The 57,671-nt window shown below is 66.0% G+C and carries 45 protein-coding genes (2 of these 45 running past the window's edge); 26 read left to right on the top strand and 19 right to left on the bottom strand.

The window, feature by feature from the left end; translation table 11 throughout:
* A protein-coding gene (locus ABDK56_RS11090; RefSeq protein WP_349808339.1) for a hypothetical protein crosses the window boundary here: on the bottom strand, nucleotides 1–32 show its start. 358 nt of this gene lie to the left of the window's left edge; the window shows 32 of its 390 coding nt (coding positions 1–32); the start codon lies at nucleotides 30–32; its stop codon lies off the left edge, out of view.
* A gap of 336 nt (nucleotides 33–368) precedes the next feature.
* Nucleotides 369–923, bottom strand: coding sequence for a hypothetical protein (locus ABDK56_RS11085; protein WP_349808338.1), 555 nt, complete (start codon nucleotides 921–923; stop codon nucleotides 369–371).
* 599 nt (nucleotides 924–1,522) lie between these two features.
* On the opposite strand from ABDK56_RS11085, the gene ABDK56_RS11080 reads away from it, so the two are divergent.
* The 3 genes from ABDK56_RS11080 (at nucleotide 1,523) to ABDK56_RS11070 (ending at nucleotide 6,221) form a co-directional block, all read left to right on the top strand.
* The gene (locus ABDK56_RS11080) at nucleotides 1,523–1,753 is read left to right on the top strand and encodes a hypothetical protein (protein WP_349808337.1); all 231 of its coding nucleotides are present in this window, start codon (nucleotides 1,523–1,525) and stop codon (nucleotides 1,751–1,753) included.
* Nucleotides 1,754–4,016: 2,263 nt separating this feature from the next.
* Entirely contained in the window at nucleotides 4,017–4,376 is a 360-nt protein-coding gene (locus ABDK56_RS11075; protein ID WP_349808336.1) for a hypothetical protein, read from the top strand.
* 1,221 nt (nucleotides 4,377–5,597) lie between these two features.
* A complete protein-coding gene (locus ABDK56_RS11070; RefSeq protein ID WP_349808335.1) occupies nucleotides 5,598–6,221 on the top strand; it encodes a TMEM175 family protein in 624 nt (207 codons plus the stop codon).
* A gap of 112 nt (nucleotides 6,222–6,333) precedes the next feature.
* On the opposite strand, the gene ABDK56_RS11065 is transcribed toward ABDK56_RS11070, so the two are convergent.
* Entirely contained in the window at nucleotides 6,334–6,891 is a 558-nt protein-coding gene (locus ABDK56_RS11065) for a hypothetical protein (protein WP_349808334.1), read from the bottom strand.
* A gap of 247 nt (nucleotides 6,892–7,138) precedes the next feature.
* On the opposite strand from ABDK56_RS11065, the gene ABDK56_RS13175 reads away from it, so the two are divergent.
* The gene (locus ABDK56_RS13175; RefSeq protein ID WP_502959298.1) at nucleotides 7,139–7,696 is read left to right on the top strand and encodes a DUF3617 domain-containing protein; all 558 of its coding nucleotides are present in this window, start codon (nucleotides 7,139–7,141) and stop codon (nucleotides 7,694–7,696) included.
* A 69-nt stretch (nucleotides 7,697–7,765) separates the two neighbouring features.
* Here the strand turns inward: ABDK56_RS13175 and ABDK56_RS13170 are convergent, their stop codons facing one another.
* Both ABDK56_RS13170 and ABDK56_RS11060 read right to left on the bottom strand, forming a co-directional pair.
* Complete coding sequence (locus ABDK56_RS13170) at nucleotides 7,766–7,966, bottom strand: DUF6980 family protein (RefSeq protein ID WP_502959297.1); 201 nt, start codon at nucleotides 7,964–7,966, stop codon at nucleotides 7,766–7,768.
* A gap of 162 nt (nucleotides 7,967–8,128) precedes the next feature.
* Complete coding sequence (locus ABDK56_RS11060) at nucleotides 8,129–8,755, bottom strand: YcxB family protein (RefSeq protein ID WP_349808333.1); 627 nt, start codon at nucleotides 8,753–8,755, stop codon at nucleotides 8,129–8,131.
* 96 nt (nucleotides 8,756–8,851) lie between these two features.
* Between ABDK56_RS11060 and ABDK56_RS11055 the strand changes: the two genes are divergently transcribed.
* Nucleotides 8,852–9,004: a lmo0937 family membrane protein gene (locus tag ABDK56_RS11055; protein WP_349808332.1), complete on the top strand. Its 153-nt coding sequence runs from the start codon at nucleotides 8,852–8,854 to the stop codon at nucleotides 9,002–9,004.
* A gap of 109 nt (nucleotides 9,005–9,113) precedes the next feature.
* Here the strand turns inward: ABDK56_RS11055 and ABDK56_RS11050 are convergent, their stop codons facing one another.
* Nucleotides 9,114–9,338 carry a hypothetical protein gene (locus ABDK56_RS11050; protein ID WP_349808331.1) on the bottom strand — a complete coding sequence of 75 codons (225 nt, stop codon included), beginning with the start codon at nucleotides 9,336–9,338 and terminating at the stop codon, nucleotides 9,114–9,116.
* 1,708 nt (nucleotides 9,339–11,046) lie between these two features.
* Between ABDK56_RS11050 and ABDK56_RS11045 the strand changes: the two genes are divergently transcribed.
* On the top strand, nucleotides 11,047–11,208 hold the full coding sequence (locus ABDK56_RS11045) for a Flp family type IVb pilin (protein ID WP_349808330.1): 162 nt from the start codon (nucleotides 11,047–11,049) through the stop codon (nucleotides 11,206–11,208).
* 21 nt (nucleotides 11,209–11,229) lie between these two features.
* Here the strand turns inward: ABDK56_RS11045 and ABDK56_RS11040 are convergent, their stop codons facing one another.
* Both ABDK56_RS11040 and ABDK56_RS11035 read right to left on the bottom strand, forming a co-directional pair.
* Complete coding sequence (locus ABDK56_RS11040; protein WP_349808329.1) at nucleotides 11,230–12,540, bottom strand: methyl-accepting chemotaxis protein; 1,311 nt, start codon at nucleotides 12,538–12,540, stop codon at nucleotides 11,230–11,232.
* A 273-nt stretch (nucleotides 12,541–12,813) separates the two neighbouring features.
* Nucleotides 12,814–13,017: a helix-turn-helix domain-containing protein gene (locus tag ABDK56_RS11035; protein ID WP_349808328.1), complete on the bottom strand. Its 204-nt coding sequence runs from the start codon at nucleotides 13,015–13,017 to the stop codon at nucleotides 12,814–12,816.
* A gap of 88 nt (nucleotides 13,018–13,105) precedes the next feature.
* On the opposite strand from ABDK56_RS11035, the gene ABDK56_RS11030 reads away from it, so the two are divergent.
* The gene (locus tag ABDK56_RS11030; protein WP_349808327.1) at nucleotides 13,106–13,645 is read left to right on the top strand and encodes a hypothetical protein; all 540 of its coding nucleotides are present in this window, start codon (nucleotides 13,106–13,108) and stop codon (nucleotides 13,643–13,645) included.
* Nucleotides 13,646–13,691: 46 nt separating this feature from the next.
* Here the strand turns inward: ABDK56_RS11030 and terL are convergent, their stop codons facing one another.
* The 4 genes from terL to ABDK56_RS11010 are packed head-to-tail and all read right to left on the bottom strand — an operon-like array spanning nucleotide 13,692 to nucleotide 17,718.
* Complete coding sequence (terL, locus tag ABDK56_RS11025) at nucleotides 13,692–15,290, bottom strand: phage terminase large subunit (protein ID WP_349808326.1); 1,599 nt, start codon at nucleotides 15,288–15,290, stop codon at nucleotides 13,692–13,694.
* Complete coding sequence (locus tag ABDK56_RS11020) at nucleotides 15,287–15,655, bottom strand: DUF5681 domain-containing protein (RefSeq protein ID WP_349808325.1); 369 nt, start codon at nucleotides 15,653–15,655, stop codon at nucleotides 15,287–15,289. Before ABDK56_RS11020 ends, terL begins: the two co-directional genes overlap by 4 nt.
* Nucleotides 15,655–17,007 carry a site-specific DNA-methyltransferase gene (locus tag ABDK56_RS11015; protein ID WP_349808324.1) on the bottom strand — a complete coding sequence of 451 codons (1,353 nt, stop codon included), beginning with the start codon at nucleotides 17,005–17,007 and terminating at the stop codon, nucleotides 15,655–15,657. The genes ABDK56_RS11020 and ABDK56_RS11015 overlap by 1 nt, the downstream gene beginning before the upstream one ends.
* 48 nt (nucleotides 17,008–17,055) lie before the next feature.
* Nucleotides 17,056–17,718 (bottom strand): hypothetical protein, encoded by a 663-nt coding sequence (locus ABDK56_RS11010; RefSeq protein ID WP_349808323.1) that lies wholly within the window; start codon nucleotides 17,716–17,718, stop codon nucleotides 17,056–17,058.
* Between the two features lie 406 nt (nucleotides 17,719–18,124).
* On the opposite strand from ABDK56_RS11010, the gene ABDK56_RS11005 reads away from it, so the two are divergent.
* The 5 genes from ABDK56_RS11005 to ABDK56_RS10985 all read left to right on the top strand — a co-directional run bounded on the left by ABDK56_RS11005 (nucleotide 18,125) and on the right by ABDK56_RS10985 (nucleotide 25,624).
* Nucleotides 18,125–19,318, top strand: coding sequence for a hypothetical protein (locus ABDK56_RS11005; RefSeq protein WP_349808322.1), 1,194 nt, complete (start codon nucleotides 18,125–18,127; stop codon nucleotides 19,316–19,318).
* A 35-nt stretch (nucleotides 19,319–19,353) separates the two neighbouring features.
* Nucleotides 19,354–19,983: a methylamine utilization protein gene (locus ABDK56_RS11000; protein ID WP_349808321.1), complete on the top strand. Its 630-nt coding sequence runs from the start codon at nucleotides 19,354–19,356 to the stop codon at nucleotides 19,981–19,983.
* The gene (locus tag ABDK56_RS10995; protein ID WP_349808320.1) at nucleotides 19,980–22,358 is read left to right on the top strand and encodes a putative bifunctional diguanylate cyclase/phosphodiesterase; all 2,379 of its coding nucleotides are present in this window, start codon (nucleotides 19,980–19,982) and stop codon (nucleotides 22,356–22,358) included. Before ABDK56_RS11000 ends, ABDK56_RS10995 begins: the two co-directional genes overlap by 4 nt.
* 157 nt (nucleotides 22,359–22,515) lie before the next feature.
* Nucleotides 22,516–24,072, top strand: coding sequence for an alpha-N-arabinofuranosidase (locus ABDK56_RS10990; protein WP_349808319.1), 1,557 nt, complete (start codon nucleotides 22,516–22,518; stop codon nucleotides 24,070–24,072).
* Between the two features lie 94 nt (nucleotides 24,073–24,166).
* Nucleotides 24,167–25,624, top strand: coding sequence for a GH1 family beta-glucosidase (locus ABDK56_RS10985; RefSeq protein WP_349808318.1), 1,458 nt, complete (start codon nucleotides 24,167–24,169; stop codon nucleotides 25,622–25,624).
* Nucleotides 25,625–25,641: 17 nt separating this feature from the next.
* Here ABDK56_RS10985 and ABDK56_RS10980 read toward each other — a convergent pair whose 3' ends face one another.
* Both ABDK56_RS10980 and ABDK56_RS10975 read right to left on the bottom strand, forming a co-directional pair.
* Nucleotides 25,642–26,688: a LacI family DNA-binding transcriptional regulator gene (locus ABDK56_RS10980; protein ID WP_349808317.1), complete on the bottom strand. Its 1,047-nt coding sequence runs from the start codon at nucleotides 26,686–26,688 to the stop codon at nucleotides 25,642–25,644.
* Nucleotides 26,689–26,771: 83 nt separating this feature from the next.
* Entirely contained in the window at nucleotides 26,772–28,211 is a 1,440-nt protein-coding gene (locus tag ABDK56_RS10975; RefSeq protein WP_349808316.1) for a sugar porter family MFS transporter, read from the bottom strand.
* Between the two features lie 153 nt (nucleotides 28,212–28,364).
* Here ABDK56_RS10975 and xylB point away from each other — a divergent pair, with 153 nt between their 5' ends.
* The 6 genes from xylB to ABDK56_RS10945 are packed head-to-tail and all read left to right on the top strand — an operon-like array spanning nucleotide 28,365 to nucleotide 40,088.
* A complete protein-coding gene (gene xylB, locus ABDK56_RS10970) occupies nucleotides 28,365–29,816 on the top strand; it encodes a xylulokinase (RefSeq protein ID WP_502959296.1) in 1,452 nt (483 codons plus the stop codon).
* A gap of 4 nt (nucleotides 29,817–29,820) precedes the next feature.
* Nucleotides 29,821–31,146, top strand: a complete 1,326-nt coding sequence (xylA, locus tag ABDK56_RS10965) for a xylose isomerase (RefSeq protein ID WP_349808315.1) — start codon at nucleotides 29,821–29,823, stop codon at nucleotides 31,144–31,146.
* 5 nt (nucleotides 31,147–31,151) lie between these two features.
* Complete coding sequence (locus ABDK56_RS10960) at nucleotides 31,152–32,789, top strand: DUF5597 domain-containing protein (RefSeq protein WP_349808314.1); 1,638 nt, start codon at nucleotides 31,152–31,154, stop codon at nucleotides 32,787–32,789.
* A gap of 8 nt (nucleotides 32,790–32,797) precedes the next feature.
* Nucleotides 32,798–35,683, top strand: coding sequence for a glycoside hydrolase family 31 protein (locus ABDK56_RS10955; RefSeq protein ID WP_349808313.1), 2,886 nt, complete (start codon nucleotides 32,798–32,800; stop codon nucleotides 35,681–35,683).
* Nucleotides 35,684–35,728: 45 nt separating this feature from the next.
* Nucleotides 35,729–37,660, top strand: a complete 1,932-nt coding sequence (locus tag ABDK56_RS10950) for a sialate O-acetylesterase (RefSeq protein WP_349808312.1) — start codon at nucleotides 35,729–35,731, stop codon at nucleotides 37,658–37,660.
* A gap of 16 nt (nucleotides 37,661–37,676) precedes the next feature.
* Nucleotides 37,677–40,088, top strand: a complete 2,412-nt coding sequence (locus ABDK56_RS10945; RefSeq protein ID WP_349808311.1) for a glycoside hydrolase family 3 N-terminal domain-containing protein — start codon at nucleotides 37,677–37,679, stop codon at nucleotides 40,086–40,088.
* A gap of 6 nt (nucleotides 40,089–40,094) precedes the next feature.
* Here ABDK56_RS10945 and ABDK56_RS10940 read toward each other — a convergent pair whose 3' ends face one another.
* The gene (locus ABDK56_RS10940) at nucleotides 40,095–41,018 is read right to left on the bottom strand and encodes a polysaccharide deacetylase family protein (RefSeq protein WP_349808310.1); all 924 of its coding nucleotides are present in this window, start codon (nucleotides 41,016–41,018) and stop codon (nucleotides 40,095–40,097) included.
* A 60-nt stretch (nucleotides 41,019–41,078) separates the two neighbouring features.
* Between ABDK56_RS10940 and ABDK56_RS10935 the strand changes: the two genes are divergently transcribed.
* Entirely contained in the window at nucleotides 41,079–42,236 is a 1,158-nt protein-coding gene (locus tag ABDK56_RS10935) for an endo-1,4-beta-xylanase (protein WP_349808309.1), read from the top strand.
* Here the strand turns inward: ABDK56_RS10935 and ABDK56_RS10930 are convergent.
* Nucleotides 42,223–42,951, bottom strand: coding sequence for a hypothetical protein (locus tag ABDK56_RS10930; protein WP_349808308.1), 729 nt, complete (start codon nucleotides 42,949–42,951; stop codon nucleotides 42,223–42,225). The two genes, ABDK56_RS10935 and ABDK56_RS10930, sit on opposite strands and share 14 nt — an antisense overlap.
* A gap of 167 nt (nucleotides 42,952–43,118) precedes the next feature.
* Between ABDK56_RS10930 and ABDK56_RS10925 the strand changes: the two genes are divergently transcribed.
* From ABDK56_RS10925 to ABDK56_RS10915, 3 genes are read left to right on the top strand one after another with little or no spacing between them, the layout of a single operon-like run.
* Complete coding sequence (locus ABDK56_RS10925; RefSeq protein ID WP_349808307.1) at nucleotides 43,119–43,553, top strand: hypothetical protein; 435 nt, start codon at nucleotides 43,119–43,121, stop codon at nucleotides 43,551–43,553.
* A gap of 52 nt (nucleotides 43,554–43,605) precedes the next feature.
* Nucleotides 43,606–44,634, top strand: a complete 1,029-nt coding sequence (locus ABDK56_RS10920; protein ID WP_349808306.1) for a cupin-like domain-containing protein — start codon at nucleotides 43,606–43,608, stop codon at nucleotides 44,632–44,634.
* Entirely contained in the window at nucleotides 44,631–45,878 is a 1,248-nt protein-coding gene (locus ABDK56_RS10915) for a glycoside hydrolase family 27 protein (RefSeq protein ID WP_349808305.1), read from the top strand. Before ABDK56_RS10920 ends, ABDK56_RS10915 begins: the two co-directional genes overlap by 4 nt.
* Here the strand turns inward: ABDK56_RS10915 and ABDK56_RS10910 are convergent.
* Entirely contained in the window at nucleotides 45,852–47,216 is a 1,365-nt protein-coding gene (locus ABDK56_RS10910) for a glycoside hydrolase 5 family protein (RefSeq protein WP_349808304.1), read from the bottom strand. The genes ABDK56_RS10915 and ABDK56_RS10910 overlap by 27 nt on opposite strands.
* 180 nt (nucleotides 47,217–47,396) lie before the next feature.
* On the opposite strand from ABDK56_RS10910, the gene ABDK56_RS10905 reads away from it, so the two are divergent.
* The 4 genes from ABDK56_RS10905 to ABDK56_RS10890 all read left to right on the top strand — a co-directional run bounded on the left by ABDK56_RS10905 (nucleotide 47,397) and on the right by ABDK56_RS10890 (nucleotide 55,425).
* Nucleotides 47,397–50,759 (top strand): TonB-dependent receptor, encoded by a 3,363-nt coding sequence (locus ABDK56_RS10905; protein ID WP_349808303.1) that lies wholly within the window; start codon nucleotides 47,397–47,399, stop codon nucleotides 50,757–50,759.
* A 129-nt stretch (nucleotides 50,760–50,888) separates the two neighbouring features.
* A complete protein-coding gene (locus ABDK56_RS10900) occupies nucleotides 50,889–52,406 on the top strand; it encodes a tryptophan halogenase family protein (RefSeq protein ID WP_349808302.1) in 1,518 nt (505 codons plus the stop codon).
* Nucleotides 52,403–53,917 (top strand): tryptophan 7-halogenase, encoded by a 1,515-nt coding sequence (locus ABDK56_RS10895; protein ID WP_349808301.1) that lies wholly within the window; start codon nucleotides 52,403–52,405, stop codon nucleotides 53,915–53,917. The genes ABDK56_RS10900 and ABDK56_RS10895 overlap by 4 nt, the downstream gene beginning before the upstream one ends.
* Entirely contained in the window at nucleotides 53,914–55,425 is a 1,512-nt protein-coding gene (locus ABDK56_RS10890; RefSeq protein ID WP_349808300.1) for a tryptophan halogenase family protein, read from the top strand. Before ABDK56_RS10895 ends, ABDK56_RS10890 begins: the two co-directional genes overlap by 4 nt.
* Here the strand turns inward: ABDK56_RS10890 and ABDK56_RS10885 are convergent.
* Nucleotides 55,422–56,897 carry a carboxylesterase/lipase family protein gene (locus ABDK56_RS10885; RefSeq protein ID WP_349808299.1) on the bottom strand — a complete coding sequence of 492 codons (1,476 nt, stop codon included), beginning with the start codon at nucleotides 56,895–56,897 and terminating at the stop codon, nucleotides 55,422–55,424. The genes ABDK56_RS10890 and ABDK56_RS10885 overlap by 4 nt on opposite strands.
* On the bottom strand, nucleotides 56,894–57,671 hold the 3' portion of the coding sequence (locus tag ABDK56_RS10880) for a tryptophan halogenase family protein (RefSeq protein WP_349808298.1). The gene runs 731 nt beyond the window's last position; the window shows 778 of its 1,509 coding nt (coding positions 732–1,509); its start codon lies off the right edge, out of view; the stop codon is at nucleotides 56,894–56,896. The genes ABDK56_RS10885 and ABDK56_RS10880 overlap by 4 nt, the downstream gene beginning before the upstream one ends.

The following is a 57,671-nucleotide window of genomic DNA, read 5'->3' as shown; positions in this document are numbered from 1 at the left end:
AGACCCGTCGTGATGGCTAGTTTCCGTAACATGGGATCACCTCTCGAATCGACCGCGGACTTCCGTATTCCGCGGTTGTCCATCAGACTTAGTGCATATCGCATGCTGGGCCTCTGAACGCTGCGTAGTGAGACGTTCATAATCTCCCAAGAGTGCTGTCAGATACGCCTGCCGTTGCGGGGCTTGCGGCCAGGGTCCCGTGCAGCATTTGGGAAGGCGGCATACAAGGAGACCGGACGCGCACCGGCCTAATGTCCGCAACGGGTGGAAAGCTGATTCTTGCCTCATCGCTTGTCGGGCGAGATAGCGGCCATTGCCTGGTTGTTGATTTTCAAGAGGGCAACAGCTGCGGCGGATAGTGATGCACTTTAGGCCATTGCGATTGAAACTTGACGGCTCCCCAGCTTGGCATCTTCTGCCGATAATTCGCCGGGTGTCGTGGCTATGCTTGACATTTCGACTGACTGCTTGACGGCGAGCTGCTCGAAGTCATTGAGCTCGCGGCTTCCCGAATACGCCTGAGCAAGGGCGTGCACCTGCATCGAAGGCATGTGGGAAAGCGCCTGGGTGGCGACTGCGCTATCCCACGCCGAAGTGTCCATGCTTTCAAACTCGCTTGGAATTGAAAAGCCCGTCGGCAACCGCCCTTGACGACCCGCGGATACGGACAAAAGGAATGTTCGCAGTATCGCCAAACGCCGAAGCGCTTGGTGCTGGCTCGCAATCATTTTCCGGAGACCGTTCGAGTTGCTTGTCAGCTCTTCACGGATGTCCGAGCGAGCATGGTTCGCCACGCGTTCGTTTTCCCATCCGGCGACGAGCGCTTCAAGGCTCAGGGCGATGACGATGCCGAGCACGATGATCCCGACTTCACCCGCGAACTCGCGCCAGCCGTGCATAGGCTTAGGTAAGTGAAAATGCATTTCGCCGCCCCCGTCGTCTAAGCAGGGTAACAGACCTTCTTATGTCTGCAATGGGTCGAAAGCGGACCGTCCGCTAACGACCCATTGCGGTCATTGGTTCGCTGGGGGATAAGCGGCGTGTGTATCGCAAGGACGCAGTTCGCCACATCGTTCGCGACATTCCGACACGGTTAGCCAACATGCGGCGAGAGCACCCTTGGGCGAACTGGCAAATGGCGCTTATTGCGTGCCAGTCCGAAAACCCTGATTGGTTTCGGCATATTGGATGGGATGCGGCAAGACTCTTGGAGCCAGCTCTTTGTGAAGCTGGTGTGGATATGTCGCAGCCCGAAGGACGACCATTAATCGTCGGAAACGTTGAACCGGTCGACGAAGCCTAACGTCCACTTTCCACCCAAATCCGCCCTTCGGGCTACTGGCCGCTAACGCCCTTGCGGTCAAAAAAGTGGTCTGCCTAAGCTTCTCCTAGTAATTGGCTCTGGCGTTCTTGCCGTCTGCCTGCACGAAATCGCGCTGAGGGTACGCACGCTGTTGTCGACGCTCGATTCTAGAGCTAGGGCCCGAACCGAGTCGGGAGTGGCATGCGCAAAATCGTGATAATGACCCTGATGATGGCTCTCGCAGGATGCGATCAGCGGCCGAGACTACTTGAGGGTCAATACGATCAGGCCTCTCAGGCGAAGGACATCAATCGTCAGTGCGTTCTCGCTGGCCAGATCGCGGCGATCTATCTCGAAAAAAACGACGACGAGAACTACAAGAAGTGGGAAACCCAGAAGGGCGTCGACTGCTTTTACAATAAGGCGCTTAGGGGTTCGTCGAAGCTTTAGATTTACCGCACCCCCGAGCGCGCCGGGCGGCGTCGAGCAGCCGGTATGCGCGATTCAGCCGTGAGTGGGTGAAGGGGGCGCAAACGCGCTCCTCAGACTGACTTCCGCCCTTTGGACCGAGCTGTTGGTGTGGCCGACCAGATCGGCGTTGGCCGCCTTCAGCGATCGAAGTCGGTTGGCGCGGTTAGCCAAAGTCTCCCAATGCTCAGCATTCCGGATCAGCGTATCTCGGGTTTGATCCGGTTTCTCGCCGGCGGAATCTCTCGTGCGTTGCATGCGAGCCGGTTTAGCTCCTGAACGGATGTAGGCGGAGGCATTCAAGGTTCTCGCAGCGATTCGGCTGTCGAAGTTTTCCGCTCTCCAACTCGCGGGACCAAGGTCTCCACCCTAAACGAGTTTTTAGCCCGAGTATTCGCATATGCGGATCGGGTTAAGGGCCTCGCTGATCTCGTCCAGGTCGCGACGTCAGACGAAGTCCGTTGCGATCAAGATGACAATAATGAGCAACGGGATCGACACGAATATCCAGTTCCGGAGCCACCAGCGCCCTAAGGGCCGGCGATCTATCGGCGGGAGTCGCATGCGGCTAATTATGCCTGATCTGCCCGCCGCGAAAGTTGAAATAACTTAGCGCCATTGAACTACTGCACGGGCGGCGGCACTTCGGCCTCGCCAAGCGTGATATTTTCACACTCGTTTGATGACATTGCCAGCGCGCATGGGGTAAGGTTTTACCGCTCCAGCGGTCTCAACCACAAAGTTGACTGCTGGAGCGCGTCGCTTACGTTTGGGGTCAGACAAAAGTTCAATAGAAACGCAACAGCGTAGAATTGCCGCGCGCCAAGTGGTGGGCGTTTTTTAGCGTGGGGGGGTAACCTTTGAATCAGCGTCGCCGCATCGCCGTGCTCGTAGCATCGGGAACAATTATCGCCTCAACTTCAGTGTTGTTGGCAGGGAAGGGAACGCACCAAAAGCAGCCAGAATTCTGGAGGGGGTTTGCCATTGGCTTGGCACTTGTGCTCACTGCCGCAGCTGCTTTTCTGTTCTTCCGACTTAAGCGCGGAAGAGGCCTATAGCTTAGATCCCACTCCCGGACGAACCGACCGTTTTACATGCGCTTTCGGTTGAGTTCTGCTTCTCCCACCTGGAAGCAGCTCAGCGCAATAAAAGTTGGGCTCGCTCACCAGGGGGTGGGAGCGAGCCCGGTCTTTGCCTCTCCCGAACGTATCCCTTCGGGCTTAAACCTCTTAGCGGGAAGTGGTTGCAAAGCAATGAACAAGGCGTCTGCTACGCGGTAAGCGGACGCTCGAGCCGCTGCAAAGCTTGCTATTTTAGAGGTACCATCAAGTGCGCGTAAGGCGTGCCAGCCCACATGACGAATGGCGCGGAAGTGTCGGGTTTGGTCCCCGCCGGATAGCCGCTTAGCACTTCTTTGGATCCTACGATCATGATGTGCGGCCCAGTGGTAACCCAGTCTTCTCCTTGGTGCGGCTTCGTCGCGTAAGGATCCGTGTTTCCTGCGTCGCTGCCGCCTGCGAGCATGTAAATCAAGCCGACGTCACCGTTAGGGGGCGGCTTATGCGCGTTGTAAGCGTCAAGCCACTTCCCGGCGTTTGCATCCCAACACATTGGATCGGGCCCCGGGCTTGTGGGCAAGTCCGGCATACAGATCCATCCATTATTTCCAGTCCTTATGGACTTCGTCTGTCCGCTTGCGTCGACCGTCAGAATCACGCCTTGCGGGAGATTGACGCAGGAGCAGCGGATTCAGCGCTGGCAACCGCCTTGTTCAAGTCTGCGGTTAGGTCGCCGTTTTGCTGATTTGAAGTGTGGCCTTGCACCTTCGTACAACCGCCAAGGATGAGTGCTGCAGAAGTGCAGAACAAGGCGAAGCGCAAATTACGAAGCATGCCCCCATACTCCTTTAATCTCGAACGCAGAGCCTATCACAACAGCCTAAGTTCGCAACGGGTGGAAAGCATCGGCTCCCGTATGCTTTCGAAGCGAACGTGGCGGAATTATAGACGCATCGTATCAACGGTCCCGCTCAGCCGGTAAAGGCTTCGGTATCTGCCGATCGCATCGTTCACAATGGGTTGCTAGCGGGCGCTTAGCCTTCGATCCAAGGAGGACATTAGCCATCGCCAATAAACGCGAGTAGCTTCGTTCCCGGGGGCCGATCATGAAATTGAGCATACCAAAGCCATTACATGGCTGGCGAGAGTTTGCCGGATAGGTCGGCATCATCGTTCTGGGCGTGCTCATGGCGCTCGGCGCGCAGCAACTCGTCGAATGGCCCAATCATTTAAGCCAGGTTGATGAAATGTACGCTCGGCTACGAAGGGAAAGCTTTGAGAACCGCGATGGTATGAACTTCGATCAGGCGAGCCTCCGCAAGTCGCTGAACGCCGTCGACAATCAGATTAGCCTGCTGAATGGCTGCAAAACTCCTTCGGGCCTCACAAGTTTTGCTCCGGTGAAAAGGCCGCTTGTTCTTCTTGTCACCGACTCTGCATGGCTCGGCGTTCGCGATAGCGCCCTATTGATCGGCGGCTATAACGCATACTTAGATGTGGTTCGAATTCTTTGGCCAAAATCGATCAAGCAATCTCAAAATGCTTAATGCTGCCAAGAAAATTATGATGGTTGCGGTCAAGCCGGAAGCCAAACCGCTCCAACCGAATAGGCGGAAGCGCGCTGAAAGTGGCGTCACCGAGATGAGCGAAGCGAAGAGAATTATTCCGAAGCGCATATGTCGGCCGATCGATGTACGCATTGAGAATGTTTCATGCTCACGCCCAGTGCATTCCGATACCGCGAGCGAACGCCTCTGGTTAGGTGGGGATGCAAGCGTCGTCCCGCTGCGTAGTGCCTGTGAGGGTCAATTTCATGACGTTTGACGCCTAAGCGATAAAACGCGAGGAGCCTGGTAGTTGCGGATGTTGATGATTTCTGCAGTCTTACTGCAAACTGCGAGTTGCTCTCCAAAGGTGACGGGCACGGTCCGCGACGCGTTCTCGGAAAAGCCGATAAGCGGAGCGACTGTCCTTCTTAAAGACCGCGGCTGGGGGTTCAGTGGAGCTCGGCTGGTCTGGGACAAAGACAAAAGCTACTCTGTGCGGTCCCGCGCCGATGGGAGCTTTCAATTCGACCGAAGCGGGGGGTTGGCTATCGTCGTCTCTGGGGCCGGATACCCCGCGATGAATACCTCACCGTGCTCTACGTCCCCGATGATTGTCCGGATCGGCGGTCCGTTTCAAGGCAAGCAGGCAACTGCGCAAGTCATTCTTCCTCTTCCGGTGGCGGCTCATCGTTTGGGATGGTCGTTTGACGAAGGAACGATCACAGATGCGTTGCCCGATATCCGTTTGGAAACGGCACCGACGTCAAACGGTTCGAGAGCAGTGCTCTACGCACCATTTGGAATGGTTTGGCAAGGCGGCGCGGGAAACCCGCCCGTCATACCTCGTCGCAATTACGTTCGCAGGCAAATGGTCTCGTTATCAGATTGCGGTTGGCTTTATGTGCGGACCAAGCGCCACAATTCAGCTGTCGTGAAGCTGGGGGCGTTTGGACTTGCAGGGGCTGACACAGGAGAGCGATCATTGTCGCTACCGTACATTAAGTAGATGCAAGACTTGGCTTCGCAGCCACCGTGGCTCGAAATGAAGATAATTTCGCATTTTGGACCCACGACAGGTGGCGGCGATGGGCGGTCTAACCGCGATTCCCGCCACTTTCAGAGTTCTAGTCGCCTTCGTTTCGGCAGTTGCGCAACGTAGCGAGAAAAGCGAAAAAAGCGGTGTTGATTGAGATCGCGGGGGCGATGGATTGGGGTCACTCAATGACTGACAAGAAGCCGAATACCCTTCAGTTCGAGCGGTTTGTCTTTTTTTCCGACGCCGTTTTTGCCATCGCCATAACTCTGCTCATCATCGATATTCAACTACCCAAAAAGCCCTTGTTGACTGAACAAGACCTACAGCAGGCCTTGGTTAGCTTGGCGCCAAACTATGTCGGCTTCCTGATCAGTTTCATCGTGATCGGTCAATTTTGGGCGGGGCATCGACGACTGTTCCGCCTTGCCAAAGACGTTGGCGGTCCGACGTTGTTCGCGAACATGACATTGCTCTTCGCGATCGCCTTCCTCCCTTTCCCGACGGCCGTGGTGAATGCCTATGGCGGCACAACCACGGCGGTGGTGTTCTATGGAGCGTGGCTGCTGTTTGCAGGCTTGGCAAACTTGTGGCTCGTTCACTCCATCCATCGCGATGAAGGTAACCTAGTCGCGCCGCTCGGAGATGAGCAAAGGTTCGAGCGCCGCCGCGCGGTCCTTCCTTTGTTGATCGCGACGTCTGGCATCGTCGTGGGTCTGATTTACGCGCCAGCTGGCGTAGTCGCATTCACCATCTCGCCCCCGATCTTCGCGAAATTGCTAGCGTGGAGAACGCGAGAGCAATCTGGATGAAACGCCATTGTCAGCAGTTCTGGCCTGCTGAACTTGAGTTTTCGTCGGCCGGATGAAAGCGTCCGAAACCCGGAATTGAGTGTGGAAGGCCGACCAGCAATGGCGGAAAATTTCACCCGCTGATCTCGAGATTTCCTAGGCTCCAGACCTGCAAGGCAAGTACCCCTAACAACACAGCCATCTGAACGATCCTGGGGCGAACGTTCATCAAGATAAATGATATTGCGAGGCCGATAGCCAGCGAAACATAGTTGGAAAGTTTGGGCGCGCCATTCCGAACGATGTTTGTTGTGAAGACCGCAAGTGCGTTCAAGCCGAACAGCCCCCAAAGCGGCCTTCTCACATTTTTATAGTGATCGCGAAGATCTAACTTTCCCTCCCATTCATCAGGCAGAACCAAGGCCGCCATTAGATAGGTGATCATGAACGTGACGATCATAGTCGCACCCTCAGCGAGCGGGGCAGCGGTCACTGTATGATAGTGGACATATTCGGCCCAGAGATTGGCAATAACAGCATAAAATACAAAAGCCGCGGCTAGGATGGTCACGGCATCGAGGCGGACTTCCCGCCGCCGTTTTACCAAGCGATCGATTGCGGTTGCCATGGCGGCCAAGGCGAGCCCCAGGACGATCGTAACAAGGCCAAGTAGATAATCGCCGACGTGCACAGGCGTATCCTCCCGAGGGAAGCTAATTATGCGTTGATTGATCCTCAAGTACTGTGCCGGACGGTGACGAACAAATGTTCGGGAAGGCGTGGCAAGGCCCGCGCATGGCAAGTTTGGGTCGCTAGCGTTCGAAGCGCCTGGACGGCCGCAATGGGTGGAAAGCAGACGTAAAGCAGGAATTCGATAGGATTACATCGCTCATTCGGAGACAGATGTTATCCCAAGTGAGGCATGAGCGGAGGTAGATGTGCGCTTGAAGGCAATATTAGTGTTTGCCGGGGTTTCACTCGCGGCATGCGTTGCGCGTTCGAATGATAAGATCGCTCATCAACAAAGTGTGGCGAAAGCGGTTGAGGAAACGAGGAATGCCTTAAATCTCAAGCCCGGACGTTGGGAGATGACCTTTAGAATGGTCCCAGATCCCGCTCAGCCTGTTAGACCAAACATCCCTCAAATCATCGACGCGAATGGACCGCACACCGCCGCGCTTTGTCTAACTTCTGAAACAATCAGGTCCCTCAATCCGGCTGTCGTGCCGAATCGCGCACTCGATTGCCACTATGAACATTTCGCGATCGGCGGTGGCAAACTGAGCGGCGATCTTCGTTGTATCGACCCCCGCGCCGATCGCCCGGACCAGACAAGTCAAACGATCATGAATGGAACCTACAACCCCGAAAAGCTTTCCGTGGACCTCGATCGAGCAGAAGTCAGAAATGGACAGCGACTGCACTCTCGGATGGAAACCGAATTTCGCTACGCGGGTGCATGCCGAGGCGACGAAATAAGCCCATCTCGAAGATGATCTAGACGTCTGGAATGGGTCGTTAGCCGCTAGGCCGACTGCACGGTGAGTTTGGGTGGAAAGCGGTCATTAGCTCGGCAGCTTCGTCCCACACCAGGGGCAGAAGGTAATCGAAATGACTGAGCTACCGCCGTCGTGAATGATCAGCCCGTAGCCATTCCCACGCTCGCTGTAGTTCACAAGCGCGTCGGGGCATTCAAATCGGTCGGGATGCAGGTCGCACAAATTCTCGACGTTGGAGCGCATCATTTCGCAGCAATGCTTAGCCATGCGGTCGTTTCACACACCGACCTAATGACCGCAATGGGTCGAAAGCTTACCGTCTGCTAACGACGCAGTCTGGCCATTAAAGTCGCCGGTCGCCGATTGGCTCCTGAAGAAAACCGGCCAAGCGGCATCGCTTTGTTGAGTCTTCATGATGTAGGGTCATGATCAATTGGCAGCAAGTAGTGAGGGAATTTCACTGATCTTGAGCGTATTATGACTCAGATGTACGGACAATAATTCAAAAAATAGACGCTCGTCGTCAGCTGTTACGAAAGCTCGTTTTGGAACGGTAAGAGTCAGGCCCTCCGTCTGGAGGAATACGTGAGTCCCTGACACCCAAACTTCGAGTATTGAAGGCCAGCGAGCCAGAACGCTCCCGCAATCCGAATGAGTTACAATACCTGAGGGTCCAGCTTCAAAGGTAGTTCGTATCTTCTCGGGAGCGCCCCGAGCACTTAACCCGCTTATAAATCGGTCCACGGCTCGCCGCGCGTAACGCACTTCTCCAGCTTTCCATCCGAGTATGCCAGCTGGAATAGCGAAGATGAGTTCCACGTCGTTTCGATGCGCGGCAAAGTAACTTTTGACCACTTGCGGCGCAAAATAGTGAGCCAGGAGGGTCGCCGTTAAAGCGACGATGGGTGCAACCATAAGGCCGACAGCCATGCCAAATGTCGCTGGCGCCAAGGATCTGCGCCAATTGCCGGCAATGCGTTCAAAGGCTGCGCCAGCTGAGCGAATCTCCTCGCCAAGGGCAATCTCCACCACAGCCGACCAGGTTTCATTGCTCATGAGGTACGTACCCATACTTCTGCGTAATTTTCACGCGTCGGAACGAAAAAGCTGTGCCAAGAATTGAAGCCGGATCAGCAGCAAAAAGACGGTCCCATGCTCGCTACAATCGCAATCATCATCCTCATTTTATGGGCGCTGGGAGCGTTTGTCGTTCCCGTCGGCGGCGCCTTAATTCATATTCTCCTAGTCATCGGTCTGATCGTTTTGGTCGTTCACTTTTTGCGCGGACGAGGCAGGGCTATTTAGCAGCTTTACCGCTGCACGTTTGCAAAACTGCGTTTGCGTTCCTGTTCCTAGTCGGACTGGGGCGAGGCGTTCGTTCCACATAGCTGCTCAAGGCGCCTGGCACGCGTTATCAACGGGTGCGGTGGATCATGACAATCAGTGCAACCATCGAGCCGACCAGCGTAAGAACAATCAACCAGCCAAACCACCATGGAAATTTTGTTTCGGCGCTTACGGGTGAGTTGTCCGTCTTTTCGCTTTGGTTTTCCGTTGACGGAAAATTACGTTGCAACTCAATGAGCTCTTCGTGCCCGCTATGATTTCTCTCGGGCGCGCTGTTTTTGTCAGGCTCCATCACCCTGGTGGTTACCCTCGTGTCTTTGGCCGAGGCGGTCTCATGGCGTGAGCGTGGTTTTGAGATGTTTGCAGGCATCTCAAGACAAGAGTGCAGCGCAGAAATTTGTTCCGTTCTGATCGCATTTGTTTGCGCTCGCTAGGCGTCTGAGCCGTTCAGTAAGTACTAGCGTCGTGAAGGAGTCGGAGGCGAAAGGAGCTAGCTCAGACTCCGACAAAAGATATTGCGTGTCCGAACCGTTTCTGCTGACTCCCCGCGGATGACTGCAACGCGACTGTTCTGCGACGAACCTCGCTGCGTCGACAAGGCGTCAGTCATCACTGAAGATGGTCCGCGATGTTCTCGGCATGCGTTGTCGAACGCCAGGCATTCGCGCGCTCGCCTCCGTCTTGGCAATTCCCCCGACGCGGTTGCAGTCGCCGATCGCTAGCGGCGAAGACGAGTCCCGGATTCGACTCGTCTCATCAAAAGGTCATAAGTCCCCGGCCGACTCGGGCTCCGGGGCTACTCCGTATGTTGACAATCCAGCAGTTTCGGAAACTTGCGAATTCCTCACGACTGCTCGCGCTTCAAGCGACTTCGGTTGAGGCTCGGTCGGCGCTCGCGGTGCTGGCTGCCACCTATGATCGGAAGGCGCACTGCACGGAGCGCTTGGCGATTCCAGCTCCGTTTTAAGTTATGGGGCGGGTGACGACGGGCGGGGAGTACTGAACCTCGTGAAGGAGCACCACCCGTCGTCGATAGAGGTGAAGCAGCCACGCTTCGTCCGATCAAGAATTAAATACGCAGGCCTGCGGACGTTTAATGGGTCTCGCCGCTGTCAATCGAGCCTAATCGTTGACGAGTGAATGTAACTTCCGGCAGCCCGTCAGTGCGGTCCGGGTCTGTGCCGCCTTCATTCCATAACAAACAGCCCCGGGGTCGGACACACGACCCAGGGGCTGCTGGCTCCCTTACGCGACGAGGAGCGAAGCTATTCAGCACAGAGGCGCGATCGAGGAAAGACTGACGATCGCCGAAAATGTCATGAATCCTTGTGGGCGAATTCGGACCTCCCACAGCGGGCGTCCGAAACGGAGGTGGTGCTCCCGCCGGCCGCCTTGGGCAACTGAGCCGGCGGGAACTCCGTCAGCGCATGGTGGCATGAGGTTACATCTTCATGTCAGCGAACGATTGCTTGGTCCGACGCGAGCCGGCCTGCTTTGCAGGTGAGCCGCGCGGGCAAGCCACTAATAAGAATGCCGCGCGCCGAATGCAGGGCAAACGCCTTCGGCCAACGTCCTTAACGTACGCGACACTTCGCGGCTCGTCCAAGGGGTCGGGGAACCGCGAAGGGGGAGAGATTACCACGAGCCGCGCAGAGGTCCCGTCACTTCGTCGAAGTATTGGAGCCATTCGTCATAAGGGCAGCAGGTCGCTTTCGCGCACATCGCCCGCACTTGAGCAGCGGAGTCAGGTCAGGGGTCGAAGTTGGGCCTCCGCTCGCCCACGTCATTTGAACGACATCCACAATTCGAGTTGCTCCACTGGCTTGGATTTGCCCCTCGGCAGAGCCCAGAGCGGGCGAGATGGGCGATCGTGAGGGCGTGCTGTTTGGACGTGGGTCAAGGCTAACGCAGATAGAACCATGGGAGAGCACATGCCTTTTACGTGTCGTTAAGACAACGGGATGAGAAATCCGACGTTCGGCGATTCGAGGATTAGTGACATGAACAGTTTTTGCACTTTCTTTCGCGAGGACAAAGGCGCCACCGCGATCGAGTACGGTCTGATCGCCGCGCTGATCGCGGTCGCTGCTATCGCCGGGATGCAAGGCATCGGGTCGAAGCTCAGCACGACGTTCAACAACGTGTCATCGCAACTCGGCTAAAAAGCACCGTCGTCTGCGCGGCTATCCTTGAGCGGATTGTATTTCTCTAAGAAAGCCAGACACTTCGTCGCGCAGTTCAGTAGCGCCTCGGCGTAGCTGATTGGCAAGCCCATCGAGTTCCCGTGCACTCGACCCCGCGAGGCGCACAGACTGAACGATTGCGCTTACCGATTCCTCAATTTCTAGGCTAGCTGCAGAGGCTTCGCTGACGCTGGCGGCGATCAACCGGGTGGTGTCTGCTTCGCGGGCGATTGCGGCGTCGATATCTGAGGCCTGCGCGGCCAGGGCGGCGATGTCTCTTTCCATGGCTGCGTAGTCGGCGGCTACTGAACCGGCAGCACCGCGAATTGCGTCGATTTGACGAGAGATTTGACCAGTCGCATCATGGGCCTGATCGGAGAGCGCGCGAATTTCACTAGCGACGACCGCGAAGCCACGCCCAGCCGCGCCTGCCCGTGCGGCTTCGATGGTTGCATTCAAGGAAAGCAGGTTCACCGTGCCGGCAATCTGCTGGACCAGCGCAGTGATCGTGTCGACCGATTGGGCTGTGACGAGAAGGGCGCGCGCCTGCTCGCTGCCTACACTAACGCGATGCTCAGCCTCGCCGGTCGTTTTCATCGATTGTTCAACTGCCATCTCGATGCCGGAAAAGGCATCCGCCAGTCCGCGCCCGCGACCCGCCATCACGGCCATGCTGTCGCGAGTCTGCAAGGCGGCACTGGCCACGGAACTGGCGCGATTTCCGGCGATGGTTGATCGATCGACAGTTGTCTCGGCGAGCCGCTGAACGGCGTTGGCGAGGTCTACCATCTGGCTCGACATCATCGCGGCTTGCGCTTCAAACAATTTTCCAGCGCGCGCGATGCGCTCAGCCTTTGCCAGTCGCCGGCTCGCCTTAGTTTGTTCATGCTCAGCAGCAAGGAGCAAAAGGCGCCGGTTGGTGATAGTAGCATGTAGCTTGCCATTCCAAGTCAGCACCATTCCTTCTCGTCCGTTTTCGCGGCGGTAATGATCAACGAGCTCGCCGATATCGTTAGTGAATTCATGTACGGGCGAATGGCGTAGAAAGGCACCGAGGTCGGAATTCACGGAAGGATTGCGCAGCAGCGCGTGGCCGAACGGATTGAGCAAAAGTCGTCGCACGTCCTTCTCGAAAACTGCGCCGACCGGAACATGAGCGCGATCAACAATCGGCAGCAAGCGAAGGTCGGGATTGCGCTGGAATGCATCGACCGCTTGAGCAATATTTCCGCTATTCAGGAGATACGCTGGCGATCGCTCGTCAGCAGTCAGCCATTGCGCGGCCGGTCTCGAAGCAGGGGCAAGTGACATGCGTTGGCAATAGTGGGGCAGTGGTAAACAGCGCCTTCACAATTCGTGACAACACGATGACAAAGCAGGGTTTCTTGCAGTCATGGAACGCTGTTTGTTAGCGGCCTTCGCCGCGCCGGCGCTGGCCGATTCCCCAGCCCCATCTTCGACAGTCCAGACTAGCTGGAGGCTGCTCGACTGATAGTTTCGCGGGAATGGCAAAAATCCGGGGAAAACGGCGCTCGACCTGCGTTGACATTGCAGGGGTCGACGAAGGGCCGCCCTTTGGCCGCATCAGTTTAGCAGTGCCGCCGCCGTTGTCGTTAGGGCTGTCGCCAGCTTTTCGACGATAGTGATGGTTGGATTGCGGGCGCCGCGTTCAATGTCGCTGACATAGGTCCGATGAATGTCCGCCTTGTCGGCAAACTCTTCCTGGCTCCAGCCCTTCTCGTTGCGCAAACGCTTCACGTTGCTTCCCAGGCGCTTGCGAATATCCACGTCGCGCAGAGCGCGCGATTGTCGCCAATGAATCTACAGACGATGAGTGACATTCGACTTGACTTTCGCAGCTGCGAGAGCGTTTGTCGTGTCACCGATCGTCTACAACGAGGGCATGATGGTTTCGGCGGCGACGCTGACCGGCGCGGCCGGCGAGCATCATGTGATGAGCCAACTGCTACGCCGCGGGCTCATCGCGGCGCTGGCGCCGGCGGGCGTTCCCAACTGCGACATCGTCGTAACCGACGACATCGGCGACCGGCTCTGCGCGGTCCAGGTCAAGACCCGCAACAACCTCGGCTCCGACGGTGGCTGGCACATGCGCAAAAAGCATGAGGGCCTGGATTCGCCGAGCCTGTTCTATTGCTTCGTCGATTTCGGCGACGATGAGGAGGCCGCGCCCGTGACCTGGGTGGTGCCGGCCCCGGTCGTCGCCCGGGCCTTGTCGGAATGCCACCAGGCGTGGCTCGCCCAACCCGGCAAGAAAGGGCAGCAGCGCAACGACAACGACATGCGGCGCCTGCTGCCGGCCTATGACCACCTGGGCGTCGACGAATACCGCGCCGGTTGGCTTTCGCCCTACCTTGAGGCCTGGGGCGCGCTGCAGCAGCCGCGCGGGCCCGGTTGAAGGGCATCGGGCTGAGGCGCCTGGGCCATCGCCGTGCCCCCCGCAGTTAGTCGACGCGGTAGAGTCCCTCGATCTGCCTTAGCGGGCGATATTCCTCCTCGGTCACCAAGAAGCTGCCGTCCGATTGGCGCTCGGCCGTCCGACCGGTGATCAAGATAAATCTCCGCGGATCCGGGTGATTGACGCGGATCATCGGCGGCTCGGGCTTCGGCTCCATGTCGGCGCGGATCATCTCCCAGAAGCCGGCGTACGGACCGCAGAACAGCTCGGCTAACGCCTGGGTGGTCGAATCGACCTGGTCGTCGAACTGCCCGCGGTCGAACATCGCCAGCTCGTTCTCGTAGGCCGCGAGCCACGGGGCATTGTAGGGAAGGAACACCCGCCCGGCCTCGATCAGGCCGGTCTGGGCGTGCATCCGCATCACCTTATTGGTCCCGTGCGGCTTGATCGCGCGGAGGCCGCGGACCTGCCCGCCCAATTCCTGACACAGCTGGATGCCGGACGCGGCGTCCTCGACCAGAACCTCGTTGGCCTCGTGCTGGGCGGCGAGGCGAGCGACGGCGGCCTTCAGGGCGGGATAGTCGAGCCGTTCGCGGTAGACGTGGATCAAGTAAGCGTTGCGACCTTTGACGCCCCACGTCGTGACGACGCTGTAGTCGGCGAGCTCGGTCGGCTTGCTCGCCGTATCCCAGCTTTGAACGATCCGGTCGAACGCCGGTGGGTGGGCAAGGTCGAAGCGGTGGAACCACTCGAGCTTGACGATCCCGCCGCCAGCCGGCGACGGCCGCTGCTGATATTGCGCGGCGAAGGTGTAAGGCCCCATTACCTCGCGGACTTCCTCGATGCGAGCCAGCGATTCCCGCTCGGGATGAAGTGCTTCGCCTTCGCGGCGCGAGACGAACTTGGTTCCCGCCAAGGTGCGAATTTCGTGAAGTTCGTCAGTCTCGGCAATCGCCGGCAGCGACAAGAGCTCCCAATGTCCTTGCCGCAAGAGATGGCCGACCAGATCGTCTTCGTGGAGGCGCTGCATGATGACGATCTTGACCCCGTTCTCCTTGTCGTTGGAGCGGGAGACGGTGGTGCTATTGTACCAAAGGTTCACGGCCTCGCGCTGGGTCGCCGACTGCGCCTCGCTCGGCTTCAACGGGTCGTCGATGATCAGGAAGTTGCCGCCGCGACCGGTCAACGTCCCCTCGACGCTGGTCGCCATGCGCATGCCCCCCTCGGTCGTGCGCAGTTCCGAAAGCTTCGCGCGGCGGTTGACTAGACGGGTGTCGAAGGCCGTTTCGTACATCGGACTGGTCATCAGTCGACGGGTGTTGAGCGCGGTATGCTCGGCCAGGTCCTGGCCGTAGCTCATGCAGACGATCTCGGCGGTCGGATCATGACCAAGAATGAACGCCGGAAATGCGGTCGAGGCGATCAGGGATTTTCCGTATCGCGGTGGAATATTGATGATGAGGTTGCGGATCTTCCCGGTGAGCGTGTCCTCGAGCTTGTTGGCGATGAGGTCGAGATGCCAGTTCCACAGGATGGTCGTCGACGACAGCAACGTCTTGAACGCGCCTCTCGCGAAGAAGGAGAAGTCGTTACGCAGCATCGCCCGGACATGGTCTTGGGTGAGGTTCGGGTCGCGGATGTTCATTTGGTCGTCTCCGCGTCGAGCAGGCTGCGAAGTTCGCCCATCAGGAAGTCGTCGGTGGCACTGGCGGCCCCGGCCGGAATGCTGGCCTGGCGCCGCTCGAGATATTCGAGCACCAGCCGACCGAACTGACGATCGCCGCCGATCGCCCGCGTGACCAGCTGACGCAAGAAAACCTCCTCCTTCGTCATGCGCTTGGGCTTGCCGGCCTCGGTCACGCTCACGTTCTCGGCCAGGATCTTGTCGAGGCGCTGTGACAGGGTCGGCTGGGCTTTGCGCTTGCCCGACGGATTGCCAGAGACGCCGGGCTTGAACCGACTGGCCAGCGGCGGGCGGCGATAGCCGACCTGGTAATTGTCGTCGGCCATCACGCCGCCTCCTCGTCGAGCGTTGCGGCGCGCTCGGCCCCGATCTCGTCGAAAGTTTTGCCGGTGGCGACGTGGATCGCTGGCTCGCCGCTGTGCCGCTCGAAGCGGCGCACGATGATGTCGGCGAAATGCGGATCGATCTCGAGGCCGAAGCAGCGCCGGCCGACCCTCTCGGCGGCGATGATGGTGGTGCCGCTGCCGAGGAAGGCGTCGATGACGATGTCGCCGCGGGCGGTGACATCGAGGATCGCGTCGGCGATCATCCGCACCGGCTTCGGCGTGACGTGAAGCTTGAGCAGATCGCCCTCGTCGGAATGACGAAAGGTGCCGACGCCCGGATAGCTCCAGACATTTGTGCGATTGCGGCCGTGCTTGCCGAGCTGGACATTGTTGCGCGAGCGACCGAGGCCGAGCTTCCAGACGAAGATGAGCTCGTGCTGGGAGCGATACAGGCTGCCCATGCCCCCGACCTGCTTATCCCACACGCAGACGTTCTTGAGCTCGCTGAACACCGCCTCGCCGGCGGTCTGCATCTCGGCCAGGTGCCGCCAGTCAATGAAGGCCATGTGGATTGACGCCGGCTCGCTATGCTTCGCGATCAAGCGGAAGACCTCGATATTGAAGTCGGTGTGTTCGTCGCGATCCATCTCGCCCGAGGCCATCGCGAACTCGCGCGCGTCCGCCCGGTTCGACACATTGCCGCGGATCTTCACGTTGTACGGGAGATCCGAACAGCTCGCCGTCGCCTTGTGACCGTCCATCAGCTGGTCCCAAGCGGCGGCGTCAAGCGAGCTGCCGCAGATCAGGCGATGGCGGCCGGCGAGGTCCCATACGTCGCCAGCACGATTCACGGCTGGGCCCGGCTCGACGACCACCGGTGCATCATCCGGATCGTCGTCGGCGCCCCCCTCGAGGCCTTCGAGGATCACGTCGATCTCGCCCATGGTGAAGGCGGTCGCGGATTCGATATCGAGATCAAGGCCCTCGACCGTGAGCAGTTTCAGGTTTTCGGCGAGCAATTTCGGATCGGTCTTGCTGAGGTCCGACAAGCGATTGTCGGCAAGCATCACCGCTCTTAGCTGGTGTTCATTCAGGTGGTCGGCCCGGACAATCGGAATGGCGGCGAGCCCTGCCTTGATCGCCGCGAGCACGCGCGCGTGACCGGCGACGATGCCATTGGCGCCGTCAATGAGCACCGGAAACAGAAAGCCGACCTCGTTGATCGCGCGGACGAGCGCGTTGATCTGCCGGTCGGGATGCTGCTGCGGGTTGAGCTCGTTTGCGACAAGGATCAGCGGCTCGACGTATTCGATCTGCAACCTCAGCTCGGCAAGGATTTTGCTATCAGACATCCCATTCCCCCTTTTCGTGTGAATCTCACTTAACTCGGTCGACGTTTGTCACGATTGTCGACCAACCGGTCCTGGCTTGGTTGGCGGCGCCTCCATCGCCCAGGCGACCCACTGTATCATCAGTCGCTTTAACGGGATCAGCCGCCTGGGGCGGTCGCCGGCAAAGCGCTCGATTGGTTCGAAGATGGGGAGCTCGTCGCTCGCCTCGTCTGGCCCGACGAAATCGATCTGACCCCATTGCTCGCTCCGCCGCTCGTGGAGCCGAAGAAAGGTCTCGTCGAGCAGGATTGGGGTCTCGCGGCCCTGGCTTCTGACCCAGGACTGCTGGAGGATTTCGGGCGCTAGCTCCTGCCAGTTCCTCGCATAGGCCTTTCGCATTTCGTCTCGGTTCCCGGCGATCACCGCCGCGATGTCGTTCGGCCGGAAACCAATATCGAGTCCAGCGATTGCAAGGCCGATTTCGACAAGGTCGTAAAAGTCATAGGTGATCCGGCTACCCGGTCCCCGCGCCTGAGCCTTGGCCGACGCCGGAATGTCGAGCTCGCGAAGATAACGGACCTGATCCTTGACCCGCTGATTGGCGTGCCGGCCATAACGGATCGACCACAGCAATTGGCCGTGGGTCAGTTCCAGATTGGGTAGATCCAATGACACGCATTCCCCCGGGTGCAAATTACACTTAACTCGATTTTTGATGGTGGTCAATGCCATCAGCTTGGCGGATTAGCCGCTGCCATCTTTCCCTGCGCGAGCAAAAAGTGGTCCCTGCGGCACCACGCGGGAATTGGCCGGTTAGAATGGCCGAAAAGCGCGAACCATGCGCCGCAAACCGCAGTCTCTATCGGGCGGAATGCGGGGATTTCGCTGCAATTCTCCCTGCAAGCAAGGATGGGCGATATCAGAGAGCGGTTCGCAGGTGACTGCTTCCTCCGCCACGTTTCCCCTGAAAGTTGCCCCCCGGACAGGGCTGATAACAAAGGGAAACCGGCCCTTAACCGGTTCGATTTATACCCGGCGCATGACGTCGATGTCGTCCTTGCGCGTTTCGCGGCTGTTGCTGCTGGCCTCCGCTACCCTTTGCCCGTCCGCGGCGAGGGCGGGGGAGCAGGGGCTCGACTTGCTCTCGCCAGCGACGCTCACCCTTTTCGGCGACGTGCGCGTGGCCGCGACCGGCGGCGAGCCCGGCTGGACCGACGGCGGACTAGGCAAGCTGCGGTTCGGCGGCGCGGGCCACGACTGGCGGGCCCACGCCGTGCCGGCGGAAGGCGGGCTAGTGTGGCAACCGAAGCTCGGCTGGACGCTTGGCGCGACCGTCGTCGGTCTCGTCCAGAATGTCGGCGATCATTACCAGGCCGGGGTCAGCGAAGCCTATCTCAGCTGGAAGCCGGTGGCCGCCGGGAGCGTGCGCTTCTCGGCGCGCGCGGGCCTGATGTGGCCGCCGCTCAGCCTCGAACATTCGGGGCCGGATTGGGCGGTCACCGACACCATCACCCCGTCGGCGATCAACAGTTGGATCGGCGAGGAAGGCAAGGTCGTCGGCGGCGAGGCGACGCTGGCCGCAAGGCTCGGCGGGCATCGCTTCAGCCTGACCGGCGGCCTGTTCGGTGCCGACGACACGGCGGGCGCCCTGCTCGGTTTCCGTGGCTGGGCGCTGGACGATCTCAAGGCGCTCGCGGGGCGCCAGTTCGTCCTGCCGGTCCCCCCGGTCCTCGCCTGCTGCCAGCCGCCCTACACCCATCCGATCAAGGAGATGGACGGGAGCTTGCTGAAGCGGCCGGGGCATTACGAGCAGATCGCCTGGCAGGGGCCGTTGCCGGTCCGGCTCGAGCTTATGCATTACGACAACCGCGGCGATCCCGAGGCGTTCGACGCCTATAACGAGTGGGGCTGGCGGACGCGGTTCGACGCGGTCGGGGCGCGGGCGGAACCGGCGAGTGGATGGAAGGTGATCGCGCAGGCCATCCGCGGGCGAACGAAAATGGGATATCCCGACGAGGACGACGGCGAGCGGTGGGTGGAGACCGACTTTCGCTCGGCCTTCGTGTTGCTGACCCGAAGCGTCGGCCGCGGCTCGGTGTCCGGGCGGGTCGAGCGGTTCACAACCGGTTCCCACGGCTACTTCCTCGATTCCCGCTACAGCGAGCAGGGGTGGGCGCTGACCCTGGCCGCGCGCCGCCCGCTTAGCGAGTGGGCGACGCTGTTCGTCGAGGCGATCCACGTGTCGAGCCGCCGCGAGGCACGCGCCGACGTCGGGCTCGACCCCCGCCAGCACCAGGAGCAACTCCAGTCATCGCTGCGGCTTCGCTGGTAACCGGGCCTTTACCGCACCGTCGGTAAAGCGGAACCGTGAAGAAGCTGTGCATCCTGTTCGCGCTCGGCTCGCTGACCACCGTCCCGGCAAGCGCGGGGACGCTGAGCGTTCGCGTCACCGATCCGTCGGGCAAGCCGGTCGAAGGGGCGGTGGTGATCGTCAGGCCGGTCGGACGGGCGGCACCGGCTCCGCGCGCGCTTGGCGGCCTCGTCGTCGCGCAGAAGGGTCTCCAGTTCCATCCGCTCGTCTCGCTGGTGCCGCTCGGATCGACCGTCAGCTTTCCCAATTTCGATCGCGTCCGCCACCACGTCTATTCGTTCAGCCCGGCGAAGCGATTCGAGCTGAAGCTGTTCGCGAGCGATCAGACCCGCAGCGTCACCTTCGACAAGCCGGGGGTGGTCGCGATCGGGTGCAACATCCATGACCGGATGAGCGCCTTTCTCTACGTCAGCGACAGTGCGTGGAGCGCGGTGAGCGGCGTGGCCGGGGTGGCGTCGATCGGCGGACTTCCCGGAGGGGCGGTGAGCGTCACCGTCTATCATCCGTGGCTGCGCGCGCCGGGCAATGTCGCGGTCCAGCAGCTCGCTCTGTCGGGCGGCGCGCAGGGGCTGACGGTACCGATCAGGCTGCGACCGCCGCCGCCGATGATGATGAGCGGCTATTGATTCGGGGGCGCTTCCAGTTCCGGTCGCTTCGCGCGCGGCTGGCGGCAGGTTATGGCGGCCTGTTCGCGCTGGTCATGGCGCTGGTGGTGGCGATCCTGTGGATCTCGGTCGACCGGATCGGCGGCCGCGACGTGGTCCAGCAGATGGGCGCGTCGAGCGCGGTGTTCGACCGGCTGTGGGACCAGCGCGCGCGCGAGATGCAGGCCTCGGCGGCACTGGTCGCGCGCGACTTCGGCTTCCGCGCCGCCGTCGCGACCGGCGACGAGGCGACGGTGACGTCGGCGCTCGACAATCTCCAGGGCCGGCGGCGCGCCGATCTCGCGGCGATCCTGAGCCAGGACGGCCGGGTGATGGGACGGGTCGCTCCCCTCGAAAAGGCCGACGTGGCGAGGCTGTGGGACTCGCTCGACGAAGGAAAGATGACGGGGGTCGTGCGCATCGCCGGCCGCGCCAGGCAGGTCAGCGCGGCGCCGATCATGGCGCCGACGAATATCGGCTGGGTGGTGTTCGCGACCGACATCGACCAGCGCGAGCTCGATTCGCTCGAGCGCCTGAGCGCGATCCCGATCCACGCCGGGGTGGCGTCGAGCGCGCCGCCCAACCCGGCGTGGACGATGGTCGCGGGGGATATCCGGCTCGACCCCGCGGCCCGCGCGGCGATCGAGACCAGCCTGCACGACCAGGAAGCGACCAGCCTCAGCGTCGGGGGCGAGGAGAATATCGCGTTCGTCAAATCGCTCCCGGCGATGGTCGCGGGCGAGCGCGCGGCGTTGTTGCTCTATTATCCGCGATCCGAGGCGATCGCCGCCTACCGGCCGGTGAAGCAGATCGTGCTGCTGGTCGGGCTGATCGGCATCTTGCTGGTCGCCTACGCCTCGCTGCGCGGTGCGCGGCGGATCACCGAGCCGCTCGGTCGGCTCGACCGGGCCGCGGGACGGCTGGCCGAAGGCGAGCGCACGGTCCTGGCCGTCGAAGGCGAGGACGAACTCGCGCGACTGGCGGCGGGCTTTAACCGCATGGCCGAGCAGATCGAGGAGCGCGAGCGGCGAATTACCGAGCTGGCCTATAACGACGGCCTCACCGGGCTTGCCAACCGCGCGATGTTCCAGCGCCATGTCGACCTGCTGCTGGCGAACAACACCAACCAGCTGGCGCTGTTCTGCCTCGACCTCGATCATTTCAAGACGGTCAACGATTCGCTCGGCCATCACGCCGGCGACCGGCTGCTGGTCGAGATCGCGCGCCGGTTGCGCGAGGCAGCCGGGAGCTGCTTCATCGCCCGGCTCGGCGGCGACGAGTTCGTCGTCGTCCAGCCGCTCTCGGGCGAGCGCGGCGAAGTCGACCGCCTGGCCGAGGCGATGCTCGGCGCGGTCCGCCAGCCGATCGAGATCGACGGTCACCATATCGTCCCGGGGACGAGCATCGGCGTCGCGTTCGCGCCCGTCGACGGCAAGGATGTGGCGACGCTGATGAAGGCCGCCGATCTCGCGCTCTATCGCGCGAAGTCTGAAGGGCGCGGGGTCTGCAGCTTCTTCGAGCGCGACATGAACGAGCGGGCACAGGCGCGGCGACGGATCGAGAGCGATCTCGGCATCGCGATCGAGCGGGGCGAGTTCGAGCTTCACTTCCAGCCCCTGTTCGATCTCGCGGATCAAAAGGTGTGCGCGTTCGAGGCGCTGATCCGCTGGAACCATCCGTCGCGCGGCCAGATCTCGCCGGTCGAGTTCGTCCCGGTCGCCGAAGACACCGGGTTGATCGTCCCGATCGGGCGATGGGTCATCGAGGAGGCCTGCCGGCGGGCGGCCTCGTGGCCGGCCCCGTTGCGGGTCGCGGTAAACGTGTCGTCGATCCAGTTTCGCCGGCCAGGCCTCGGCGAGCAGATCGTCAGCGCGCTCGAGGCGAGCGGACTGGATCCGGCGCGGCTGGAAATCGAGATCACCGAGTCGGTTTTCCTCGACGGCGACGAGGCGACGCTGCGCCAGCTCCATTCGCTCAAGCGCCTCGGAATCCGCATCGCGCTCGACGATTTCGGGACGGGCTACTCCTCGCTTAGCTACCTTCAGTCATTTCCGTTCGACAAGCTCAAGATCGACCGAAGCTTCATCCAGGCGCTGATGACCAAGCCCAACGCGAGCGCGGTCGTGAAGTCGATCACCGAACTGGCGCGCGCCCTCGGCATGGAAACCACCGCCGAGGGGGTCGAGGAGAATGCGCAGTTGATGGCGTTGATCGCCCACGGCTGCTCCTCGGTGCAGGGCTTCCTGCTTTCGCGGCCGCTTAGCGCGATGCAGGTCGACGACCTGCTTCGCAGCAAGGGCCTGCCGGTAACCGGCAGGGCCGAGCGCGCGACGCCGACCGACCGCGCCGCCGGATAGATCGGCGGCGATCGTCACCGATGGCGTGGGGCTTGTCACGCGCCGGTCCGGCGCTAATGATAGCCCTAACAAAATTGGCTTTGGCCCGTTCCATGCGGGCAAGGAGCCGGTCATCGGGAGGGGCGGCCGCGTCATGAGATGGTCGATAGGGACGGCAATGGCGTGCGGCGTCGCGCTGGCGGCGGCGCCGACGATCGCGTCCGCCGCGCCGGCGCCCGTCGTTTCGGTAACCGTCGACGCTGCGCATCCCGGGGCCACGATCGAGCGCGACATTTTCGGCCAGTTCGCCGAGCATCTCGGCACCGGCATTTACGGCGGCATCTGGGTCGGGCCCGATTCGCCGATCCCCAACGTGCGCGGGATCCGCTCCGACGTGGTGGCGGCGCTGCGCGCGATCCGCGTGCCCAACGTGCGCTGGCCGGGCGGATGCTTCGCCGACAATTATCACTGGCGCAACGGGATCGGGCCGCGCGCCCAGCGCCCGGCGACGCTCAATCCCGACTGGGCGGGGGTGATTGAGCCGAACAGCTTCGGCACCGAGGAATATTTCGACTTCCTCGACCAGATCGGGGCCGAGGCGTTCATCTCCGAGAATATCGGGTCGGGGACCGTCGGCGAGGCCGCCGACTGGTTGGAATATATGACCTCCGACAGACCGACGACGCTTGCCCTGCAGCGTGCGGCGAACGGTCATCCCGCGCCGTACAAGGTCCATGTCCTCGGGCTGGGGAACGAGAGCTGGGGCTGCGGCGGCGCGATGAGCCCCGATCATTATGTCGAGGCGATGAAACAGTTCGCCCATTTCACCCGCAATTATAACCCCACGCAGCAGGGCGCGGACGCGATGAAGAAGGTCGCGGTCGGCTGGGACAGTGGCACCGCCGACTATACCGAAGCGGTGATGAAGGCGTGGAAGGACAAGGTGTGGAGCTGGGACATCGATGGCGTTTCCCTCCACGGCTACACCATCCCCAACAACTGGGAAAAGAAGGGACCGAGCGTCGGCTTCGGCGAGGATGAATATGCCAAGGCGCTCGCCGCGACGCTGAAGATGAACGGGTGGATCGCGGCGCAGCGCGCGGTGATGGATCGCTACGATCCGGCGCGAAAGGTCGGGCTCTACGTCGACGAATGGGGGCTGTGGGCCGACCCCAACCCGGGCAGCAACCCCGGCTTCCTGCAGCAGCAGAACACGCTTCGCGACGGCATCATCGCCGCGCTCAACCTCAACATCTTCATGCGCAACGCCGACCGGGTGCGCGGCGCGAACATCGCGCAGATGGTCAACGTGCTCCAGGCGATGATCCTGACCGACGGGCCGCGCATGGTGCTGACCCCGACCTATCACGTCTACAAGATGTACGTGCCGTTCCAAGGCTCGACCTCGGTACCGGTGGCGTTCGACGCGGGGAGCGTCTCGCTCGGCCCGGTCACGCTGCCACGCGTCGACGCCGCGGCTGCGCGCGACCGCGACGGGCGGCTGTGGTTGAGCCTCGTCAACCTCGATCCGCGGCAGGGGGTCAGCCTCGACCTGCGCGGCACCGGGGCGATGCGTGCGACTGGCGAGCTGCTGTCGGCCGGCGCGGTCGACGCGCACAACGACGTCGCCCATCCGTCGGCGGTGGCGCCGCGCCTGGTCGAGGCGCGCGCCGCGGGCGGGGCGCTGCGGATCGCGCTTCCGCCGGCGTCGGTGGCGGTCGTGATGCTTCGCTAGACCGGGTCGTCGCTGCGGTGAAAAGCGCCGGAAAACATGGATTGAGATCGTTCACAACAGTAGACAAAACAGCATCGAGCGGAGGGAGTCGGGTATGGCAGGGTCGAACAGGAACGGATTGAACCGGCGCGAGCTTGGCCGGCTGGCCGCGGGCGCGGGACTGGCCGGGGGCGCGCTGTCGTCGGGCGTGGTCCGCGCGGCGGGCGCCGCCGGGTCGATGACCAGGCCCTTCCCGGACAAGTTCCTGTGGGGCTGCGCGACCGCGAGCTACCAGATCGAGGGCGGGGTCCACGAGGGCGGGCGCGGACCGACCATCTGGGACGTGTTCAGCCATACGCCGGGCAAGGTCGCCAACGGCGACACCGGCGATGTCGCGTGCGACAGCTATCACCGCTACCCGCAGGACGTCGCGCTATTGAAGGCGCTCGGCGTGTCCAGCTATCGCATGTCGATCGCCTGGTCGCGGATCTTCCCCGACGGGCGCGGCAAGCCCAACGCGGCGGGGCTCGACTATTACAAGCGGGTGATCGACGCGCTCCACGCGGCGGGGATCGAGCCCTACGTCACCCTGTTTCACTGGGACCTGCCGAGCCGGCTTCCGGGCGAATGGCAGAACCGCGACACCGCCTACGCCTATGCCGACTATGCCGGCTATACCGCGCGCGCGCTGGGCGACCGGGTGCGCCATTACATGACGGTCAACGAGCTTCGCTGCTTCACCGACCTCAGCCATCTGCAGGGCATCCATGCGCCGGGGCTCAAGCTCGGTGCGAAGGCGGTCAACCAGGTCCGGCACCACGGCGTGCTGGCCCATGGCCTCGGCGTCCAGGCGCTGCGCGCCAACGCGCCATCGGGAACGCAGGTCGGGATCGCCGACAATACGGTGATCTACGTCCCGGTGATGGAAACCCCAGAGCATATTGCCGCCGCGCGCGCCGCGACCCGCGCCGAGAACGCGATGTTCCTCACCGCGATCATGGAGGGGCGCTATCTCGACAGCTATCTCGCCGGGGCGGGGGCCGATGCGCCGGTGGTCAAGCCGGGCGACATGGCCGCGATCGGCAGCAAGCTCGATTTCCTCGCGCTCAACGTCTACGCCCCCGAATGGGCGCGCGCGAGCGACAACGCGAAGGGCTACGAGACGATCGGCCACCTGCCGCAGTCGCCGCACATGGCCTCGCCATGGCTCTACGTCGGTCCCGAGGTCGCTTACTGGGCGGTCCGGCACGCCAGCGAATTGTGGCACCCGTCGACGATCTACATCTCGGAGAACGGGAGCTCGGCCGACGACCAGATGATCAACGGCCGCGTCGACGACGTCGACCGGGTGATGTACCTCCGAAACTATCTCGGCCAGTTCCACCGCGCGATCGACGACGGCTTCCCGCTCAAGGGCTATTTCCTGTGGAGCCTGATGGACAATTTCGAATGGGCCGACGGCTACACCAAGCGGTTCGGGATCCACTACACCGACTTCGCGACCCAGCAGCGGATCCCGAAGCTCAGCGCGAAATGGTATAGCGAGGTGATCCGCCGCAACGCGCTGGTCTGAGCGCGGTAAGGTCGCCCTCAGCCCTTGGGCGGCGGGGCGACCGATTCACGGGTGAGCAGGCTGAACCCCAGCGTCTTGTCGCGCGGGGTGAACGGGGTGCCGCGGCGTCTGGCGCCGATCTGGTCGACCAGCATGCCGACCGCCGCCTGCGCCATGTCGGCGATCGGCTGGTGCACGGTGGTCAGCGGCGGCCACACGCTCTGCGACAGCTCGGTATCGTCGAACCCGCAGATCGACAGCTGCTCGGGAACGTCGAGATGGTGGCGGTGCGCGACCGCGAGCGCGCCGACCGCCATGTCGTCGTTGCTGGCGAAGATCGCGGTCGGCGGGACCGGCAGCGAAAGCAGCTGCTCGGTCGCGACCATTCCCGACTGGTAGGTATAGGCCCCGGCGACGACCAGCCCCTCGTCGATCTCGATCCCCGCCTCGGCCATCGCCGAGCGGAAGCCGGCAAGCCGGGCGTGGCTGTCGGCCTGCCGCTGGTCGCCGATGATGAAGCCGATCCGGCGATGGCCGAGCTCGATCAGCTGGCGGGTCATCTGGCGGGCAGCGCCGTAATCGTCGATCTTGACGCACGACAGGAACGGGCGCGGCGCGGTGTCGGCGACCGCGATCGCGGGAATCTCGCGCTCCTCGAGCATCGCCTGGATCGATTTCGAGGTGTTGAGCGGGGCGCTGAGGATGATCCCGTCGACCCCGTCGTTGAGCAGCTCGGGAAGCGTCTCGGCGGCGTCCTTGTCGAGCTCGAACTTCTCGACCAGCAGCATCGCGTGGCGCGCGCGCGCCTCGGCCAGTGCGCCGATCAGCAGCTGGCTGAGATAGGCCGAGCTGGGGTTGCTGTAGAGCAGGCCGATCCGCGTCGGCTCGACCCCCGCGAGCGAGCGCGCGGCGGGGTTGGGGGCATATTGCAGCCGGTCGACCACCGCCTGCACCGCGGCGCGGGTGCTTTCCTTGACCCGGGCGTCCTTGTTGACGACCCGCGACACGGTCATCGCCGAGAAACCCGACTCGCGCGCGACGTCGAAGATGGTCGGGGCCGATCCGGAGGCGCGGGGCTGCTTCATCGGGCGGGCTCTCTGGCACAGAGCGCGGTGCGGCGCAAAGCCAAAGGCGGCTCAGCGCGCCGACGACCTCGCACCGCCTTGGCTCAGCCTTCCATCTGCTCGAGCTCGCGGCCGCGAGTCTCGTTGATCAGCCGCTGGACGAGGAAGAAGCTGATCACCGCCGACACCGCGTAGACAGTGTAGCTGACGGTCAACCCCAGCCCACTCGCCATCGACGGGAAGGAGACGGTGATCAGCCAGTTCGAGAACCACTGGACGAACCCGCAGACCGCGAGCGCCGAACCGCGGATCTGGTTGGGGAACATCTCGCCCAGCATGACCCACATCACCGGGCCCCAGCTGAAGTTGAAGAAGATTACGTAGAGGTTGGCGGCGATCAGCGCGAGCGTGCCCATGTTGCCCGGCAGCGCGAGCTCGCCGGTCGGGCCGAGCGAGCCTTGCGAAAAGGCGAACACCATCCCGAACAGCGTCACCGCCATCCCCGCCGAGCCGATCAGCAGGATCGGCTTGCGCCCGATCCGGTCGATCACCGCGATGGTGAGGAAGCAGGCGGCGATCGAGACGACGCCCGAGACGATGTTGCGCTGGAGCGCGACCGCCTCCGACACGCCGGCGAGCTTCCACAGCGTCTCGCCGTAGTAAAAGATGATGTTGATCCCAACGAACTGCTGGAAGGCGGCGAGCATGATCCCCGCCCACACCACCGGGCGGATCCCGAGGAAGCCCCCGCCGCCCGGCGTCTTCACGTCGGCCAGCCGCGGGCGGTGATCGGCGCTGAAGCTGGCGCGGATCTCGTCGAGCTTGGGTCGCGCGGCGGCGGCGCCGAACAGCCGGGTGAGTACCGCCAGCGCCTCCTCCTCGCGCTTCATCAGCACGAGGAAGCGCGGGCTTTCGGGGATGACGAACAGCGCGAGCAGGAACACCACCGCGGGGATCGCCTGCATCAGGTACATCCAGCGCCATGCCGCGATGCCCGCCCAGAAGGGGCGGAGCGAATCGTTGCCCGCCGCCTGCTGGAGGAAATAGTTGACCACGAACGCCGCGGTCAGCCCGGTGATGATCATGATCTGCTGGACCGTGCTCATCCGCCCGCGGATGTGCGCGGGGGCAATCTCGGAGATGTAGGCCGGGCTGAGCACGCTCGCCGCGCCGACCGCCATGCCGCCGACAAGGCGCGCGGGGAGGAACAGTAGCCAGTCGTGCGCGAAGCCCTGGAGCAGCGCGCCGATGGTGAACAGGATCGCCGCCATCCGCATCACGTTGCGGCGGCCGAGCCGGTCGGCGAGCCAGCCGGCGAAAAAGGCGCCGATGAAGCAGCCGATCAGCAGCGAGGCGACGGTGAAGCCGAGCCCGCTGTCGCTTAGCCCGAACGCGGCGCGAAGGCCGCCCTGGGTGCCGTTGACCGCGCCGCTGTCGTAACCGAACAGGAAGCCGCCGATCGTCGCGACCGCGACGATTCCGCCGACGAAACCGAGATTGCCGACCGGCTCGCCGCCGCTCCCCGCCGAGTCCATCTTGTTCATAGGATCCTCCCCCTATTTTTGTGTTAGCGGTATCGAAGAATTTCCAGCCTGTCCACAGGCCGCCGCAAATCGCCTCCTGAGGGCTTGCGAGCAAGTCGAAGTTAGCGCTATCTTCGCGGCGAGACGAGTCTGTCGAAACAGGCCGCGGGGAGGGTGAGCGTGTTCCTAGGGATCGATATCGGCACCTCCGCGGTCAAGGCCGTCCTGGTCGATGCCGACGGGCGGCTGGTCGAGGAAGCCTCGGCGCCGCTGTCGGTCGCTCGCCAGCAGCCATTGTGGTCCGAACAATCGCCCGACGACTGGTGGACGGCGACCGAGGCCGCGGTCGAATCGCTCGACCCCGCGCGGCGCCGGCAGGTGCGCGCGATCGGGCTTGCAGGCCAGATGCATGGCGCGACCCTGCTCGGCGCCGACGACCGGCCACTTCGTCCCGCGATCCTGTGGAACGACGGTCGCGCCGAGGCCGAGTGCGACGCGTTCGAGGCGGCCGCGCCCGACTCGCGCCGGATCGCCGCGAACCGCGCCTTTGCCGGCTTCACCGCGCCCAAGCTGCTGTGGGTGCGCGGCCACGAGCCCGACCTGTTCGCCGCGACCGAAACGGTGCTTTTGCCCAAGGATTATGTCCGGCTGGCGATGACCGGCGACAAGGCGACCGACGCGAGCGACGCCAGCGGCACGCTGTGGCTCGACGTCGGCGCGCGCGACTGGTCGGGCGCGCTGCTCGCCGCGACCGGGCTCGAGCGGCGGCACATGCCCACATTGTACGAAGGCACCGAGGCGACCGGGATGCTTCGCGCGGAGGTCGCGCGGCGGTGGGGGATGGACCCGGTGCCGGTCGCGGCGGGCGGCGGCGACAATGCCGCGGCGGCGGTCGGCGCGGGGGTCGTTCGCGACGGCGAGGCCTTCCTGTCGCTCGGCACCTCGGGGGTGTCGTTCGTCGCTACCGACTCGCTGCGCGGCGCGCCCGACAGCGGCCTTCACGCCTTTTGCCACGCGCTCCCCGGCCAATGGCACCAGATGGCAGTGATGCTCAGCGCCGCGGCGTGCCTCGACTGGGCGGCGGCGATCATGGGGATCGACGTCGCCGGGCTGGTCGCCGCCGCCGAGCGCGCCGCGCCCGACGCGACCCCGGTTTTCCTGCCCTACCTGACCGGTGAGCGCACCCCGCACGCCGACGCCAATGCACGCGGGGCGTTCGTCGGCATGACCGCCTCGACCGGGCAAGCCGAGATCGCGCGCGCGGTGCTCGACGGAGTGGCGATGGGGCTTCGCGACGGGCTCGACGTGATCGTCGGCGCGGGATCGCGGGTCGACCGCTTCACCGTCGTCGGCGGCGGCTCGCGCTCGCCCTTCTGGGGGCGGCTGCTGGCCAGCGCGCTCGGCCGGCCGCTCGATTATCGCGACGGCGCCGCGGTCGGGCCCGCGCTCGGCGCGGCGCGGCTGGCGATGATCGCCGCTGGCGGCGCCGACAGCGCGAGCGCGACCCGGCCCCCGCCACTGCGCGAGACGATCGACCCCGACCCGCGCGAGGCCGAGCGCTTCGCCGCGCTCCAGCCGCGTTTCCGCGACCTTTACGCCGACCTCCACTCCAGCCGCCAGGACTGACATCATGACCGACCAGACCGACCGCATCTTCGCCGGATTCGACCCGATCCGCTACGAAGGCCCCGACAGCGACAACCCGCTCGCCTATCGCTTCTACGATCCCGAGCGTGAGGTGCTTGGGGTGAAGATGAAGGACCAGCTGCGGCTGGCCGTCTGCTACTGGCACAGCTTCGCCTGGGCGGGTCACGACATCTTCGGCGCGGGTACCTTCAACCGCCCGTGGCAACCGACCCAGCCCGCGACCGAGGCGCTGGCCGAGAACAAGCTGATCAATGCGTTCGACTTCCTCGAGCGGCTGGGCGTGCCCTATTTCTGCTTCCACGACGTCGACGCGATGGCCGCCGCCAGCACCGCCGACGAGCATCGCCGCCATCTCGCCGCGATCGTCGAGCGGATGGAGGAGCGGATGGCCGCGACCGGGGTCAAGCTGCTGTGGGGCACCGCCAACCTCTTTTCGCACCCGCGCTACGCCGCCGGGGCGGCGACCAGCCCGAGCCCCGAGGTATTCGCCTGGGCCGCCTTCCAGGTGCGCGAGATGCTCGAGGCGACGCACCGGCTGGGCGGGGCCAACTATGTGCTGTGGGGCGGGCGCGAGGGCTACGACACGATCCTCAACACCGACCTGCCGCGCGAGATGGACCAGCTCGGCCGCTTCCTGTCGATGGTGGTCGAGCACAAGCACAAGATTGGCTTCGGCGGCCCGATCCTGGTCGAGCCCAAGCCGCACGAGCCGGCCAAGCACCAGTACGACCGCGACGTGGCGACGGTCTACGGCTTCCTCCGCCGTTACGGGCTGGAGAAGGAGGTCAAGGTCAACATCGAGGCGAACCATGCGACGCTCGCGGGCAACAGCTTCGAGCATGAGATCGCGACCGCGACCGCCTATGGCATCTTCGGGTCGATCGACATCAACCGCGGCGACCCGCAGAACGGGTGGGACACCGACCAATTCCCCAACGACATCCCGGGGCTGACCCTCGCGCTGCTCTATATCCTGAAGGGTGGCGGGATCGGGCAGGGCGGATTCAACTTCGACGCCAAGGTGCGCCGCCAGTCGGTCGACCCGGTCGACCTGTTCCACGGCCACATCGGCGGGATCGACGTGCTCGCCAAGGCGCTGCTCAATGCCGAGGCGATCATCGGCGACGGTCGGCTCGATCGCTTCGTCGGCGACCGCTACGCGGGCTGGAGCGAGGATTTCGGCAAGCGTGCGTCGCAGAGCAGCCTCGCCGAGCTCGCCGACCATGTGGTCGAAAGCGGGATCGACCCGCGCCCGCAGTCGGGGCGGCAGGAATATCTGGAGAATCTCGTCAACCGCTTCGCCGGCTAGGCGCGGTGCGCTCGCGTTTCCCCCACGCGCTGGCGGCGGCGGTCGCGTTGGGTTGGGCGGCTGCGGCGGTCGCCCAGCCCGCGACCCCGTTGCCGCGGATCGAAAGCCGGGCCGGGCGGCACATGCTGACGGTCGACGGGCGGCCGTTCCTGGTGCTGGCGGGGCAGGCGAACAATTCGTCCAACTATCCCGCGATGCTGCCCACGGTCTGGCCGGCGATCGCGCGGCTCCACGCCAACACGCTCGAAATGCCGATCGCGTGGGAACAGGTCGAGCCGGTCGAGGGGCGGTTCGATTTCCGCTTCCTCGACCAGCTGGTGCGCGAGGCGGGGGAGCACCGCGTCCGGTTGATCCTGCTGTGGTACGGGGCGTGGAAGAATACCGGGGCGAGCTACACGCCCGAATGGGTCAAGGCCGACACGGCGCGCTTCCCGCGGATGCGGCTGAAGGACGGCGGCACCCACATCACCCTCTCGCCGCATGGGCGCGCGACGCTCGAGGCCGACCGACGCGCCTATGTCGCGATGCTCTCGCACCTCGCGCAGGTCGACAAGGCCCACCGGGTGATCATGATCCAGATCGAGAATGAATCGGGCAGCTACCGCAGCCCGCGCGATTATTCGCCCGAGGCCAACCGGCTGTTCGCGGGCGAAGTGCCGGCGGCAGTGGCGACGCTGACTGGGCGGCGCGGGTCGTGGTCCGCGGTCTACGGCCCGAAAGCCGAGCAGGCGTTCAACGTCTGGTACACCGCTCGCTACATCGACTCGCTCGCGGCGGCGGGGGCGGCGATCCTGCCGCTGCCGACCTACGCCAATGCGTCGCTGAGCGACCCGTTCGACGAGCGACAGGCCTATGGCACCGCGAGCGGGGGACCGAATTGGAACGTGATCGACCTGTGGCGGGTCGCGGCGCCGCACCTGTCGCTGGTCGCGCCAGATCTCTACGATTCGAAGCCCGCCAACGTCGCCGCGCAGCTCGACCATTATGCGCGGCCGAACAATCCGCTGTTCGTCGCCGAGAGCGGCAATACGCTCGCCTTCGCGCGCTTCGTCTGGCCGGCGATCGGGCGTGGGGCGATCGGCTGGTCGGTGTTCGGCACCGACGACAGCGGCTATTCCAACTACCCGCTCGGCGCGCGCGCCGACGACCATGAGGCCGAGGCCGCGATCGCCGCCAATTATGCGCTGCTCGCCCCGGTCGCGGGCGACTGGGCGCGGCTGGCGTTCGATCATCCCGGCTGGGGCACCGCGCGCGGCGACGGCAAGGGCGGCAACAAGGACGAGGGAGAAGGGCGGCTCGGGCGCTGGCGGCTGGTCGTGCAATATGCGCGATGGTCGTTCGGCGAGGACGACTGGCATTTCCTCGACGCCGCGCCGCACCCCGACGCCGACCGCCCGGTCGGCGGGGCGGCGTTCCTCCAGCTCGGCCCCGACGAGTTCCTGCTCGCCGGGTCGAACGCGCGGGTGCGCTTCGCGCTTGCCGAGCCGGGCGGGGCGCAGGCGCAATATCTGTCGGTCGAGGAAGGACGCTTCGTCGACGGGCGATGGGTGATGGATCGCCGCTGGAACGGCGACCAGACCGATTACGGGCTCAACCTCGGGCGGCCGACGCTGCTCAAGGTTCGACTGGGGGTGTATCGATGACATCGACGATGGGGAGACTGCGCGCCGCCGCGCTGCTGGCGACGAGCCTGTGGGCGGGGACGGCGCTGGCGGCGACAACGCCGGCGGGGCGGGGCTGGCACCGGATCGCGCACGGGATCGAGCTAACCCCGGCCGACCGGCCCGGCGTGGTCCGGCTGCTCGCCTATGGCGATGGCATCATCCGCGTAAGCGAGGGGCCGGGCGCGGCGCTCGACCTGCCGCGAAGCCTGATGGTCACCGCCGTCCCCGCGGGCGAGCCGCAAGTGCGCGAGGAGGCGGGCAGCGTGACCGTGTCGACCGCGCGGCTGTCGGCGATCGTCGACCGCAAGACGGGGACGGTTCGCTTCGTCGACGACAAGGGCGCCGCGCTGGTTGGCGAGGACGGACCGCCGTCGTTCGCCCCGGTCGCAGTCGACGGCAAGCCGTTCCTCGCCATCCGCCAGTCGTTCAACCGCGGCTCCGACGAGGGGCTGTTCGGGTTCGGCCAGCACCAGTCGGGCAAGACCAACCTCGCCGGCGAGGACGTCACGCTTCAGCAGCACAACATGGACGTCGCGCTGCCATTCCTGCTGTCGACCCGCCATTACGGCATCCTGTGGGACAATGACTCGGCGACCCGGCTGGGCGACCCGCGGCCCTATCCGCTCGCTGGCGCGCCCGGCGACGGGCTCGGCGTGACCGGTGCCGACGGAAGTCCCGGCTGGACCGCGACCTACCGCGTCGGCGACCGGATCATCGCCACCCGGCGCGAGCCGACGATCGACCTGCGCTATCTCGAGAACGTCAAGGACTGGCCAGCGGGAACGCGCACCGCCGACGGCGGCGACACCGTGCCCGGACTGACCGTCGAATGGGTCGGGACGGTTCGCGCCGCGCCGGGTCTTCACCGCTTCCGTATGTATTCGTCGGGCGAGGCGCGGCTGACGATCGACGGCAAGCCGCTGCTCGAACGGTGGCGGCAGAACTGGAACCCGTGGTTTCACAATGCCGACGTCGAGCTTGGCGAGGGCCCGCACCAGCTCCGCCTCTCGTGGGAGCCGCAGGGCGGCTACATCGGGCTCTACCACGCCGACCCGCGCCCCGCGGCGGCGCGAAGCGGGGTGACATTGTCGTCCGAGGTCGCGCGCGGAGTCGACTATTACGTCGTCGCAGGGGCGACCCCCGACGCGATCATCGGCGGCTATCGCGCGCTGACCGGCAAGGCGCCGATCATGCCGAAATGGGCCTATGGCTTCTGGCAGAGCCGCCAGCGTTACGAGACTCAGGACCAGCTGCTCGGCGTGCTCCGCGAATATCGGCGGCTCGACCTGCCGCTCGACAATATCGTGCAGGACTGGCGCTACTGGGCCGACCCGAATTGGGGCTGCCACTGTTTCGACGCGACGCGCTTCCCCGACCCCAGGGCGATGGTCGACGAAATCCACGCCAGCGGCGCGCACGCGATGATCTCGGTATGGGCGAAGTTCTACCCGACCACCGCGCATTACCAGGAGCTGGCAAAGGTCGGGGGGATGCTGACCAACATGGTCACCCCGCGCCCCGACGAGCCGACCGATCCCGACTACATTCACCGCATGTACCGCGACTGGGTCGGGCCGGGGTTCGCCAACGCCTTTTACGATCCGTTCAACCCGGCGGCGCGCGACCTCTATTCGCGCCAGCTGATCGAGAGCCTCGGCACCAAGGGGTTCGACGCTTGGTGGCTCGATTCGGACGAGCCCGATTTCCAGTCGAACATCTCGACCGCCGAGTGGCTGCGGCGGATGGGGCCGACCGCGCTCGGCCCCGCGGCAGCGCACGCCAACGCCTATCCGCTCGCCCATGTCGAGAATGTCTACGACCATCTCATCGTGGCCAAGCCCGACGTCCGGCCGTTCATCCTCACCCGTTCGGGGTTCGCGGGGATCCAGCGCGCGGGGTCGGCGATCTGGTCGGGCGACGTGGTGTCGCGCTGGGACAGCCTGCGCGAACAGGTCGCGGCGGGGATCGGGCTGTCGCTGTCGGGGATGCCCAACTGGAGCCACGACATCGGCGGCTATGCAATGGAGGCGCGGTTCATCAAGCCGACCGCCGCCGACCTCGACGAATGGCGCGAGCTTAACACCCGCTGGTTCCAGTTCGGGGCCTTTTCGCCGATCTTCCGCAGCCACGGGCAGGACATCCCGCGCGAAATCTACCTGATGTCGCCGCCGGGATCGCCGACATATCGATCGATGAGCTGGTACGACCGGCTGCGCTACCGGCTGCTGCCCTACATCTACACGCTCGGCGCCGACACCTATGCCAGCGACGGGACGATCATGCGCGGGCTGGTGATGGATTTTCCGGGTGACCGGCGCGGGTGGGACGTGGCCGACGAATATATGTTCGGGCCCGCCTTCCTCGTCGCGCCGGTGAGCGAATATCGCGCGCGGCAGCGGTCGGTGTGGCTTCCGGCAGGGGCCGACTGGTACGACCTTTCGACCGGGAAGAAGATCGCGGGCGGGCAGGCGATCGTCGCCGACGCGCCTTACGAGCGGATGCCGCTGTTTGTCCGCGCGGGATCGATCGTCCCGACCGGTCCGGCGATCCAGCATAGCGGTGAGGACAGCGGCAAGCCGCTGACCCTCTTCGTCTACGCCGGGGCGGACGGCCGCTTCACGCTGTACGAGGACGACGGGGTCAGCCGGCAGTATCTAAACGGCGCGGCGGCGCGGACGCCGTTCCGCTGGGACGACAAGCGCCGGACGCTGACGATCGGCGCGCGGCAGGGACGGTTTGCGGGGATGGCCGGGCGGCGGACGATAAGGGTGCGCTGGATCCGCGCCGACCGTCCGCGGCCGTTCGACCTCGACGCGCCCGCCGACTCGACGCTGGTCTACGACGGCCGCGAGCGCACGGTGCGGATGCCGTGAGCGCGGAAAACGAGGCCAGGCGGTGACGGTCGGGGAGGACAGGCAATGAACAGACTTACGCATACCCTGCTCGGCACGGTTGCGGCGCTGGGCGTCGCCGCGAGCGCGGTTGCCGCGCCGACCATCGACCCGGCCTATTCGAGCCACGCGGTGATCCAGCGCGACCGGCCGATCCGGCTCGGCGGCACCGCGACTCCGGGATCGCGGCTGGCGGTGAGCTTCGGCGGCGCGACCCGCACCGCGACCGCGAGCCGCGCCGGGCGCTGGGAAGCGGTGTTCCCGGCAATGGCGAGCGGGCACGGCCTGTCGATCAAGGTGACGGGAAGCGATGGTAGCGCGAGCGCCACCGACCTCGCCATCGGCGACGTCTGGCTCTGCTCGGGCCAGTCGAACATGGAATATCCGCTGCGCCGCGCGCTCAGTAGCGATTCGATGGTCGCGGAGGCGGCGGACGCCGACCTGCGGCTGATGAAGGTGCCGCAGCAGTTGGCGGGGGTTGCGCAGGACCGCTTCGCCAAGCCGCCCGAATGGCGCGTCTCGACTCCCGACACCGCCAAGGATTTCTCGGCGGTGTGCACGTTCATGGTTCGCCAGTATCGCAAGGCGGTCGGCGTGCCGGTCGGCGCGATCGACGATAGCTGGGGCGGAACGCCGATCCGCGCATGGATGGACGAGGCGTCGGTGGCCGCCTCGGGCGGGGGCGCCGACGCCGCGCTCGCCGCGCTCAGCCGAACCGATCCCGCGGCGGCGACCGCGCAGTTCGCGCGCGGCTGGACCGACTGGTGGCGCGGGCAGAGCGGCGACCGACCAGGAACCGAGCCGTGGCAGACGGGCGGCGGGGCGGCGCTGGCGTGGGCCGACGCGCCGACGCCCGGCCCGTGGGACGACTGGGGCGGCGACTGGCCCGCGTTCGACGGCAATGCGTGGATGCGAAACACGGTCACGCTGACCGCGGCCGAGGCTGCGCAGGCGACGACCCTCGACCTCGGCATTGTCGACGACATGGACGAGACGTTCGTCAACGGGGTCGCGGTCGGCGGGGTCAACGACCCGGTTAACGAGCGCCATTATGCGCTGCCCAAGGGGCTGCTCCACGCGGGCGAAAACCGGGTGAGCGTGTTCATCCGCGACAATTGGGGGCCAGGCGGGCTGCGCGGGTCGACCCCTGCGATCGCCTTCGCCGACGGCCACCGGCGCGTGCTGGCGAATGGCTGGCAGGTAGCCCGCGCGCCATCCAAGGTCGGCGCGCCGCCGACCCCGCCGTGGGGCGGGCCGCTCGGCGTCTCGACCATCTACAACGCGATGGTCAGCCCGCTCGGCGCGATGTCGCTCAAGGGCGTCGCCTGGTACCAGGGCGAGGCCGACGTCGGACAGCCGGGCTACGACCGGCGGCTGGCGGCGATGAAGGCCAATTGGCGAAGGCAGTTCGGCGATCCGCGGCTGCCGTTCCTGGTGGTTGGGCTGGCGGGCTGGGGGATGCCGCTGTCGCACCCCGCCGAAAGCGGCTGGGCGGCACTGATCGACGAGCAGCGCAAGGCGGTGGTCGCGGACCCGCGCTCGGCGCTGGCGAGCGCGATCGATGCGGGCAACTGGACCGACATCCATCCCGCCGACAAGGCGACGGTCGGGCAGCGGCTGGCGCTGGCCGGGGAAACACTGGTCTATGGATTGCCCGCGGGACGTATGTCGCCGATGCCGCTTTCGGTGCGGCGCAACGGCAATGCGCTGCTGGTTACCCTGTCGAAGCCGGTCGCGGCGTTCGGCAGTGACCAGGCGATCGGCTTTACCCTGTGCGGCGAAACGCCGGCCAGCTGCCGCTTCGCCACCGGCATCGCCAGCGGGGCGACGGTGCGAATCGCGCTCGACGGCCAGCCGGTTACGCGGCTGCGCTACGGCTGGGCCGATTACCCGATGCTCAACCTGTACGATGCCGACCGGCTGCCGGTGCCGGTGTTCGAACTGCCGATAACCGATTGACGAAGGGGAGGGGTCGATGCGTCGGACGATGATGATCGCGCTGTGCTGCGGGGTCGCGCTCGCCGCGGTCGGGAACGTCGCGCGCGCAGCGCCGTCGGGGCCGGCGACGGTTGTAAGGCCGGCGGCGAATGCGTTGTATCGCGATCCGCGGCTACCCGTCGCGGCGCGGGTCGCCGACCTCATGAAGCGCATGACGCTCGAGGAAAAAGTTGCCCAGTTGGAAACGTTGTGGGAGACGAAGGCCAAGGTCCAGACCGTTGACGGCCGCTTCGATGCCGAGGCCGCGTCGCGCAACTTTCCCGACGGGATCGGCGGGATCGCGCGCCCGTCGGACCGGCGCGGAGTCAGCGCGGGGAACGGCGCGGCGGGAGCGACCAGCACCGCCAATCGCGGCGCGCGCGAAACCGCCGACTATGTCGATGCCGCGCAGCACTGGGCGGTCGAGCGCACCCGGCTGGGGATCCCGATCCTGACGCACGAGGAGGCGCTCCACGGCTATGTCGCGCCCGGGGCGACGAGCTTCCCGCAGGCGATCGCGCTCGCCTCGAGCTGGGACCCGGCGCTGAGCGAGCGAATCTTTTCGGTCGCGGCGCGCGAGATGCGCGCGCGCGGCGCCTTTCTCGCGCTCGCCCCGGTGGTCGACGTCGCGCGCGATCCGCGCTGGGGCCGGATCGAGGAGACTTATGGCGAGGACCCTTATCTCGTCACCCAGATGTCGCTCGGCGCGATCAGCGGCTTCCAGGGAACGCGCCTGCCGCTCGCGCCCGACAAGGTGCTGGTGACGCTCAAGCATCTCACCGGCCACGGCCAGCCCGAAAGCGGGACCAATACCGGCCCTGCCGAGATCAGCGAGCGGACGTTGCGCGAATATTTTTTCCCGCCGTTCGAGCATGCGGTGAGCGAGTTGCCGGTGCGCGCGGTGATGCCGAGCTATAACGAGATCGACGGGGTGCCGAGCCACGTCAACAAGTGGCTGCTGACCGACGTGCTTCGCGGCGAATGGGGCTTCAAGGGCATGCTGGTCAGCGACTATTTCGCGATCAGCGAGCTGCAGGGGCGGCACCGGCTGGTGTCGAGCCCGGCGGAGGCCGCGCGGCGCGCGCTCGACGCCGGGGTCGACATCGAGACGCCCGACCCGCAGACCTACCCGACGCTGGTCGCGCAGGTGCGCAGTGGCGCAGTGAGCGCCAAGACGCTCGACGCGGCGGTCGCGCGCGTGCTTCGGGTCAAGTTCGAGTCGGGGCTGTTCGACCATCCGTTCGCTGACGCCGCGACCGCCGAGGCGCGGACCGCGACGCCCGACGCGATCGCGCTCGCCCGGCTCGCGGCGCAGCGCTCGATCGTGCTGCTCAAGAACGACGGCAACCTGCTGCCGCTCGACCCGCGCGCGGTCGGGCGGATGCTGGTCGTCGGGACTCATGCCAGCGACACGCCGATCGGCGGCTACAGCGACCAGCCGCGCCACGTCGTCAGCCTGCTCGAAGGGCTGCGCGAGGCGGCGGGGGGCGACTTTCCGGTCGATTATGCCGAGGGGGTGCGGATCACCGAAAAGCGGGTGTGGACCGACGACAAGGTCGACCTCGTGCCGCCCGAGGTCAACCGGCGGCTGATCGCCGAAGCAGTCGACAAGGCGCGCAACGCCGACGCGATCGTCGTCGTGGTCGGCGACAACGAGGAGACCAGCCGCGAGGCCTGGGCCGACAATCACCTCGGCGACCGCGCCTCGCTCGACCTCGTCGGCCAGCAGAACGACCTCGTCGCGGCGATGCTGGCGACGGGCAAGAAGGTCGTCGTCGTGCTGCTCAACGGGCGGCCGCCGTCCTACCCTTCCGTAGCGGCGAAGGCTCCGGCGATCGTCGAAGGCTGGTACCTGGGCCAGGAAACCGGGCACGCGCTCGCCGACGTGCTGCTGGGCAAGGTCAATCCGGGGGGCAAGCTGCCGGTGACGGTGGCGCGCAACGCCGGGCAGTTGCCTTTCTTCTACAACCACAAGCCGAGCGCGCGGCGCGGCTACCTGTTCGACGATGCCAGCGCCTTGTTCCCGTTCGGCTGGGGGCTCAGCTATACCCGCTTCACCGTCTCGGCCCCGCGGCTGTCGGCGGCGCGGATCGCGGCGAACCAGCCGGTCGAGGTCGCGGTCGACGTCGCCAACACCGGCGCGCGGGCCGGCGACGAGGTGGTCCAGCTCTACCTTCACCAGGAAACGTCTAGCGTGACCCAGCCGGTGCTCTCGCTCAAGCGGTTCGAGCGGGTGACGCTCGCGCCCGGCGAGACGCGAACGGTGCGCTTCACGCTTCGCCCCGACGATTTCAAGGTGTGGAACATCGCGATGAAACATGTCGTCGAGCCGGGGCGGTTCACGCTCTACAGCGGGCCGAACTCGGTCGACCTGAAGCCGACGAGCCTGACCATCGATGCGGCGCGCTGAGCCGCGTCAGCCGGCGGCGGCCGGGGCGGGGCAGATGGCGTTGAGCGCACCGCCGTCGTCGCGCGGCGGCAGATCGGCGGGACGGTCGAGCCAGTGGCGCTCGGCAGGCGCGCGGCGCGGGTCGACGTCGCTGGCATAGGCCGGATCGCGCTCGGCACGGGCAAGACCGATCCAGCGCACCCCGAGCCGGCGGTAGAGCGCGAGCAGGCGCGGCATCATCCGCGCGGTCATCGCGCTGTCGTGCATCAGCAGCACGCGGGGAAAGGGGTGACCGCTCAGCCGGTCCTGCCGCCGCGCGCGCGCGATCTCGTCAGCGGCGGCCGCAAGGTAGCGGCGGTCGAGCTCGGCCAGCGCGGCGCGATTCCCTTGCGCGGCGCAGCGCGCGAGCGGGCCGGTCCATTGCCAGTCGCCGAAGCTCAGCGACACCGCCGCGATCCGATAGCGGCGGTCGGCGAGCCAGCCGCGCACTGCGCCGCGGGTCGCCGCGTCCTTGCCCTCGGCGAGATAGGGAAAGCGGAGCCAATGTTCGTCGCCCGTGCCGCCGAGCTCGGCGAGCAGCGGCTCGCCCTTGGCGATGTCGGCTTCGAACGCGGCGACGCCGACCTCGTCGATATTGCCGTGGGTCCAGGTGTGATTGCCGAAACGGACGCCCGCGCGTCGCCACGCCTCAAGCGCCGCGCGGCCTTCGCTCGACCGTTCGGTGCCGATGCCGTTGACGAACAGGGTAACCTCGCGGACCCCGCCGCGCGCGAGCGCCGCGATCAACGCTCGGTTGACGCTCGCGATGCTTTCGCCGGGCGGGAAGGGGGCGTGCATCGGCGCGTCGTCGATCGTCATCGCCACCTCGATCGGGGCGGGGCGGGCGGCGTGCGCGGCGGGGGAGAGGAGGCCGATAGCGGCGGCGGCGGACAGGCGAAAACGAGCGGACATTGTCGCCCTGCTTGTTCCTTGATAGCGCTACCTGTCAAGCAAGCGGAGCGTCCGATGCGAATGAACCGGCGGGAAGTGATCGGGACGATGGCGGGCAGTGTCGTGGCCGGCGGCACGGCGCTTGCCAAGGCGCCGGCACCGTCCTCGCTCGCGGCGTTGGCGCGGCGGAGCGGACGGCGGTTCGGCACCGCGCTCGGGCTGGCCCCGTTCGGGCGCGGCGATCGCCCGGCCGACCCGGCCTATCTCGCGCTCGTCGCCGGTCAGTGCGACCTGCTGGTCCCCGAAAACGAGCTGAAGTGGCAGGCGACGCGTCCCTCCGCCGATCGCTTCGACTTTCGCGGGGCCGACCGCATCGCCGCCTTCGCACAGGCGCACGCGATGGCGCTGCGCGGGCACACGCTGTTCTGGTTTCCGCAGAAATGGTTTCCGGCCTGGCTCGACCGGTTCGACTTCGGGCCGAGCCCGGCGACGACGGCGATCAGGCTGCTCGAAGATCATGTCCGCACCGTGTGCGCCCGCTACGGCTCGCGGATCGCAAGCTACGACGTCGTCAACGAGGCGGTCGACCCGGCGACCGGGCGGCTGCGCGAGACGGTCGTCACCCGCGCGGTCGGCGGCGGGATCGAGACGGTCGACCTGCTGTTCCGCGCCGCGCGCCGCGCCGCGCCGCACGCCGAACTGGTCTACAACGACTATATGAGCTGGGAGGCGACTCCCGACGACATCAGGCACCGGCGCGGCGTGCTCGACCTGCTTGCCGAGCTTCGGCGGCGCGGCACGCCGGTCGACACGCTCGGCGTCCAGTCGCACATCCGGTTGCTCGACGGAGCGCCAGTCGCGAGGCAAGTGGCGGCGCTGGCGGGTCCGTGGCGCGCGTTTCTCGACGAGGCGGTGGCGATGGGGTTCCGGCTCAAGATCACCGAGTTCGACGTCAACGACCATGCCGCCCCCGCCGATGTCGCGGCGCGCGACCGGGTGGTGGCCGACTATGCGCGGGCCTATCTCGACGAGATGCTTGGCTACCCCGCGCTCGGCGACATTTTGTGCTGGGGACTGGCCGACCGGTACAGCTGGCTCGACGGGTTCGACCCGCGCCGCGACGGACAGGGCAAGCGCGGCACGCCCTACGATCGCGATCTCGCGGCCAAGCCGCTTCGCGGCGCGATCGCCGCCGCGCTTCGCGGGGCGACGAAGGCGCGAAGGGTCAGCGCGCCTTGAGCGTCGCGGCGAAGCGGTGGACGTCCTTGCCCGCGGTGACGACGATGGTGAAGGGCAGGTCGGCGTGGCGCTTCGCCAGCCCGGCGGGCACGCGAAACAGCAGGTAGCCGCCGCTGGCCTTTTGCGGCGCGACCGTGTCGGGTTCGAGCAGTTCGTTGAGCGCGTCGAGCGAGGCGGTCCCCGGCAGATTGTCGTCGTCGGCCTTGCGCTGCTCCGAACGCGCCGATTCGGCGCCGCTCGATCCGGCATTGCTGATCGGCGAGACGCCCGGGCTCATCGGCATGACGCCGGTCTCGCCGCTCCGGGCGAGGTCGCTCAGCCGCTCGCTGTTGCTGCGGTCGATCGCCCCGGCGCGGCCGCGTTCGCGGTCGATCAGCGCCGCGCCGCGCGCGAAGTCGGCGTCGGTCAGCTTGGTAAGGGTGGTCCCGTCCGCCGCGACCAGCTCGACCTGCGCCGGCCCGAAGGCGAACGGCGACTTGCCGAGGTTCATCACCAGCACGCGGATCGTCGCGAATTCGCTCGTCTCGCTGCCCGGCGAGAGCAGCCGCATCAGGACGGTCGGGCTTCGATAATCGACCGCGTGGAGCCCGCCGCGCCCCTTGACGAAGGTGCCGCTCGACGGATCGAGCCGGACGACGATCCCGGACGCACTCGCGGCTGCGCTCACGGCAACGAGCAGCGCGATCGGGAGGCGGCACCACCAGCGTTTAACCATGACAAAATCCCCTTGCGTCCAACCGATCAGTGGCAGACAGTGGTGGTAACGCTAACCAAGATCGACGCCGTCATGCAAGTCGCTCGTGCGGCCCGACACAAGTGGCTGCAACGCAAGGTGAAAGCGGCTAGGGTGGATCGCGGGTCGCGGGGCATGGGAGGGATGAGATGATCAAGCAGGCAATGATTCTTGCGGTATTGATGGCGACGGGTTCGACGGTCGCCCACGCGCAGGCGACGGGCGCGCCGGTGCCCGGCGGCGCGGTCGGTTCGGCCGTCGCCAATTCGAACCGCGAGACCTCGGCCGCCTACAATCATGTGGTGAGCCAGATGGACCCGACCGGCAAGCCGGTCGACAAGAAGGTCGGTCACGCGGTCCCGGCCAAGCCGGGCGACCTCGTCGCCGGTGCGCCGTTGCGCGACATCAACGGCCACGCCTTCGCGAAGATCGAGTCGGTCGCGCCCGACGGCGTCGTCGTGTCCGGCGACAGACTGATGGTGAAGGTCCCGACCAATGCGTTCGGCAAGGACGAATATGGCCTGCTTATCAACATCAGCGAAGCCAAGCTGAGGGAAGCGATTTCGAAGCAGCATGCCGGCTGACGCCAACGCCGCGCTGCCCGAGTGCGCGGCGTCCCATTTCAGCGGGCCACGCGTGAGCGCGCGCGGTCCCGAGGAGGTTGGCGCACTCGATCGCGCGGGGTTCGAAAAGCTCGTCGCGGCGCAGCGCCCGATGGTGATCCGCGGGCTCGTCGCCGACTGGCCGCTGGTCGGCGCGTCGCGCGACGTCTTGGCGCTTGCGGCGATGCTCAAGCAGGCGGGCGGGGCCTCGCCCGTCACCGCCTTCTTGGGTGACCCGACAATGGACGGGCGGTTCTTCCATTCGCCCGACTTTCGCGCCTTCAACTTCACCCCGGTCGAGACGCGATTCGACCGGCTGGTCGATACGCTGATGTCGGTCGCCGACGACCCGGCCGGGCCGCATATCTACATGGGAAGCACGCCCGCCGCCGAGATCGCGCCGGGTTTCGCCGCGAGCCACCCGCAGCCGCTGCTCGACGCGGCGACCGCCCCGCCGCGGCTGTGGATCGGCAACCGCCACCGGGTCGCGGCGCACGTCGACGAGGCCGACAATCTCGCCTGCGTCGTGTCGGGGCGGCGGCGCTTCACCCTGTTCCCGCCCGAACAGGTCGCCAACCTCTATGTCGGGCCGATCGACCGGACCGTCGCCGGGCAGCCGACCAGCACGGTCGACCTCGCCGACCCCGACCTCGCGCGTTTCCCGCGCTTCGCCGAGGCGCGCCGCCATGCGCTCGTCGCCGACCTCGCCCCGGGTGACGCGATCTTCATCCCGGCGCTGTGGTGGCACGGGGTCGAGAGCGCGGGGCCGCTCAACATCCTCGTCAACTACTGGTGGTGCGATGCGCCCGGCGACGCCGGCTCGCCGATGCACGCGATCGGGCACGGGCTGCTCGCGATCAGCCATTTGCCCGAGGCCAAGCGTCGCGCGTGGCGCGCGCTGTTCGACCATTTCGTTTTCCGGCTCGACAGCGATCCGAGCGCGCACCTGCCGGACGAGGCGCGCGGCATATTGGGCGACAGCAATGCCGAGCGGCGGCGGACGATCCGCCGCTACCTGCTCGGTGCGCTGCACGGGCTCGAGGAAGGGGCGGGAAGCGAATGATGATGATGAGAGCGCTTGGAAGGTTCGCGGTGGCGGTCATGGTCCTTCTGCAATCGACCCTGGCGAGCGCGCAGCTCGACCCCAACCGGACGCCGCCCTCGCTCGACCCGGCGCGCACCGCGAATGGGCTCGCGCCGACCCCGCCGATGGGATGGAACAGCTGGAATCGCTTCGGCTGCGAGGTCAACGAGGCGATCGTCCGCAAGGCCGCCGACCGAATCGTCGCGACCGGCATGGCGGGGGCGGGCTATCGCTTCGTCGTCATCGACGATTGCTGGCACGGCAAGCGCGATGGCGCCGGATTCATCACCGCCGACCCGGCGCGCTTCCCCTCGGGGATCAAGGCGCTCGCCGATTATGTCCATTCGCGCGGGCTGAAGTTCGGCATCTATTCAGATGCGGGGGCGATGACCTGCGGCAAGCGGCCGGGCAGCCAGGGGCACGAATATCAGGACGCGCTGACCTATGCGCGCTGGGGGGTCGACTACCTCAAATACGACTGGTGCTACACCGGCTCGCGCAATGCCGAGGAAGCCTATGCGCTGATGGCCGAAGCGCTGAAGGCGAGCGGGCGGCCGATCGTCTTCTCGATCTGCGAATGGGGCCAGAACCAGCCGTGGAAATGGGCCGCGCGGATCGGCAACCTGTGGCGCACCACCGGCGACATCGGCGATCACTGGCAGGGCAAGCGCGACTGGCGGCTGGGTATCGTCGACATCGCCGACCTCAACGAACCGCTCGCCGCCTACGCCGGGCCGGGCCACTGGAACGATCCCGACATGCTCGAGATCGGCAACGGCGGGATGAGCGACACCGAATATCGGAGCCATTTCTCGCTGTGGGCGATGATGGCGGCGCCGCTGATGGCGGGCAACGATCTCGACCGGATGACCCCGGCGCTGGCCGACATCCTGCTCAACCGCGAGGTGATCGCGGTCGACCAGGACAGGCTCGGTCGGCAGGGGCGGCGCGTATCGCGCGACGGCGACGCCGAGCTGTGGGCGAGGCCGCTCGCCGACGGCGGCGCGGCGCTGCTGCTGTTCAACCGCGGATCACGCGCGCGGGCGATCGACTGGTCGGCGGCGGACGCCGGATTCGCACCGGGCGCGCGGCTCGGCGTGCGCGACCTGTGGGCGCACCGCGCGCTCGGCTCGGCGAGCGGGGGACGGCTAACCGTCGCCCCGCACGGGGTGATCATGCTGCGGCTGACGCCCGCATCAGCGGAGCGTACGCACCGCGGCTGAGGCGCGGCGAATCTCGGCCTCGGTCGAATCCCCGGCAAGCACGCTGTACCAGCCCTGCGGCTCGTGCGGCGGGTCGCCCATGAAGCTGCCGTCGCCGTTGACGAAATGATGGTCGGCGTGGCGGGCGCGGCCTTCGCCGCCCCACGCCCAGAAATTGGTCCCGGCGACCGGCCCGCCCGCGCGCATGTCGGCGAGCGCGAGATCGTGGATCAGCGCGTAGAAGCGGTCCTTCCACGCGGTCGTCGCCGACGGATCGAAGCTGCCGCCGTCGCGCGGGAAGCCGAATTCCTCGATCACCAGCGGTTTGCCGAGCTGGCGGGCGAGCGCGACCTGCCGCGCGAAATAGGCGCGCGTGTTGCGCTCGACCGTCGGCCAGCTTCCCGCCAGATCCTTGGGGTCGGCCCACGACCAGTTTTGCGGCCAGATATGCGCGGTCAGATAGTCGATCGACGCGAAGCGGTGCGCGCCGATCACGCACGCGTCGCTGTCGAGGCAGCCTTGCGTCCCCTCGCTACCGGTCGACACGAGGTGATTGGGATCGAGCCGGTGGATCAGTCGCGCACTTGCGTCGATCCACTGGCGATAGGCGCTCATGTGGCGCTCCCCCACCGCGGTGCCGCCACCGGGGCGCGGTTCGTTGGCAAGCTGCCACGCCATGATCGCCGGATCGTCGGCGTAGCGCCGCCCGGTGACGCTGTTGGTGCGTCCGACGAGGCTTCGGACATAGGCGTGGTACATCGCCACCGCCTTGGGCATCGCGTAGAATTCGGACGAGACGTCGGCGAACTCGGGCCACGGGTGGGCGGGGTCGTTGTTGTTGATGTACTGGCCGCCGTTGACCCACGAACGATAGGTCATCATCCCGCCCGACCATTCCCAGAAATTGGTCAGGTAGAGCACTGCGCGCATTCCGCGCCTGCCCATCTCGGCGAGCGTCAGGTCGAGCCCGCGAAGCAGCGTCTGGTTATAGTGGGCGGTGCGGTCGCGGAAGGCGGGGCGGACGCTGTTGGTCAGCGGCGACAATTCGCCCGAGCCGAGCAGCCGGATATTGTCGACGCCGAGCGCGGCGAGCCGGTCGAGCTCGCGGCGCAGACGGTCGCTTCCGTCGGGTTTGCCTTCCGACGGCAGAAAGGCGGCGTACCACATGTTCGTCCCGACATAGCGGTAGCGGCGAGCGCCGAGCATGAGGCGCTCGCCCGCGCGGCGAACGAAGGCTGCGCGGGCCGGTCGTGCCGCCGCAACGGGCGCCGAGCTGCCTGCCGCGCCGCTTATCGTGAGCGCCGCGGCGGCGCCGACGAAATGGCGCCGCGACAGGCCGTTCGATGTCGGTGAATCCATGTCCGCTCCCTCCGCATCTTTGCCGCAGCATGACAGCGGCGTTGCAAAAATCACGCGGTCCGAAAACTATTGTTACAGCCGCATTGTCAAATCTTGTGATAGCGCTATCAGATAAGGCGAATCAGGCAAGTGGGCACGTCGAATCAAAGATGCCCTGGCCTACATTCGGGGAGGGGTTCGATGGCATCGCATCACATGTTCGCTCGCAATTTCCTGGTCGGGGCCAGCCTTCCGGCGCTGTCGGTCGCGCTTCTCGTCACCCCGGTCGCCGCCCACGCGCAGGTCGCCTCGGGCAATTCGACGTCGCAGTCGTCGGCGACCAATCCGAACAAGACCAGCAATGACGAGATCGTCGTCACCGGCACGCGCAAGGCTCTGCGCACCTCGCGCGACATCAAGCGCAAGGCCGACACGGTGGTCGATTCGATCACCGCGACCGACATCGGCGCCTTTCCCGACAAGTCGGTGGCCGAGGCGCTGCAGCGCGTTCCCGGCATCACCGTCAACCGCTTCGCCGCGACCAGCGACACCGCCCACTTCTCGGCCGAGCCGTCGGGCGTCATCGTCCGCGGGCTTCCGCAGGTGCGCTCGGAATTCAACGGACGCGACACGTTCAGCGCCAACTCGAACCGCGGGCTGAGCTGGACCGACGTCACGCCCGAGCTGATGGCCGGGGTCGACGTCTACAAGAACCAGACCGCCGAGCTGATCGAAGGCGGGATCGCCGGGTCGATCAACCTGCGCACCCGCGTCCCGTTCGACGCCACCGGGCAACTGGTCCAGGTCGGGGTGAAGGCCAACTACGGCGATCTGTCGAAGAAATGGACCCCCGACATCAACGGTTTCTACAGCAACCGCTGGATGACCGGGATCGGCGAGATCGGGATCATGGGCAACATCGCCTATTCCGACGTGAAGACCGCTTCGCAGGGCATCCAGTATGCGCGCGCCGGGATCTACGACAACGGATCGTTCCCGGGCAGCACCGGCACCGTCTATGTCCCGTCGGGGATCGAGTTCCGGTCGAACGAATATGACCGCAAGCGCACCGGCATCGCCGCCGCCGCGCAATGGCGCAGCCTCGACCGCAAGATCCTCGCGACGCTGCAGTACAACCGCTCGCTCAACAACCAGGAATGGCAGGAGCGCGCGGTCGGTGCCGGCTGGGCCGACCTGTACGGCAACGACGTTCGCTGGCGCTTCCCGGCGAGCGGCCGCACCAACACCATCCCGGTCGCCGCGCCGGGGTCGAATTTCGTTTTCGACAGCAACGGGAATTTCCAGTCGGGCACGTTCAACCAGGGGCATGACGTCAATTGGTGGGGCGCTCCTCCCGGAGATGTCGGTTACGGGGTGAACAGCAGCGGCCAGCCGATGTTCACGCCCTGCTACACCTGGATGTCGGCGGATCAGTGTCCCAACCCGTCGTACGGCTCCCCATTCAATACCGCGAGCCGCTACAACAAGAACCGCAACATGACGCAGGACGTCGCGTTCAACCTGAAATGGGAGGCGACCGACCGGCTGCGGTTCAACTTCGACGGACAATATGTCGATTCGAAGATCGACAACTACGACATCGAAGTCGATTTCAATTCTTTCTCCGACGTGTTCCTCGACGCGAGCGGGCCTTTGCCGCGGGTGAAGTTCCTGCCGCCGACCAACGTCAACCAGTCGGCGGGCGGACTGAGCAACCCGAACAGCTATTACATCCGCAGCGTCATGGACCACCTCGAGCAGAGCAAGGGCAACGAGAAGGCGTTCCGGGCCGACGGCGAATATGACATCAAGTCGGGCATCCTCGATTCGCTGAAGTTCGGCGCGCGCTATGCCGATCGCGAACAGAAGGTGCAGTGGAGCACCTACAACTGGCGCAACGTCGCGAACACCTGGACCGACTATTCGCCCTGTCCGCACCCCTTCTTCAACCTCGACAGCAAGCCGACCACCGCGTGCGGCGTCGACTTCAAGGGCTATCCGCAGGGCTTCTACGAGACCGCGCCGTTCGGCTCGAACTTCCTTGGCGGCAATCTCGGCACCTTCCCGTTCGTGCCGTTCGACTTCCTGCGCAACCACGGCGCCGACGGCTTCAGCGTCGATCGGACCGGCGTCGGCCAGTTCGTCCCGGTGTGCGAGCGCAACGGCCAGATCCCGGGCGTCACGCCGGTCGAAAATCCCGACAGCTGCTTCACCTCCGACGAGATCGCGGACATCAGCGAAAAGACCAAGGCGGCCTATGCGATGCTGCGCTTCGGCGGCAACGACTCGCGGCTGTTCGGAATTCCGTTCGCCGGCAACGTCGGCGTCCGTTACGTCGATACCCGCCTGAAAAGTTATGGTTCGGCGCGCTACCCGGTCATTTCTGGGCTCGATGCGACCAAATGCCCGCCCGTCGCGCTAACCCCGGGCGGCCTGACCGGGACCGCTACCGATCCAGGCGCCCCGCCTGATGGCGCGCCTCCGATCGTCAAATATCCCGCCTATTGCTATCTCTCGCCGCAGGATCTCGCGTTCGCGTCGGGCAATGGCGGCAACAACACGGCGCGCGCCAGCAATCACCAGTGGCTGCCGAGCTTCAACATCCGCTTCGACCTGTCGCCGAGCTGGCTGGTGCGCTTCGCCGCTTCGCGCGCCATGTCGCGTCCGGACATCGGACTGCTGAAGAATTATTTCCAGGTGAATGCGCAGCTTCCGGGCGCCGACCTGTCCGATCCGCGCTACACGATCGGCGCCGACGGTCAGCCGACCGCGGTGACGCCGACCTACACGGCCGACGCCTACAACCCCTATCTGAAGCCGATCACCGCCTGGCAGTTCGACGTCTCGCTCGAACATTATTTCGGGCAGGCGGGGCTGTTCAGCATCGCGCTGTTCCACAAGACCTTCCAGAACTACATCCAGTACGGCGTGTTCGACACGGTGCTGACCAACAACGGCGTGACCCGGACGGTCAGGACGCGCGGGCCGGCGAACGGCAAGGGCGCCAAGATCGACGGCATGGAAGTCGCCTACAACCGCTTCTTCGACTTCCTGCCCAAGCCGCTCGACGGGCTCGGGGTGCAGGCCAACTTCACCTATGTGAAGAACAAGGGCGTTCCGAACTCGGGGCTAAGCCCGGTCGGCGGGACCGGCGGGGCGATCACCAACGCGGGCAACGCCGGCTCGGCGCTCGATCCCGGCACGCTCGAAGGCCTGTCGAAATATACTTTCAACCTCGTCGGCCTGTACGAAAAGGGCAAGGTGTCGGCGCGCGTCGCCTACAACTGGCGCTCGAAATACCTCGTCACCGCGGTCGATTGCTGCGTCTACCTGCCGGTGTGGCAGAAGGGCACCGGCTACCTCGATGCGTCGCTGCGTTACCGCGTGACCGACAATCTCGAGCTAAGCGCCGAGGGAAGCAACCTGCTCAACACCAAGACCGTGCTCTACCAGCAGGTCACCGACGAGATGAGCCCCGAGGGCAAGCGCATCCTGACCCCCAACGGCTGGTTCATCAATGACCGGCGGTTCATCGTCGGGGCGCGCATCCGCTTCGGCAAATAGGCTTCACCTTACCCCTCCTGGCGCGCCGCTCGACGCGGCGCGCCAAATTTTTTGTTGGGGGCGTGTCGCCGGGCCGATGACCGCCGGACTTTCACCGGCTAGGCTCGGAGTTCCAGGCGGGAAGGGGCGATGCAGCAGCGGCCGGTCGACGTGATCATCCTCGGTGGCGGGACCGCCGGCTGGACCGCGGCGGCGGCGCTGTCGTCGCTGCTGCCCGCCTCGCGCTGCCGCATCCGGCTGGTCGAGTCCGAGGAGATCGGGATCGTCGGCGTCGGCGAGGCGACCCTGCCGCATCTCAAGAATTTCAACGACGCGATCGGCATCGACGAAGTCGAGATGATGAAGGCCAGCCAGGCGACCATCAAGCTGGGCATCGAGTTCGTCGGCTGGGGCGACCGCCGCTCGCGCTATATCCACCCGTTCGGCATCCACGGGCCGCCGGGATCGGAGCACGCCTTCCACCATCAGTGGGTGCGCGCACATCACGCGGGCTATCCGCATGCGTTCGACGAATTCTCCTTCGCGGTGATGGCCTCCCGGCTCGACCGGTTCGACTTCCCGGCGCGCGATCCGCGCTCGATCGCATCGACATACGCTTACGCCTACCACTTCGATGCCGGTCTCTACGCATCGTACCTGCGCGATTTCGCCGAGCGCCGCGGCGTGACACGAACCGAGGGCAAGGTGCGGGCAGTACATCGCGACGAGGCGAGCGGCGACGTCGCCTCGCTAGAGCTCGAATCGGGCGAACGTATCGCGGGCGACTTCTTCATCGATTGTTCCGGCTTCCGCTCGCTGATCCTCGGCGACGCACTCGGGGTCGCGTGGGAAGACTGGAGCGACTGGCTGCTGTGCGACCGCGCGTTCGCGGTGCCGTCGACGCGGGTCGGCGCGCTCGCGCCCTACACGCGCTCGACCGCCGGCCCGGCGGGCTGGCGGTGGCGAATCCCGCTCCAGCACCGCACCGGCAACGGCCATGTGTTCGTCAGTTCGCTGATCGGCGAGGACGAGGCGGCGAGCCAGCTGCTCGCCGGGCTCGACGGCGACGCGCTCGGCGAACCGCGGCTGCTGCGCTTCAAGGCCGGGCGACGGCGCGAGAGCTGGCACCGCAACTGCCTCGCGCTCGGGCTTGCCGGCGGGTTTCTCGAGCCGCTCGAATCGACCAGCATCTATCTGGTCCAGATCGCCATCATGCATCTGCTGCCGCTATTCCCGGAAGCGCGGGTCGACCCGCGCCTGGCGGCCGAGTTCAACCGCCGGATCGACCTCGAATATCAGAGCATACGCGACTTCCTGATCCTCCACTACCGGCTCAACCGCCGCGATGACGGGGAGCTGTGGCGGCATTGCCGGACGATGGCCGTCCCCGACACCCTCCGCGCGAAAATGGAGCTGTTCGCGCGTGGCGGCTATGTCGAGCAGTATCGCGACGGGCTGTTCACTCCGCCCAGCTGGCTGGCGGTCTATATCGGGCAGGGACTCGTCCCCGATCGCCCGCATCCGCTGGCCGAGGCGGGCGAGATCGGACCGCTCGTCGCCAAACTCGACGCCTTGCGCGACGAGGTCAGGGAGCGCGCCGAGGAGCTTCCGCTCCACTCGCGCTTCCTCGAGCGATATGCGCCCGCCCCTGCCGTAGCCCTCGCATGACCGACCGACCGATCGAGACGCTGCTGGTGGTCGGCCGCGACGTCGCCGGGTTCGTGGCGGCGGCGGCGCTCCACCGCGCGCTCGGCCCGGCGGGGATCCGGGTCGAGATGGTCGAGCTTCCCTCGCGCGCGGGTCCGGGCGACGTCCTTGCCGCGCCCCCGTCGATCGGCGCGCTTCACCGGATGATCGGGCTCGACGAGCGGCTGCCCGCTGCGCTGTGCGGCGCGGTGCCGCTGGTCGCGCACCGCTACGCGAACTGGGGCGGGGCGGCGGCGCCCTTCTTCCACGGCTTCGACCTGCCCCCGCTGCCGGGACAGGATTTGCCGTTCACCCAATATTGGCTGAAGGGCAGGCGCGAGGGCCTACAGGTCGCACTCGAGGATTTCTCGTTCGCGATCGGCGCGGCGCGCAGCGGCCGGGTTCCCGTCCCGCCGAGCGAACCGGCCGAGCCGGCGGTGGCGGCGTTCGGCTGGTCGATCGATCTCGCGCGCTATGTCGCGGTGCTCGACGAGCATGCGCGGCGGAGTGGGGTCGTCATCCACTCGGCGCGGTCGATCGAGGTCGAGCATCGCGGCGAAATGGTCGAGGCGATCCGGCTCGACGACGGGCGGCGCCTGGCCGCCGATCTCTATCTCGACGCCACCGGGCCCGAGGCGTCGCTGATCGGCTCCCTTGCCGGATCGGTTTCGGAGGACTGGAGCGATCGGCTTCCCTGCGACCGGGTGATGACGCTGTCGGGACACGCCTTCGCCGAGCCGCCCGCCTACGGCCATGTCGCGGCGTTCGACGCGGGGTATCTCGCGGTCCATCCGCTCCAGCATCGCACCGCGGTCAGCGTTCGTTATTCTTCCGAGCAGATCGACGATGCCGCGCTCGCCGCCCAGCTTCCCGCGCTGTCGCCGGTGCCTCTCGCCGGCGATGCCGATGTCGCGGCGCGGCCGACCGGACGGCGGGGGCGACCGTGGATCGGCAATTGCGTCGCGCTGGGCGAGGCGGCGGTGGTGCACGAAGCGCTCGACGGCGCGCCGATCCAGGCGCTCCATGCCGCGCTCGCGCACCTGCTGACGCTGTTGCCGGTGACCACGTCGACGATGCCCGAGGCCGCCGTGTTCAACCGGCTGGTCGGCCTGGCGAACGACGGGCTGCGCGACTTCACCGCCGCGCATTTCGCGCTCAATCGTCGATTCGGCCAGCCGCTGTGGGACGCCGTCCGCCAGGCGTTCAGCCCGACGCTGGCCGACAAGGTGCGGCTGTTCTCGATGCGCGGGCTGGTGCCGATCAACGACGAGGAACCGTTCGACGAGGGCAACTGGTCGCTGCTGCTCACCGGCCACGGGATTGAGCCCGAAGGCTATGACCCGCGGATCGACATCGTCGACGACGAGGCGCACGTCGCGCGGGTCAACGGCCGGCTGCAGGAGGTCGCCGCGCGGGTCCGCGCGATGCCGACGATGCGCGCGGCGATCGCCGCGATGATGCCGTCGATGCCCGGCGGGCTCAACCCGCGATGACCCAGCGCCCGCTTCGATCGATCGTCGTCGTCGGCGGGGGGACCGCAGGCTGGATGGCGGCCGCCGCGCTCGGCAAGGTGGTCGGGACCGGGCGGGTGCGGATCACGCTGGTCGAAAGCGAGGAGATCGGGACGATCGGCGTCGGCGAGGCGACGATCCCGGCGATCCTGCTGTTCAACCGCCTCCTCGAGATCGACGAGGACGCGTTCGTCGCCGCGACCCAGGCGACCTTCAAGCTGGGGATCGAGTTCGTCGACTGGACGCGGCTCGGCCATCGCTATTTCCACAATTTCGGGCTGCTCGGCGCCGAGCTTCGTGGCGGCGCGGCCTTTTCGAATTACTGGCTGCGCTGGGCGAGCGGGAGCGGCGCCGACGACCCGCTGCGGTTCAGCGCGGAAACGGTCGCGGCGCGCGGCGGCAGGTTCGGGCGGGCCGGCGGGCAGGACGGGCTGCCGTCGATCAACTACGCCTTTCAATTCGATGCCGCCGCCTACGCCGCCTTCCTGCGCGACTATGCCGAGCGGCGCGGGGTTGTGCGGCGCGAGGGCCGGGTGGTCGAGGTCGAGCGCGGGGACGCGGGGATCGAGGCGATCCGGCTCGCCGACGGCGGGCGGGTCGCGGGCGATTTCTTCGTCGACTGCTCGGGAATGCGGGGGCTGCTGATCGGCGCGCTCGAGGGGACCGACTACGACGACTGGCGCGAATGGCTGCCCAACGACCGCGCGATCGCGGTTCCGTGCGAGCGGGGCGAAACGACCACGCCGTTCACCCGCGCGACCGCGCGCGGCGCGGGTTGGCAATGGCGCATCCCGCTCCAGCACCGGATCGGCAACGGTCACGTCTTTTCGAGCCCGCACATGAGCGATGACGAGGCCGCCGCGATCCTGCTCGGCCAGCTCGACGGCGCGCCGCTGGCCGAACCGCGCACGATCCGCTTCACCACCGGGCGGCGGCGGCGAAGCTGGGTCGGCAACTGCCTCGCGGTGGGGCTGTCGTCGGGCTTCCTCGAACCGCTCGAATCGACCAGCATCCACCTTGTCCAGGCGGCAATCATGAAGCTGCTCGACTATTTCCCGACGCGCGATTCCGACCCGGTGCTGGTCGACCGTTTCAACGACGAGATGGCGCGGCTGTACGAGGCGATCCGCGACTTCCTGCTCGCCCATTATGTCGTCACCGAGCGCGATGATACCGCTTACTGGCGCGGCTTCCGCGCAATGGAATTGCCCGACACGCTGCGCGAGAAACTGGCGCTGTTCGAACGGCGCGGCGAGGTGCTGCCCAAGGTCGGCGAACTGTTCAGCGAAACGAGCTGGTTCGCGGTGCTTTACGGGCAGGGGATCCGGCCGGTCGGCTGGAACCCGATCGCCGACGGGCTGTCCGACGACCAGCTCGCGCTGACGATGGCGCGGATCGGCGAGGCGATCGACCGCCGCGTCGCGGGACTGCCGCCGCACGACCGCTTCGTCGCCGGCTGCTGCGCCGCATCGCCGCCCGCCGGGCGTTAGAGCCGCGCGTTGAGCGCGCACGCCTCGGGCCGCAGCGGCCCTTCGACATGTGCGCCGCCGGAATCGAACAGCAGGTGCTGTTGCGCACCCGGGTCGAAGCGCGGCCATGTCGCGAGCCCCGGCCCGTTCGGGTCGCCGGTCATGATGAAGTTCAGCCAGTAGGGCTTGAGCGACTGGCCCGGCGCATACTGGTCGGCACCGAAGGCATAGCTGATCTCGCGCGCATGGGTCGTTCGCCCGCCGCCGGGCGCGGCGTCAAATTCATAATGCCAGACGCGTTGCCCGCGCCGCGCGAGCAGCGTCGCGAGGTGGACCGTCGGGCAGCGGAAGGTGAGATCGGTGGCGATGATCTGGTCGCGCTCGCCAAGCCGCGGATCGACCGGCGGGTCGGGCTCGTCGAGCCGATAATAGGCGCGTGCCGCCGTCTCGCGCGGGCCGGTCGCCTTGGCGACGAAGGCGTCGCGGTGCGGGCGATCGCCGGGAAGGTTGAGTTCGACCCGGTTGCTGCCGATCAGCACGTCGGGCTGGCCTGCGCGGGCCAGCAACGCGGCGGGGTCGTCGGGGAGGTAGGCGCCGTCGATCGTCACGCGCAGAAAGCGATAATCGTCGGACTCGAGCGCGTCGTCGTGGAGCGTCCGGTCGGCCGCGAGTAGCGCGGTCGCCGACATCGCGCGCAGCTTGTCGATGCTGCCGCCGCTGCCCATTGCTGCGTCGAGCTGGTCGCCGAGCCGTAATGCCTCGGCGAGCGGGCGGGGCGGCAGGCCGAAGCCCGGGGTTCCGCTCTCGACGATCGCGCGCCGGAACAGCCCGCGCGTCGAAGGCGCGGCGAGCATCAGCGACACGTCCTGCGCGCCCGCCGATTCGCCCGCGATCGTCACCTGGTCGGGATCACCGCCGAAGCGCGCGATGTTGCGGCGGACCCAGCCGAGCGCCGCCGCCTGGTCCATCAACCCGTAGTTGCCCGCGTGGCCTCCAGCCTCTGCCGCCGCGCCGCGATGCGCGAGGAAGCCGAACAGCCCGAGCCGGTACCGGACGCCGACGATCACCACCTTTTCGCCGACGTCGGAAAGCACGATGTCGTTGGGGCCGCCGGCGAGGTTGCTTCCGCCGTGGATCCACACCAGCACCGGGCGGTGGCCAACGAGCGCGGGGGTGCGGACGTCGAGCGTCAGGCAGTCCTCGCTGCCGATCACGACGTCGCCGCGGTTCCAGCCGTAGTCGTTCTGCAGGCACGAGGCAGGTTGCGGCTGCGACGCGCGCACCGAGCGCCACGGCGTGGGCGGCTGCGGCGGCTTCCAGCGCAGCGGCCCGGTCGGCGGTGCGGCGAACGGGATGCCGCGAAACACATAGCCGCCGTCAAACGGCGCGCCGCCGACCGGCCCGCCCTCGGTGCGGACGACGGACGCGGGCTGGAGCTGGGCCTGGCCCGGGTTCGCGGCCAACAGCGCAAAGGCCAACAGTCGTTTGATCATCTCGTCTTGCTGCTCCTGACGATCGCGTCGATGAGGTCGGCGGCGAGCGGGAGCGAGTCCGCCGCCGCGGCGAAGTGCGAGCGCAGCTGGCGCATCGCGTCGATCACCGCGCCGTCGGGGAGCGCGTCGGCGACCGGGTCGATCGCGCGCGGGCGAAGGCCCTGGCCGACCATCACCGCCGCCCAGCTCGGGACGTCGAACAGCTCGTCGCCGCGGCGGAAGATCCGCCCGCATTCGTCGAACAGCGCGAGCCGCTCGGCGAGGCTGTCGGGCGGCGGGGTCTCGCGCACCGCGCGCCAGAAGGGCTCGTCGCGGCGGTTGGCGCGATAGTGGAGGATCAGGAAGTCGCGCACCGGGTCGTAACTCGACACCAGCTGGCGATTATATTCGTCGCGCTCGGGGGCGTTGATCCCGTTCGCCGGGAACAGCGAAATCAGTCGCTGGATGCTGGTCTGGATCAGGTGGATGCTGGTCGCTTCGAGCGGTTCGAGGAACCCCGCCGACAGACCGATCGCGACGACGTTGTGCGACCAGGCGACCGACCGCCGCCCGGCCGTGAAGCGCAGCTTGTTGACCGGCCCGACCGGCACTCCGCCGAGGCTGTCGAGCAGCCGCCGCTCGGCCTCGTCGTCGGCGATGTGCGCGCTGCTGTAGACATGGCCGTTGCCGGTGCGATGCTGGAGCGGAATCCGCCATTGCCAGCCGGCGGGGCGCGCGCTCGACCGGGTATAGGGCTGGAGCGGCTCGGTGCGCGCGCTTGGCACCGCGACCGCG

The organism is Sphingomonas sp. ASV193 (genome assembly GCF_040203355.1).
GTDB lineage: Bacteria > Pseudomonadota > Alphaproteobacteria > Sphingomonadales > Sphingomonadaceae > Sphingomicrobium.
The sequence above is the reverse complement of the archived record's forward strand: the minus strand, read 5'-3'. Positions and strand labels throughout refer to the sequence as shown.

Excerpts from the sequence above, each read along its gene's own strand:
- ABDK56_RS11045 (WP_349808330.1), top strand. The coding sequence starts at position 11,047 with ATGAACAGTTTTTGCACTTTCTTTCGCGAGGACAAAGGCGCCACCGCG.
- xylA (WP_349808315.1), top strand. The coding sequence starts at position 29,821 with ATGACCGACCAGACCGACCGCATCTTCGCCGGATTCGACCCGATCCGC.
- ABDK56_RS10945 (WP_349808311.1), top strand. The coding sequence starts at position 37,677 with ATGCGTCGGACGATGATGATCGCGCTGTGCTGCGGGGTCGCGCTCGCC.
- ABDK56_RS10950 (WP_349808312.1), top strand. The coding sequence starts at position 35,729 with ATGAACAGACTTACGCATACCCTGCTCGGCACGGTTGCGGCGCTGGGC.
- ABDK56_RS11010 (WP_349808323.1), bottom strand. The coding sequence starts at position 17,718 with ATGGCATTGACCACCATCAAAAATCGAGTTAAGTGTAATTTGCACCCG.
- ABDK56_RS11080 (WP_349808337.1), top strand. The coding sequence starts at position 1,523 with ATGACCCTGATGATGGCTCTCGCAGGATGCGATCAGCGGCCGAGACTA.
- ABDK56_RS10895 (WP_349808301.1), top strand. The coding sequence starts at position 52,403 with ATGACCGACCGACCGATCGAGACGCTGCTGGTGGTCGGCCGCGACGTC.
- ABDK56_RS10885 (WP_349808299.1), bottom strand. The coding sequence starts at position 56,897 with ATGATCAAACGACTGTTGGCCTTTGCGCTGTTGGCCGCGAACCCGGGC.
- ABDK56_RS11070 (WP_349808335.1), top strand. The coding sequence starts at position 5,598 with ATGACTGACAAGAAGCCGAATACCCTTCAGTTCGAGCGGTTTGTCTTT.
- ABDK56_RS11015 (WP_349808324.1), bottom strand. The coding sequence starts at position 17,007 with ATGTCTGATAGCAAAATCCTTGCCGAGCTGAGGTTGCAGATCGAATAC.
- ABDK56_RS10905 (WP_349808303.1), top strand. The coding sequence starts at position 47,397 with ATGGCATCGCATCACATGTTCGCTCGCAATTTCCTGGTCGGGGCCAGC.
- ABDK56_RS11060 (WP_349808333.1), bottom strand. The coding sequence starts at position 8,755 with ATGAGCAATGAAACCTGGTCGGCTGTGGTGGAGATTGCCCTTGGCGAG.
- ABDK56_RS10955 (WP_349808313.1), top strand. The coding sequence starts at position 32,798 with ATGGGGAGACTGCGCGCCGCCGCGCTGCTGGCGACGAGCCTGTGGGCG.
- ABDK56_RS10930 (WP_349808308.1), bottom strand. The coding sequence starts at position 42,951 with ATGGTTAAACGCTGGTGGTGCCGCCTCCCGATCGCGCTGCTCGTTGCC.
- ABDK56_RS13170 (WP_502959297.1), bottom strand. The coding sequence starts at position 7,966 with ATGGCTAAGCATTGCTGCGAAATGATGCGCTCCAACGTCGAGAATTTG.
- ABDK56_RS10975 (WP_349808316.1), bottom strand. The coding sequence starts at position 28,211 with ATGAACAAGATGGACTCGGCGGGGAGCGGCGGCGAGCCGGTCGGCAAT.
- ABDK56_RS10935 (WP_349808309.1), top strand. The coding sequence starts at position 41,079 with ATGAACCGGCGGGAAGTGATCGGGACGATGGCGGGCAGTGTCGTGGCC.
- ABDK56_RS11075 (WP_349808336.1), top strand. The coding sequence starts at position 4,017 with ATGGCGCTCGGCGCGCAGCAACTCGTCGAATGGCCCAATCATTTAAGC.
- ABDK56_RS10890 (WP_349808300.1), top strand. The coding sequence starts at position 53,914 with ATGACCCAGCGCCCGCTTCGATCGATCGTCGTCGTCGGCGGGGGGACC.
- ABDK56_RS11040 (WP_349808329.1), bottom strand. The coding sequence starts at position 12,540 with ATGTCACTTGCCCCTGCTTCGAGACCGGCCGCGCAATGGCTGACTGCT.
- ABDK56_RS10940 (WP_349808310.1), bottom strand. The coding sequence starts at position 41,018 with ATGTCCGCTCGTTTTCGCCTGTCCGCCGCCGCCGCTATCGGCCTCCTC.
- ABDK56_RS10990 (WP_349808319.1), top strand. The coding sequence starts at position 22,516 with ATGGCGTGCGGCGTCGCGCTGGCGGCGGCGCCGACGATCGCGTCCGCC.
- ABDK56_RS11085 (WP_349808338.1), bottom strand. The coding sequence starts at position 923 with ATGCATTTTCACTTACCTAAGCCTATGCACGGCTGGCGCGAGTTCGCG.
- ABDK56_RS10900 (WP_349808302.1), top strand. The coding sequence starts at position 50,889 with ATGCAGCAGCGGCCGGTCGACGTGATCATCCTCGGTGGCGGGACCGCC.
- ABDK56_RS10985 (WP_349808318.1), top strand. The coding sequence starts at position 24,167 with ATGGCAGGGTCGAACAGGAACGGATTGAACCGGCGCGAGCTTGGCCGG.
- ABDK56_RS10925 (WP_349808307.1), top strand. The coding sequence starts at position 43,119 with ATGATCAAGCAGGCAATGATTCTTGCGGTATTGATGGCGACGGGTTCG.
- ABDK56_RS11055 (WP_349808332.1), top strand. The coding sequence starts at position 8,852 with ATGCTCGCTACAATCGCAATCATCATCCTCATTTTATGGGCGCTGGGA.
- ABDK56_RS11050 (WP_349808331.1), bottom strand. The coding sequence starts at position 9,338 with ATGGAGCCTGACAAAAACAGCGCGCCCGAGAGAAATCATAGCGGGCAC.
- ABDK56_RS11020 (WP_349808325.1), bottom strand. The coding sequence starts at position 15,655 with ATGGCCGACGACAATTACCAGGTCGGCTATCGCCGCCCGCCGCTGGCC.
- terL (WP_349808326.1), bottom strand. The coding sequence starts at position 15,290 with ATGAACATCCGCGACCCGAACCTCACCCAAGACCATGTCCGGGCGATG.
- ABDK56_RS10980 (WP_349808317.1), bottom strand. The coding sequence starts at position 26,688 with ATGAAGCAGCCCCGCGCCTCCGGATCGGCCCCGACCATCTTCGACGTC.
- ABDK56_RS10910 (WP_349808304.1), bottom strand. The coding sequence starts at position 47,216 with ATGGATTCACCGACATCGAACGGCCTGTCGCGGCGCCATTTCGTCGGC.
- ABDK56_RS10915 (WP_349808305.1), top strand. The coding sequence starts at position 44,631 with ATGATGATGATGAGAGCGCTTGGAAGGTTCGCGGTGGCGGTCATGGTC.